Genomic DNA, 57,671 nt, shown 5'->3' on the forward strand with positions numbered 1-57,671 from the left:
AGGACGGGGCGCCGTTCCCGAACACCAGTGGTGACTTCTCCACCTTCCTGCTCAAGGCGCCGAACCTGAACCCGAAGCCGGACGTGCTGGGCACCATGCAGGCCGGCGCGGAGCTGGTCAACGTGGTGAAGCAGTACAACGAGTTCAAGCTGCGGGACAAGGGTGTCGGCCTGGCGGTGGGGCTGATGTTCCTCACCGACATCCACTCGCTCACCCCGGCCGCGCTGGCCGGCACCACGTACACCGACGCCTGGTACTGGAACTTCGACGCGAAGAACCGGGAGTTCGCCGACCGCTTCCAGCAGAAGGCCGGCACCCGGCCGACCTTCGCGCACGCCGCCAACTACTCCGCGGCGTTGCAGTACCTGGAGGCGGTGCAGGCCGCCGGCACCGACGACGCGGACGCCGTGGTCAAGGGCCTGGAGGGCAAGACGGTCGAGGACGTCTTCCTGCGCAACGGGAAGATCCGCGCCGAGGACCACCGGGTGGTGCACGACGCGTACCTGGCCCAGGTGAAGCCGCAGTCCGAGGTCGCCGAGCCGTGGGACTACGTGAAGGTGCTCAAGACGATCCCCGCCGCGGAGGCGTTCCGCGCGCCCTCGGCGGACTGCAAGCTGTGACCGCGAGGGCACTGTGAGCGGATTCGCGCAGAACACGTTCAACGGGTTGGTGAGTGGGGCGTTCTACGCCCTGCTCGCCCTCGGGCTCGCGGTCATCTTCGGCATGCTGCGAGTCGTCAACTTCGCCCACGGCGCGTTCTACATGCTCGGCGCGTTCGGGGCGTACGTGCTGCTCAGCGAGGCGGGTGTGCCGTTCTGGGCCGCCCTGGTGATCATGCCGGTGGGGTTGGGTCTGCTCGGCATGGCGCTGGAACGCGCGGTGATCCACCGGCTGACCAAACTGGACCCGCTCTACAACTTCCTGCTCACCTTCGGTCTGACGCTGATCCTCCAGGACCTGGTGAAACTGCGCTACGGCGTGCAGTCCAGCCCGTACGAGACGCCGTCGCTGTTGAGCGGGTCGGTCGACTTCGGGTTGTTCGACTTCCCGACGTACCGGGTGTTCATCCTCGGCTTCGCGGTGCTGCTCTGCGTCGCGGTGTGGTGGGTGCTGACCCGGACCCGGATCGGCATGGTGGTCCGTGCGGCCACCGAGCGGCCGGACCTGACCCGTGCGTTCGGCATCGACGTCGGGCGGTGGGTGACCCCGGTCTTCGGCTTCGGCATCGGGCTGGCCGGCCTCGCCGGTGTGCTGGCCGCGCCGATGCGCGCGGTCAACCCGCTGATGGGCGCCGACCTGATCATCGTGGTGTTCGCGGTGGTGGTGATCGGCGGGCTGGGCTCGATCTTCGGGTCGGTCGCCGCCGGCTTCGGCATCGGACTCGTGCAGGCGTGGGGTGAGGCGTACCTCTCCACCTTCCCGCTCGTCTCGCAGACGATCGTCTTCGTGGTGATGGCTGGCGTGCTGCTCTGGCGCCCGGCCGGCCTGTTCGGTCGGGAGGAGGCCCCCGCATGACCAACACCGTGGACACTCCTACCGACGCGTCCCGTTCGACGCCACCGTCCGGGCTGATCGCCGTGGCCCGGGCCCCCGGCTGGGTCCGGTACGCGCTGCTCGCCGTCGGCCTGGCCGTTGCGGCGTGGCTGCCCAACGGCCTCTACCCGGCGGTCGCGGTGGACATCCTCTGCTGGGCGCTCTTCGCCGTGGCGGTGGACCTGCTGCTCGGCTTCACCGGGCTGATGTCCTTTGGTCACGCCGCGTTCTGGGGCACCTCCGCGTACGTCACCGGGCTGGTGGCCATTCACGCCGGTCTGCCGTTTCCCCTCGCGGTCCTGGCCGGGGCCCTCGCCGCGGCCGTGCTGGCGGTGCCGATCGGGTACCTGGCGGTCAAGCGGACCGGCATCTACTTCGCCATGGTGACCCTGGCCTTCGCGCAGATGGTCTACTACGTCGCCAACGAGTGGCGCTCGGTGACGCAGGGCGAGAACGGCCTCCAGGGGGTGCCCCGCGAGCTGTTCGGCGTCGACCTCACCGACGACTACTTCTTCTACTACGCGATCCTGCCGATCGTGCTGCTCGGGCTCGCCGGCGCCTGGCGGATCGTGCACTCACCGTTCGGTCGGGTGCTGGTCGGCATCCGGGACAACCCGGCGCGGGCGCGGGCGCTGGGCTACCCGGTGCACCGCTACAAGCTCACCGCGTTCGTGCTCTCCGGGTTCATCGCCGGCCTCGGTGGCGGGTTGTTCGCGGTCGGCCACCGGTTCGTCTCGCTGGACGTGCTGCACTGGACCACCTCCGGCAAGGCGGTCATCGTGGTGGTGCTCGGCGGGATCGGCACCCTCTGGGGTGGGGTGCTCGGCGCCGCCCTCGTGGTCCGGCTGGAGGACTGGCTGTCGTTCTCCGGGTTCGAGGCGATCGGCCTGGTCACCGGCGGCATCTTCGTCCTGGTCGTGGTGCTGTTCCGGCGTGGCATCTGGGGCAGCGTCGCCGCGCTGGCCCACCGGCTGGCGGCCCGCCGCCGCTGAAATTCCGCGACGGCGCATCCGCCAGGTGCCCGCCGAGCGAACCCCCGGGTAGAGACCGTCTACCCGGGGGTACGTCTGGTGCTGACCGATCCGATGCCGGCGGAGGCCGTGGAGATCGCGCACAAGCAGGTGTCGCTGGCTGCCGAGGACCTGGACGCCAACGCCGTCGCGACGCTGGTGCTGGAGTTGGCTGAGGCTTGGGGCGTGCCGGCGCTCTGGGAGCAGGTCTGTCGTCCGTTGCTGGCCCGGCTGTCGGGGCGTACCGCCGCCGAGGTCGTCGTCGAGCACGCCCTCTGCGAGGGTGTCCGGGTCGGGTTGGACGTCTACCGCCGGGAGCCGGGCCGGTCACTGCCCACCGGCGGGGTGCTGCTGGCCGGCGCCGAGAAGGAAGCGCACAGCCTGGGTCTGCTGGCGCTGGCCGCGGCGCTGCGCGAGCAGGGCCGGGGCTGTCTGAACCTCGGCCCCGCGCTGCCCTGGACCGCGCTCACCAGCGCGGTGTACCGGGCCCGCCCGCGCACCGTCGTGCTCTGGTCGCAGACGCCGCTCACCGGCCGCGCGTACCGCCTGGTGCGCTTCGCCCGGGACTTCCCGTTCCTTCGGGTGTACGGCGCGGGGCCGGGCTGGATCGAGCCGCTCGGCGGTCCGGCGGTCCGTCTCGGCACGTTGACGGAGGCCGTCGACGCCTGCCTGGCAGGCGCGCGCGGGCGTGATGCCCACCACATACGATACGGATCGGTGCCGTATCGTTAATACGCGTCGTAGGCTGACCCGCGTTACGAGTCTGACCCGTATCGTATTTCGTCGCGGGTGATCAGCGTGGGGGGAAAGCCAGGCATGGAGCTGCACAACAACACCGGACACCCGAGGCGGTGGGCGATCCTGGGGGTGCTGGTGATCAGCCTCCTCGTGGTCGTCCTCGACAACACGATCCTCAACGTCGCCCTGCGCACCCTGGCCGACCCGGTGCACGGCCTCGGCGCCAGCCAGGGCGAGCTGGAGTGGTCCATCAACTCCTACACGCTCGTCTTCGCCGGGCTGCTGTTCACCTTCGGGGTGCTCGGCGACCGCGCCGGCCGCAAGCGCTTCCTGATGATCGGACTGGTGCTGTTCGGCCTGGCGTCGCTGCTCTCCGCGTACGCCCAGAGCCCCGGACAGCTCATCGCGGCCCGCGCCCTGATGGGGGTCGGCGGCGCGGCCATCATGCCGGTGACTCTGTCGATCATCTCCAACGTCTTCGACCCGCGCGAGCGTGGTCGGGCCATCGGTGTCTGGGCCGGTGCGGTCGGTCTCGCCGTGGCGATCGGCCCGATCCTCGGCGGCGCGCTGCTGGAGCACTTCTGGTGGGGCTCGGTCTTCCTGATCAACGTGCCGGTGGTCGTCGCCGGCGTGATTCTGGTGGCGCTGCTGGTCCCCGAGTCGCGTGACCCGCGGCCCGGCCGGATCGACGTGCTCGGCGTGCTGCTCTCCGTGGTCGGCCTCGTCGCCCTCTCCTACGGCATCATCGACGGCGGCGAGCACGGCTTCGGCCGCCCGCTGGCCTGGGGCTCAATCCTGGTCGGCGTCGCGGTGCTGGCCTGGTTCGTCCAGCACGAGCGGCGCAGCGACCACCCGTCGCTGGACGTCCGACTGTTCAAGGTGCCCCGGTTCGCCGCGCCGGTCGCCATCGTCGGCCTGGTGTTCTTCGCCGCGATGGGCTCGATGTTCTTCGGCTCGTTCTACCTGCAACTCGTGCGTGACTACAGCCCGTTGCAGACCGGTCTGCTCTTCCTGCCCTTCGCCGGCGCCCAGCTGGTCTTCGCGCCGCGCAGCGCCGCGATGGTCCGCCGCTACGGCGGTAAGGCCGTCGCCACCGTCGGATTGGCGCTGACCGTGGTGTCACTCGGCGCGTTCGTCTTCATCGGCGCCTCCACCCCGATCTGGATCGTGCTGCTCGTCTTCCTCATCCAGGGCGCCGGGATGGCCAACATCATGCCGCCGGCCACCGAGTCGATCATGTCGGCGCTCCCCCGGGAGAAGGCCGGGGTGGGCTCCGCGGTCAGCAACACCATCCGTCAGGTGGCCGGCGCGCTCGGCGTCGCCGTCCTCGGCTCGGTGCTCTCCGCGGTCTACCGCAGCGACATCGGTGACGCGCTGACCGGTCTACCCACGCAGGCCCAGGACGCGGCCAACGAGTCGATCTCCGGTGCGTACGCGGCGGCGGGCCAGCTCGGCCCGGCGGCGCCAGGGCTGATCTCGGCGGCCAACGACGCCTTCGTCACCGCCATGCACTGGGCGGCCGGGCTCTCCGCGGTGATCGCCGCACTCGGGATCATCGTGGTGCTGCGCTGGATGCCGGGCAAGGAGGACACGAGCGTCGCCCCGGCGGCGCCGGTCGCCGAGCCTGAGCTGGCCGGTACGGCATAGGTTCGGGGAGAATGGCGGACATGACGTCCACTGCCGATGCTCCGCGGTCGCCCGGTCGACCGCGGAGCATCCGCGCCGACGAGGCGATCATCGAGGCCACCCTCGACCTGCTCGCCGAGGGCAGCACCATCGAGGCGCTCTCGATCGAGGCGATCGCCACCCGCGCCGGGGTCGGCAAGGCCACCATCTACCGCCGCTGGGCCGGCAAGGACGCGTTGCTGCTGGACGCGTTGCGCCGCCTCAAGGGCGTCCTGGCCCAGCCGGCGGGCCACTCCGTCCGCGACGACCTGGTGCTGCTGGTCGGCGCGATCGGCAAGAACGTCGACCCACGAGCGGCCAAGATCATGCCCTGTCTGGCACCCGCCGTGAATCGCAGCGCCGACCAGTTCCAGCTCTACCAGAGCATCATCTCGCCCCGGCGGCAGCTGATGCGCGAGGTGCTGCGGCGCGGCATCGACGAGGGCGTGCTGCGCGCCGACATCGACGTCGAGGTGACGATGGCGCTGCTCACCGGGCCGATGCTGATCCAGCGGGTGCTCCAGTGGAACCCGGACCTGGACGAGCAGGCCCTGCCGGAACGGGTCGTCGACGCCGTGCTGGAGGGCATCCGGGCCCGCTGACGCTGAGCGTTCGGTCGGCGGCGTTCGTGCCGCCGGCCGGCGGCGGTCAGCCGGCCGGTGCGCGTAGTCGGTGCAGCCGCAGCGCGAGCTGCACCTCCAGCGCCCGCTCGGGCCGCTGCCAGTCGACGCCGAGCAACTGCCCGACCCGCTCCAACCGTTGGGTCACCGTGTTGACGTGCACGTGCAGTTGCTCGGCGGCCCGGGCCAGGCTGCCACCCACCCCGAAGTACGCCTCCAGCGTCTTCACCAGAGCCGTGCCCCGCCGGGCGTCGTAGTCGATCACCGGCCCGACGGTGGCGCTGAGGAACTGGGTCACGTCCTTCTCACCCCGGTCACCGACCGTGCCCAGCAACAACCCGACGAAGCCCAACTCCACGGTGCTCGCGCCCTGCCCGGCGCGACCCAGCGCGCCCAGCGCCGTCAGGCACCGGTCCGCCTCCTGGAACGTCCCGGCCAGCGCCGCCGGTGTGTTCGACGGGCCACTCGCCCCGGCGGTCACCGGTCGGCCGGTCACCCGGGACAGGTCCCGGGCCACCGCGCGGGCGCTGCCGCCCGCGTCCAACCCCGGCAGCATCAGCACCACCCGGCCGTCGCGCGCCGCGGCCAGACCGCCGCGCGCCGAGGCGTACGTGGTGGCCCAGGAGAGCACCCGCTGCCGAGCCGAGCCGGTCGCCGCGATCGCGTCGTCGCCCACCGCCACCAGCACGTGCGGGGCGTCCAGGTCCACGCCGAGCCGACGGGCCCTACTGCGCAGCGCGTCCGTGTCGCGCAGCGGGCGGGCGATCAGGTCGTCCAGCAACTCGCCACGCACCCGCCCCTCCGCCTCCGCGACCGTCCGGCGGAACAGCAGCAGCAGCGCGGTCACCAACGCGGCCCGCTCCAGGATGCGCTGGTCGGCGTCGACCAACTCGTCGTCCGGGCGCAGCACCAGGGCGCCCAGGTTCTCCGCGCCGGCCACCACCGCCGCGTACCAGAGCGGACCCCGCCGTACGCTGCGGCCCTCGGTCCGGGACGCGGCCACCGCCTCGACGATGTCCGCGCGGTCCGGCTCCTCGATCTCACCCACCCGGGCCAGCAGGCGGCCCTCGGCGTCCAGCGCCAGCAGCGCGCCACCCAGCACCTCGGTCACGGCAGCCGCCACGTCCTCCACACCGCCGCCGCGCAGCACCAGCGCGGTCATCCGGTCGTGTGCCGCCGCGGCCCGCTCCACCGAGCTGCTGTGCGCCCGGATGGTGGTGTTCGCCGCCGACAACTCGGCCAACGCCGAACGGGTCTCGGTCAGCAGCCGGGCGGTGTCGATCGCCACCGCGGCGTGCGCGGCCAGCGACACCAGTAGCGCCACCTCCTCCCGGACGAACGGCCGGGCCGAACGGTTGGCCGCGTAGAGCACCCCGATCGAGGTCGAACCGAGCCGCAGCGGCACCCCCAGGATCGCCACCAGACCCTCCTCGCCCACCCCGGCGTCGATCTCGCCGGTGTGGTGGAAGCGCGCGTCCTCGCCGTAGTTGGCGGTGACGTACGGGGCGCCGGACTGGGCCACCAGGCCACCGAGACCGGCACCCATCGGCAGGCGCAGCCGCTGGAAGCGGGCCGAGACCGACCCGTCGGTCACCCGCATGTAGGTGTCGCCACGTTCGTCGTCGTTGAGCGTCATGTACGCCACGTCCGCGCCGAGCAGATGACGGGCCCGGTGCACGATCGCCCGCAACACGTCGTCCAGATCGCGCAGCCCAGCCAGGTCGCTGACCGTGTCGTACAGGCCGGACAGCTCGCTCTCCCGGCGGCGGCGACGCTCCAGCAGCGCGCGGACCCGCAACGCCACCGACTTGGCCTGCTCCAGCTCGGCCAGCCCGTCCGGCGGCAGCCCGGCGGCCCGCGCGGCCACCAGCGGTCCCTCGAACTCGACCGCCGCGGCCTCTCGGGCGAGCAGCTCCAGGAACTCCACCGGCGAAGACATGGTCGACATTGTGCTCAGCCCCACTAGTTGGCCGTCCAGCCCCCGTCGAGGGCGATCGACGCCCCGGTGATGAACGCCGCCGGCGGCGAGCAGAGGTACGCCAGCAGCTCGGCCACCTCCTCCGGCTCGATCAACCGTTTGATCGCGGCCCGGGCCAGCATGATCTTCTCGATCACCTCGGTCTCGTCGATGCCGTGACTGGCCGCCTGGTCGGCGATCTGGCTCTCCACCAGCGCGGTACGCACGTACGCCGGGTTGATGCAGTTGGCGGTGACCCCGTGCGCGGCGCCCTCCAACGCGACCACCTTCGACAGCCCCTCCAGGGCGTGCTTGGCCGAGACGTAGGCCGCCTTGTACGGGGAGGCGCGCAACCCGTGCACCGAAGAGATGTTGACGATCCGCCCCCAGCCCCGCGCGTACATGTGCGGCAGCGCCCGGCGGATCAGCAGGAACGGCGCCTCCACCATCACCCGCTGGATGTACTCGAACCGCTCCACGGGAAAGTCCTGCAACGGCGCGACGTGCTGGAGCCCGGCGTTGTTCACCACGATGTCCACGTCCACGTCGAGTGAATCCACCGCCGCGGCGTCGGACAGGTCCACGCCCTCGGCCCGACCACCGGCCTCGGCGGCCACCGCCTTGGCCGCCTCCAGGTTGCGGTCCACCACGAGCACCTTGGCGCCGGCCGCGCCCAGCCGCAGGGCACACGCCCGCCCGATGCCGCCGCCGCCCCCGGTGACCAGGGCGGTCCGACCGGAGAGGTCGACCTGTACGACGTGGGGGACCACCACGGGTTCTGCCGTCATGGCGCAAGAAGTTACGAGCTGTGTGCTCCCCGGCACATGGGCCAGCGACACATACTCCGTACCAAAGCTGTGTGGCCCCACCCGCCCCCGCCACGCGCCCCCGCCACGCGCCCGCCCCGCCGCGCCTCACTTCGGCGCCGCAAGATCGCGCAACATCCTGGATGTAGTGGCATCCCGGCTCGCCGTTGCCACTACATCCAGGATCGAGCGTGACCTTGACGGCCGGGCCACGGCGAAGGGCTGAGTGCAGGGCGGGGTGCGGGGTGCGGGGTGCGGAGGGCGTGTCCCGTGGGGCTGGTGGGAAGGGCGCCCGTTAGGGTGTCGAACACACGTACTGCTGACGGCTGGGGAGGGGGCGGCGTGCGCGTGCTGGGTGTGGACCCGGGGTTGACCCGGTGTGGGGTGGGCGTGGTCGAGGGTGTGCCCGGCCGGCCCTGCACCCTGGTCGCCTACTACGTGGTCTACACCGACCCGGCCGACGATCTGGCGTTGCGCCTGTTGCACCTGGACCGGTCGCTGAACAAGCTGGTCGCCGAGCATCAACCGGAGAGCGTTGCCGTCGAGCGGGTGTTCAGCCAGCACAACGTTCGTACGGTGATGGGCACCGCGCAGGCCAGCGGGATCGCCGTGTTGGCCGGGGCGCGGGCCGGGCTGCCGGTGCAGACGTACACCCCGAGCGAGGTGAAGGCCGCCGTGACCGGGTCCGGTCAGGCCGACAAGGCGCAGATGACCGCCATGGTGACCCGGCTGTTGCGACTGGCCGAGCCGCCGAAGCCGGCGGACGCCGCCGACGCGCTGGCTCTGGCCATCTGCCACGTGTGGCGCGGCGGGACCCGATCCAAGATCGCCGCCGCGGCCGACCGGGCACGACGAGGAGGAGCACGATGATCGCCAGCGTGCGCGGCACGGTGACCGCGACGGGTCCGGACCAGGCCGTGATCGAGGTCGGCGGGGTCGGGCTCGCCGTGCACTGCGCCCCGGGAACCCTCGCGGAGCTGCGGGTCGGCCAGGTCGCCCGGCTCGCCACCAGCTTGATCGTGCGGGAAGACTCGCTGACCCTCTACGGCTTCGCCGACGACGATGCCAAGTCCCTGTTCGAGCTGCTCCAGACCGCCAGTGGGGTCGGCCCGCGACTGGCCCAGGCGGTGCTGGCGGTGCACACCCCCGACGCGGTCCGCAAGGCGATCGCCAACGCCGACACGGCCGCCCTGACCCGCGTACCCGGGATTGGCAAGAAGGGCGCGGAACGTCTGGTGCTGGAGCTACGTGACCGGATCGGCCCGGTGCCGATCGGCGCCGACGGGGTGGCCGGGGTGACCCGCGGCAGCTGGCCCGACCAGGTCCGCCAGGCGTTGGTGGGGCTGGGTTGGACGGCCGGTCAGGCCGACCAGGCGGTGGCCGCGGTGGCGGAGTCGATCGAGGGTGAGACCCCGCCGGTGCCGGTCCTGCTCAAGCAGGCCATCCGACTGCTCGGTCGTACCCGATGACCGCCCGGCCGCAACGGGCGGAGGGCACGATGAGCGCGAGGAGTGAGCCGGGTTTGCGAGCCCCGCAGTCGCGAATGAAGAGGGCACGATGAGCGAGACCGAGGGGCTCGTCTCGGCGTACGTCAGTGACGCCGATCGGGACGCGGAGGCCACGGTACGGCCGAGGCGGCTGGCCGAGTTCATCGCACAGGACCGGGTACGCGACCAGCTCGACCTGTTGTTGCAGGGCGCCATGCGGCGGGGGTCGCCGCCGGATCACATCCTGCTCTCCGGCCCACCCGGGTTGGGCAAGACGAGTCTGGCCAACATCGTCGCCGCCGAGCTGGGCGCGGGCATCCGGGTGACCAGCGGCCCGGCGATCGAGCGTTCCGGTGATCTGGCCGCGATCCTGACCAGCCTCGCCGAGGGCGACGTCCTCTTCATCGACGAGATCCATCGGATCGCGCGGCCGGCCGAGGAGCTGCTCTACAGCGCGATGGAGGACTTCCGGGTCGACGTGGTGGTCGGCAAGGGGCCCGGGGCGACGGCGATCCCGCTGGACGTCGAACCGTTCACCCTGGTTGGCGCGACGACCCGCTCGGGCCTGTTGACCGGGCCGATGCGGGACCGGTTCGGCTTCGTCGCGCACCTCGACTTCTACGCCCCGGCGGATCTGGAGACGTTGCTGCACCGTTCGGCGCGGATCCTGGGGGTGCCGATCACGCCGGAGGGCGCGACCGAGATCGCCGGTCGGTCCCGGGGCACGCCGCGGATCGCCAACCGGCTGCTGCGCCGGGTCCGCGACTACGCGGAGGTCCGGGCGGACGGGGTGGTCGATCTCGACACCGCCCGTGCGGCCCTGATCGTGTACGACGTGGACGCGCTCGGCCTGGACCGGCTGGACCGTGCGGTGTTGACCGCGTTGGTCGACTCGTTCCGGGGCGGCCCGGTCGGGTTGTCCACCCTCGCCGTGGCAGTGGGGGAGCAGCCGGACACGGTCGAGGAGGTCTGCGAGCCGTTCCTGGTGCGGGCCGGGCTGTTGGCCCGTACGCCCAGGGGGCGGGTGGCGACCGAGGCCGCCTGGCGGCATCTGGGGCGCACGCCGCCGAATGGTACATTTGGTGCGGATAGTCCACCTGTGCCCGACTTGTTCTCCTTGGATGCCGATCAGCCGTGATGTGAACGTGATCTGTGCCGCATTCGGCGTTCTCAGGTGCAGGGTTTAGACTTCGCCGCGGTCTGTACAGGACGTGAGAATCCGCCTCCGCTCCGGCACCCACGGTGCAGGAGGGGTGGCCAATGGGAAGGTCAGTAACCGTGCATTTGGCAGCAGCGGGTGGCGGGGCCGGCAGTTTCACGCCGATCCTGATGATCGCCCTGCTCTTTGGCGTCATGTACTTCATGATGATCCGGCCCCAGCAGAAGCGCCGCAAAGAGGCGGAGGCGATGCAGTCCAACCTCGGCCCCGGCGACGAGGTCGTGACCATCGGTGGGCTCTACGGCACGGTCACCGGCATCGAGGACGACACTGTCCTGATCGAGGTCGCACCGGGCGTGCAGACCCGCTACGCCCGCCCGGCCATCGCGCGGGTGGTCACTCGCGCGGAGCTGCCGAGCGAGCCGGTCACCGAGGACGCGGACACCACCGCCAAGGACTGACCCCTCCCCTCGGGAGCGGCGAGTCCGGCGTGCGGCCGGTCGGCCGGCTTCCGGGTCGTCGCGCCCGAACGGGGCAGCGGGCGAGACGTGAAAACTGGATAGTTGGGTCGACGCCGGGCGTCGGCACGTTCCCGTGACCGTCGGCGTTCCGCGCCGGGGTGCCCGGTCCTCGTGCCGGCATTCCGTCGGCTCAAGGCAGACCCCGTCGGGCAGGACCCCCGGCCCGACACCGCCGCCGCTGCGACAGCGGCGCGACCGTACAGGGAGACAGGACAGCCGTGGCACCACCTCAGGGACAGATGCGCCCCGGGCGGCAGCTCGCCGTGCTCGGGTTCATCTTCGTGGTCCTCTATCTTTTGGTGTTCTTCGCTGGCGCCAGCGGCAGCTGGAAGGACCGGCTCGAGCCCAAGCTCGGCCTGGACCTCATCGGCGGCACGCGGGTGACACTGGAGGCGACCAACAGCGTCGACGGCAAGCCCCCGACGGCGGAGAACCTCGAGGAGGCCCGCGAGATCATCGAGAGCCGGGTCAACGCGTTCGGCGTGGCCGAGGCCGAGGTGGTCACCGAGGGCAACCGCAACATCGTCATCTCCCTGCCCGGTGAGAACCGGAATCTCGACGACGTGGGCGAAGCGGCTGAGCTGCGCTTCCGCAAGGTGCTCAAGGCCGCTTCCGGCAGCGGGGTGGCCGAGGCGCCGCCCGCCGCCACGCCGGCCCCGTCCGGTAGCGCCGCCCCGACCGGCAGCGCGACCCCGTCCGGCGCCGCGACCCCGACCCCGACGGGCAGCGCCTCGCCGAAGGTGACCTCGTCGCCCAGCGGCGGTCAGGGCGGAATGGCCCCGGCGTCGCCCAGCGCCACGCCGACCGCCTCCGCGTCCGCCACGGCCTCGCCGAGCGCCGCCGCGCCCAGCGCCAGCGCCGAGCCGGTGCCGGCCAGCGTCGAGGAGCAGCGCAAGGCCGTCGAGCAGAAGGTCGGCGCCGCCGCGTGGCAGGCGGCCAACGGGTTGCAGGCCCCGGCCGATCTGACCGCCGACCCGTCGCTGGCCGAGAAGCTCAAGCCGTTCGGCACGCTGTCTCCGCAGGAGGTCGCGGTGCTGCCGGCGCAGATGCAGTTCAACGTGCCGACGATCGGCTGCGCGCAGCTCGACCAGCGCCCCCCGGCGTCGATCTCCGACGCGAAGCAGCAGGTGGTCTCCTGCGAGGACGGCGCGTCGAAGTACCTGCTCGACCAGGCCAAGGTGCTGGGCACCGACGTGTCCGACGCCGACGCGGTGCTCGACCAGACCAACTCCTGGGTGGTCAGCCTGGACTTCACCGGCGACGGCCAGGGCAAGTGGACCTCGCTGACCCGTGAGGCGTTCAACAACGAGGGCCAGGCCTGCGACGCGACCGCGTTGGGTCAGGACGGCAAGTGCCGGGTGGCCGTCGTGCTGGACAACAAGATCGTCTCTTCCCCGGAGATCCAGGGCGTGCTGACCGGCAACTCCCAGATCACCGGCACCTTCACCCAGAAGGACGCCAGCACCCTCGCCGGTCAGCTCCGCTACGGCGCGCTGCCGGTGACCTTCGAGCAGCAGGAGGCGCAGAACGTCACCGCCACGCTGGGTGCCAGCCACCTGCGCGCCGGTCTGCTCGCGGCCGGCATCGGCATGCTGCTGGTCATCATCTACGCGTTCTTCTACTACCGGCTGCTCGGCTCGGTGATCTTCCTGAGCCTCATCCTCTCCGCGCTGCTGGTCTTCGGCGCGCTGGTGGTGCTCGGCCGGCAGATCGGCTTCACGCTCACCCTCGCCGGCATCGCCGGAATGATCGTCTCGCTCGGTGTGGCGGCGGACTCGTTCGTCATCTACTTCGAACGACTGAAAGACGAGATCCGGGAGGGGCGCAGCCCGCGTAGCGCGGTGCCTCGCGCCTGGATCCGGGCCCGTCGGACGATCATCTCGGCCAACGCGATCACCCTGCTCTCCGCTGTGGTGCTCTACGTGGTCTCGGTCGGCACGGTCAAGGGCTTCGCGTTCGCGCTCGGCCTGGCCACCGTGCTGGACCTGGTCGTGGTCTTCCTGTTCCGGCACCCGATCATGACGATGTTCGCCCGGACCCGGGCGTTCCTGTCCCCGCGGGTCAGCGGTCTGGGCCGGGCACTGCCGGCCCGCAACCAGCCGACTCAGCCCCGCAACCCGCGCGCCAAGGAGGCCTGAGATGGCTGAAAACGGTCTGGCGAGCCGCCTCTACAACGGCGAGGCCGGTCTCAACATCGTCGGTCGGCGCAAGCTCTGGTTCGGCGTCGCCGGGGTCCTGGTCCTGATCGCGATCCTCAGCTTCTCGATCCGTGGGTTCAGCCTGGGCATCGAGTTCGCCGGCGGCAACTCGTTCCAGGTGCCGGCCAGCGTCGGCACCCTGGACGACGCCGAGCGGGAGGTCAACTCTGCCCTCGCCGCGGAGAACACCGGCGTCACGGTGGCCACCACGCAGAAGGTCGGCGGCCCGGGTGGCGACTCCTACGAGCTGCGCACGCCGCAGCTCACCGCCGAGCAGGCCACCGCGGTCAAGGCCCAGATCGCCGAGGACCTCGGCATCAGCGCCGACCAGATCAGCGACAACCAGGTCAGCGAGGCGTGGGGCAGCCAGGTGACCGAGCGGGCCGTGCTCGGTCTGGTCATCTTCATCGCGCTGGTGATGGTCTACCTGATCCTGCGCTTCGAGTGGCGGATGGCCGTGGCCGCGGTCGCCTCGCTGATCACGAACCTGATCCTCACCGCCGGCATCTACTCGCTGGTCGGCTTCGAGGTCACCCCGTCGACGATCATCGGCTTCCTCACCATCCTGGGCTTCGCGCTCTACGACGTGGTGGTGGTCTTCGACAAGGTCCAGGAGAACACCCGGGGCATCACCGCCAACAACAACCAGACGTACGGCGAGGCGTCCAACCTGGCCATCAACCAGAGCCTGATGCGGTCCCTGAACACCTCGGTGGTCGCCCTGCTGCCGGTCGGTGGTCTGCTCTTCATCGGTGCCGGCCTGCTCGGCGCCGGCACGCTGAAGGACCTCGGTCTGGTGCTGTTCGTCGGTATGGCGGTGGCGTTCCTGACCTCCATCCTGGTGGCCACCCCGCTGCTGGCGCTGTTGAAGAACTACGACCCGCGGATCCAGGCGCACAACAAGCGCGTCCTGACCCGGCGGGGCGCGGTCGCCCGCGGCGAGGTCACCGGTAAGGGTGCTGCCGCGAGCCCGGTGGCCCAGGCCGACGCGACCGACGAGCCGGTCGACCAGGACGCCGCCGCGCTGGCTGGTGCCGCCCCCAAGGTGGGCGCTCGGCCGGCGGGCAAGCGGCCCACCGGTGCCCGGGGCGGTCGCCCGGGTGGCGGCGGCAACCGGCCGGGTGGCGCCAAGCGGCGCTGACCCGACAGGAAACACCCGAACGGCGTCCGGCATGCTGTTGCCGGACGCCGTTCGTCGTCGAAGGAGAGCGAAACAGCCGTGACGGAGACCCACAGCACCGCAGCGCGCGGGGACAGTGGCCCGGAGGTCGCCCGACTGGTCGCCAGCCGGGTGCTGGACGTGCCCGACTTCCCCAAGCCCGGCGTCATGTTCAAGGACCTGATGCCACTGTTCGCCGACGGCAAGGTCTTCCGTGAGGTGATCGACGGGATCGTCGCGTACCACGGGCGGGACGCCTTCGACGTGGTGGTCGGCATCGAGGCACGCGGGTTCGTCGTCGCGGCCGCCATCGCGTACGCGACCGGGGTGGGCGTGGTGCCGGTGCGCAAGGCCGGCAAGCTGCCCCGCCCGGCGCACTCGGTCTCCTACGCGCTGGAGTACGGCGAAGCCACCCTCGAAGTTCACGAGGACGCCTTCACCGCCGGGCACCGGGTGCTGGTGGTCGACGACGTGCTGGCCACCGGTGGCACCGCCGAGGCGACGCTGGACCTGGTCGAGCGGGCCGGCGGCACCGTCAGCGGCTTCACCGTGCTGCTGGAGCTCGGCTTCCTGGGTGGGCGCGAGCGACTGGCGCCGCGTCCCGTGCACGCCCTGTTGACCGTTTGAGCCGGTCGGTGCTCCGCTGACCGTTTGATCCCGGACCCGTCGGACGGACCCGGCGCCGACCGTCCGGCGGAGCGGCAGGGGACCGTCCGTGCGGGTAGCATTGCCCTTTGCTGACGCCGGCGGTATCCCGTCCGGCGAGCGAGACCAGGTCGGCCGATCTTCGGCCGGCGTGTTTCCGGCGAGCGGTGAGGAGGCCGGTGTCCCACGATGTCGTCCCTCCGGCGGAGGGCACGGTGCACCCGACAGGCGACGCTGACGGCTCGGTGACCGACCGGACAGGCGACGCGCCGGCCCGGGTGACGGGCACCGGCAACGGCTCCGGCCGGGCTGCCGGCGAGAGCGCGGTGCGTCCGACCAGCGGCCCGCCGAGCGTCGAGGCGTCCCCTGGCGCCGATGGCGTCGTGGTGCCGTTCCCGACCGACGCCGGCATCGACCCGTCGCCCAGCGGTGGCTTCGGGCTGTCCAACGCGCCCACCGGTCGGCGGGTCCGGGCCCGGCTGGCCCGGTTCAACGCGCCCTGGCAGACCTCGCAGGTCAGCGAGGTGCTGGAGCCGCTCATCGCCAGCCACCGGGACAACCACCCCAAGGCGGACGCCCGACTGCTCCAGCGCGCCTTCGACACGGCCGCGCGGTGGCACTCCGGGCAGTACCGCAAGTCCGGTGACCCCTACATCACCCACCCGCTCGCGGTGGCGACGATCCTCGGCAACCTGGGGATGGACACCACCACGCTGGTCGCCGCGCTGCTGCACGACACCATCGAGGACACCGAGTACACCCTCGACCAGATGCGCGCCGACTTCGGTGGCGAGGTCGCCCTGCTGGTCGACGGCGTCACCAAGCTCGACAAGGTCAAGCTGGGCGACGCGGCCAAGGCCGAGACGATCCGCAAGATGGTCGTGGCCATGGCCAAGGACCCGCGGGTGCTGGTGATCAAGCTGGCCGACCGGCTGCACAACATGCGCACCCTGACCTTCCTGCCCCGCCCCAAGCAGGAGCAGAAGGCCAAGGAGACGCTGGAGATCCTGGCGCCGCTGGCGCACCGGCTCGGTATGAACACGATCAAGTGGGAGCTGGAGGATCTGTCCTTCGGCACGCTGTTCCCGAAGCGCTACGAGGAGATCAACCGGCTGATCGGGGAGCACCAGCCGCAGCGCGAGTCGCTGCTGCGGCAGGTGACGCAGAAGGTCGGCACCGACCTGAAGGCCGCCAAGATCAAGGCGGAGACCACCGGACGGCCGAAGCACCTCTACTCGATCTACCAGAAGATGATCGTCCGGGGTCGCGACTTCAACGACATCTACGACCTGGTCGGTGTGCGCATCCTGGTCGACACGGTTCGGGACTGCTACGCGGCGTTGGGTGTGATCCACGCCAACTGGCAGCCGGTGCCGGGCCGGTTCAAGGACTACATCGCCATGCCCAAGTTCAACATGTACCAGTCGTTGCACACGACGGTCATCGGGCCTACCGGCAAGCCGGTGGAGATGCAGATCCGGACGTACGCGATGCACCGCACCGCGGAGTTCGGCATCGCCGCGCACTGGAAGTACAAGGAGCACAAGGGCACCCAGATCGTCGGCCCGCCGGCGCACATCGACGAGATGACCTGGCTGCGGCAGTTGCTCGACTGGCAGCGTGAGGCGGCCGACCCGAGCGAGTTCCTGGACGCGCTGCGCTTCGACCTGTCCAGCCAGGAGGTGTACGTCTTCACCCCGAAGGGTGACGTCATCCCGCTGCCGACCGGGTCGACGCCTGTGGACTTCGCGTACGCGGTGCACACCGAGGTCGGGCACAAGTGCATCGGGGCGCGGGTCAACGGCAAGCTGGTGCCCCTCGAGTCGACGCTGTCCAACGGCGACGTGATCGAGATCTTCACGTCGAAGTCCGAGACGGCCGGCCCGACGCAGGACTGGCTGGGCTTCGTCAAGAGCCCGCGCGCCCGGACGAAGATCCGGCAGTACTTCAACAAGGAGCGCCGCGAGGAGGCGATCGAGGCCGGCAAGGACGCGATCGTCAAGGCGATGCGCAAGCAGGGCATGCCCCTGCAGCGGATGCTCACCTCCGACGCGCTCATGTCGATCGCCCGGGACCTGCACCTGGCCGACGTGGCCTCGCTCTACGCGGCGGTCGGCGACAGCCAGGTCTCCGCGCAGTCGGTGGTGCAGAAGCTGATGGCCGCGTACGGCGGCGAGGAGGGCGCGGCGGAGGACATCGCCGAGACCGCCGTCGCCACCCGGCCGCCGCGCAGCCGGCAGAGCAGCAGCGACCCGGGCGTGGTGGTCCGGGGCGTCAGCGACGTCTGGATCAAGCTGGCCCGGTGCTGCACACCGGTCCCACCGGACTCGGTGTTCGGCTTCGTCACCCGCTCCGGCGGGGTGAGCGTGCACCGCGACGACTGCGCCAACGCCGAGGACCTCCGCGCGCAGAGCGAGCGGGTCGTCGAGGTGAGCTGGAAGCTCACCTCCGCGTCGACGTTCCTGGTCGCCATCCAGGTCGAGGCTCTGGACCGGCACAAGCTGCTGGCCGACGTCACCCGGGTGCTCTCCGACGAGCGGGTCAACATCCTCTCCGCGACCGTCACCACCACCCGCGACCGGGTGGCGGTGAGCCGGTTCAGCTTCGAGATGGCCGACCCGAAGCACCTGGGCCACCTGCTGGCCACGGTCCGCAAGGTCGACGGCGTCTTCGACGCCTACCGGGTCACCTCCGGCGCCTGACGCCCACGGGATCAGTTCCGCAGCTCGACGCGTACCCCGAGAACACGACAGCGCCCGCCGGCTCAGCCGGCGGGCGCTTCGTCGTGCGCGCGGGGGTCAGCCCTGCGGGTTGCTCATCGTGAGGTCCTTGATGATGAGCTCCTTCTTCGGGTGCCCACCACCGGGCTGCGGGGCGAAGGCACCGTCGTCGCCGGCCTTGGCCACGTCCTTGACGATGTCCAGACCGCCGGTGACGGTGCCGAGCACCGTGTACGTCGCGTCCAGCGGCGAGTCGCCGTAGACGATGAAGAACTGGCTGCCGGTGCTGCCCGGCTGGCCGGAGTTGGCCATCGCGATGACACCCTCCGGGTACGGCGGGCGCTTGTCGGTGGGCAGGTTCTCCTCGGGCAGGCGGTAGCTCGGGCCGCCCTGGCCGTCGGTGGGGCGCCAGCCGTTGCCGGTGGCGCTGGGGTCACCGCACTGCAACACCTTGATGCCCTCGGTCACCATTCGGTGGCACTTGGTGTTGTCGAAGAAGTTCTTCTCCGCGAGGTAGGTGAAGCTGCCCGCCGTGCACGGCACCAGCGACCGGTCGACCTTGGCGGTGATCGGGCCGAGGTTGGTGTCGAGCGTCATGGTCTGGACGCCCTTGGCGGACTGCTCGTTGCTCGGCACCCCCACGTCCTTGATCTGCGGGGGGCGCTGCTCGGTGGGCAGCGCGGTGTACGCGCACTCGGCTGCGCCCGCCGCCGGCGCGGCGGTGTCGCTCTTGTTGTCGTCGTCGCCGCCGAGGCTCACCGCCAGCCAGACGGTGCCGGCGACCACGAGCACCAGCGCGGCAGCCGCGCTGACGATCGCCGTCGTCTGCCGGCGCTTGCGGGCCTTGGCCGCGCGCTCGGCCATCTCCTTCTCGAGCCGGGCGCGTGCCGCCGCGCGCTGCCGCTCTCTGGTGGACGTCACGCCTGGATCCTCCTGGCTGTCTGCTGCTGGGTGCCGCTTGGGTGGGTGGTGGCGCCCGGTCAGCCGGCGCTCGGGCTGCTGGCCGGGGTGCCGGAGGCCGAGGGAGCCGGTGCCGCACCGGTGACCGGCTCACCGACCGTGAGGCTCTGGATCGTCACATCGGTGCTGGGCTTGACCTTCGCCCCGGTCCCATTGTCCACGGTCGGGAGGGCGCCGATCTTCTCCACCACGTCCAGCCCGCCGGTCACCCGGCCGATGACCGGGTACTTCGGGTCGGCGGTGGTGAAGTCCTTGAAGAAGATCAGGAACTGGCTGCCGTTGCTGCCCGGCGGGTTGGAGACCATGGTCACCGTGCCCTTCGGGTACGTCGGCGGCTGGCCGGGGGCCGGACTGGCCGACGGCGACGCCGACGGCACGGTCGGCAACTCCTCGTCGTAGAACGAGTAGGTCGGCCCACCAAGACCCGTGCCGCTGGGGTCGCCGCAGCGCAGCGCGCCCTCGGCGGTGATCTCGTGGCACTTGGTGTTGTCGTAGAACGACCGGCTCGCCAGGTGGGCGATGCTCGCGGCCGCGCACGGGGAGTTGGTCAGGTTCAGTTCCGCGGTGATCGGCGCGCCCTGGTTGGTGGTCACGGTCATCGCCCGGGTGCCGTCGGTGGGTAGATCCTTGGTGGCCGGCGTGCCGACGTCCTTGAGGTTGGTGTTGGCCGTCGCGTCCTGCGGCGTCCAGAGGCAGGTCTCCTCAGCGGCCGTGTTCTGCTTCGGGTCGGAGTCGAACGCCCCGAGCGCCCAGGCTGAGCCGGCCACTACCAACACGAGGATCAGAGCGGCGCCAACTCCGGCCTGGATCTGCCGTCGGCGCCGCGTCGAGGCGGCCCGGCGAGCCAACTGCCGGTCGAGCTTGGCCCGCGCCAGTTTGCGCTGCCGGTCCCTGCTGGAAGCCACCCGTGCTCCCCTTTCCTCTACCTGGTCGTCGCCGGCGGCCGGTCGCCCCGACCCGTCCGAGCGTCACGTGTGCCGCGCCACACGCCCGCCAGAGTGTACGGCTAGTGACTGGGAATGTGGTGTACGAGGTCCACCCCGTCCCGAGCAGCGCTTATCGGAGGTTGTCACTGTGCCCTACGGGGCCGGTGGGACGGACGCGGCAAACTCGCTCGGCCCGCCCGATAGGCTGCTGTGCAGGACGACAGCTGCTCGACGGAAAGGACAGCGCCCGTGCTCGTGGCCGGCTTTCCCGCGGACGCCTTCGGCACCAACTGCTACGTGGTTGCCACCGCGCCGGGGGAGCAGTGCGTGGTGGTCGACCCCGGCATCGGGGTGCTCGACCAGCTCGACGCGCTGCTCGCCGAGCACCGCCTGCATCCGGCCGCCGTGCTGCTCACCCACGGCCACCTCGACCACACCTTCTCGGTCGCGCCGGTCTGCGGCGCGCGCGGCATCACCGCGTACGTGCACCCCGGTGACCGGGAGATGCTGGCCGACCCGTCCAAGGGCCTCTCGACCGACCTGACGTCGCTCTTCGGCGGCCGGCTGAGCTACACCGAGCCGGACGACGTGGCGGAGTTGACCGACGGCGCCACCCTCACGCTCGCCGGCCTGGAGATCGCCGTCGACCATGCACCGGGCCATACCGGCGGGTCGGTGCTGTTCCGGCTGCCGGGCGCCGGGTCGAGCTGGGAGGCTGACGAGCTGTGCCTCTCCGGTGACGTCCTCTTCGCCGGGTCGATCGGCCGCACCGACCTGCCGGGCGGGAGCATGCCGGCCATGCTCACCAGCCTGCGCGACAAGATTCTTCCGCTGGCCGACGACACCGTCGTGCTGCCCGGCCACGGCCCCAGCACCACCATCGGCCGTGAGCGCGCCAGCAACCCGTACCTCATCGAGGTGGCTGGCACGTCGCCGGCCGCTCCCACCCGGGGCCTCTAGATCTTCTGTCCGCGCCGCGCGCGGACCCACGACACCACCGCGCCACCGGCGCGGAACCGCAAGGAGTACGCCGATGAGCAAGCCCACGCCCATCTCCGGCTTCCCGGAGTGGACTCCCGGCCAGCGGATGATCGAGCAGTTCGTGCTCGACAAGATCCGGGCCACCTTCGAGCTGTACGGCTTCGCGCCGCTGGAGACCCGCGCCGTGGAGCCGCTGGACCAGCTGCTGCGCAAGGGCGAGACCTCGAAGGAGGTCTACGTGATCCGGCGGCTGCACGCCGACGCCGAGGGTGCCGGTGGTGACGACCAGCTCGGCCTGCACTTCGACCTGACCGTGCCGTTCGCCCGGTACGTGTTGGAGAACGCCGGCAAGCTGAGCTTCCCGTTCCGCCGCTACCAGATCCAGAAGGTGTGGCGGGGCGAGCGGCCGCAGGAGGGCCGCTACCGGGAGTTCGTCCAGGCCGACATCGACATCGTCGACCGGGACACCTTGGCCGCGCACCACGAGGCGGAGATGCCGCTGGTCATCGGGGACGCGCTGCGCTCGCTGCCGATCCCACCGGTGACGATCCAGGTCAACAACCGCAAGATCTCCGAGGGCTTCTACCGGGGCATCGGGCTGACCGACCCCGAGGCCGCGCTGCGGGCGATCGACAAGCTCGACAAGATCGGCCCGGTGAAGGTGACCGAGCTGCTGGCCCAGACCGCCGGGGCGAGCGAGGCGCAGGCCAAGGCGTGCCTGGCGCTGGCCGAGATCTCCGCCCCGGACGCCTCGTTCGCCGACGCCGTCCGAGCGCTCGGGGTGAGCGACCCGCTGCTCGACGAGGGCATCGAGGAGCTGGTCCGGGTGGTGGACACCGCCGCCGAGCACTCGCCCGGCCTCTGCGTGGCGGACCTGCGCATCGCCCGTGGTCTGGATTACTACACGGGCACCGTCTACGAGACCCAGCTGCGCGGCTACGAGCGCTTCGGCTCGATCTGCTCCGGCGGCCGGTACGACAACCTGGCCAGCGCCGGCACCGTCTCGTACCCCGGGGTGGGGATCTCGATCGGCGTGACCCGGCTGCTCGGTCTGCTCTTCGGCGCGGGGGAGCTGTCGGTCTCGCGGGAGGTGCCGACCGCCGTGCTCGTCGCGGTGACCAGCGAGGAGCACCGTACGGCCAGCAACCGGGTGGCCGAGGCGCTGCGGCGGCGCGGGGTGCCGACCGAGGTGTCGCCGAGCGCGGCGAAGTTCGGCAAGCAGATCCGCTACGCCGAGCGGCGGGGCATCCCGTACGTCTGGTTCCCCGGTGCCGAGGGAGCGCCGGACGAGGTGAAGGACATCCGCTCCGGTGAGCAGGTCACGGCCGGTGCGGGGGAGTGGATGCCACCCCTGGCGGACCTCAAGCCCACTGTCGGTTGAGTGTCCCCACTGGCGCTGACGGCCGCGGGGACCTACGGTAGCGTAAGTTACGCCACCGTAGGGAGTTTCTCGTGACCGTCAGCACCACAGTGAGCCAGACCGCGCTGCTCGTCGAGTTGGAGCCGGTTGTCGCACGCAACCTGGACCGCCACCTCTCGCTCGCCAAGGAGTGGTTCCCGCACGAGTACGTGCCGTGGAGCGAAGGGCGGACCTTCGACGGGCCGCTCGGCGGCGAGGCGTGGTCACCGACCGACTCCACCATCCCGGACGTGGCCCGCACGGCGCTGATCGTGAACCTGCTGACCGAGGACAACCTGCCCTCGTACCACCACGAGATCGCCACCCTGTTCGGTCGTGACGGCGCGTGGGGCACCTGGGTGCACCGCTGGACCGCCGAGGAGGGTCGGCACGGCGTCGCGATCCGCGACTACCTGACTGTCAGCCGGGCGGTCGACCCGGTGGCGTTGGAGCGGGCCCGGATGACCCACATGTCGGAGGGCTACACCAACGCCCACGGCGACGAGGTGCTGCACTCGCTGGCGTACGTCTCGTTCCAGGAGCTGGCCACCCGGATCTCGCACCGCAACACGGGCAAGGCCACCGGCGACCCCACCTGCGAGGCGCTGCTGGCCCGGGTGGCCGCCGACGAGAACCTGCACATGGTCTTCTACCGCAACCTGCTCGCGGCCGCGTTCGAGCTGGCTCCGAGCCAGGCCATGCGGGCCGTCGCCGACGTGGTGGCCGACTTCCAGATGCCGGGCAGCGGCATCGACGGGTTCGCCCGCAAGTCGGTGGCGATCGCCCTGGCCGGCATCTACGACCTGCGCCAGCACCGCGACGAGGTGCTGCAGCCGGTCCTGCGTCAGTGGGACGTCTTCAACGTGACCGGCCTCAACGCCGACGGCGAGGCAGCCCGCGAGCAGCTCGCCGCCCAGCTGGAGGACCTGGACCGTGCCGCGAGCCGCTTCGAGGAGAAGCGCGACGCCCGAGCCGCCCGCCTAGCCCAACGCTAAACCCCCCACCCCCACCCCCCCACCAGCCCTGGTTGATCATGAAGTTATTGCCACTCGCGACGGCGTGTCGGGGCAATAACTTCATGATCGACCCAAAGGAATGGGAGGGGGCGGGGTTAGGGGAGGGGGAGGAGGAGGCAGGTGCTGGTGGCGTGGGCTATCAGGCGGTCGGTGGCGTCGGTGATGCGGGCCTCGGCCAGGGCCGTACGGCGGCCGCGTTGCAGCACCGTCCCCTCGCAGCGCAGGGTGCCGCTGTCGACGGTGACCGGGCGGAGGAACTTCACGTTGAGATCCAGCGAGGTGTAGCCGACGCCGGCGGGCAGGGTGGTGTGCACGGCGCATCCCGCGGCGGTGTCCAGCAGGGTCGAGAGCACACCACCGTGGACGCCGCCCAGCGGGTTGTAGTGAAACTCCTGTGGCGTCAGCTCGACGACGACCCGGCCCTCGTCGGCTTCCATCCGGGTCATGTCGAGAAGGTGCATCACCGGGGGCGCGGCCAGCTCGCCGGCGATCATCGCCCGGAGCATGTCCAGGCCGCTGCGTCGACCGACCTGGGCGGCGTTGACCGACGGGTCCGCCCAGGTGAAGGTACGGCTGCGCACTGGTTCCTGCGTCTGCGTCATGGACGCAGCCTGGCAGCAGGTTGCTGAGTCTGTCAACGAGATCTAGCCTGGTCGGATGCGACCCGCGGCTCTGGACTGGTCAGTGGAGAACTGCACCATCGCCCGCGCGATGGAGGTCCTCGGTGAGCGGTGGACCCTGGTGGTGCTCCGCGAGGTGTTCACCGGCGTACACCGCTTCGACGACATGCGGGTACGCACCGGCATTCCGCGCCAGGTGCTGACCAACCGGCTCGCCAGCCTTGTGGAACAGGGCGTGCTGAGTCGCGAGCCGTACCGGGAGCCCGGCAGTCGGCTGCGCCACGAGTACCGGCTCACGGAGAAGGGCCTGGATCTGTGGCCGGTGCTGGTCGCCGTCCTCGGTTGGGGCGACCGGTACCTCGCCGACGCTGAGGGCCCGCCGCTCAGTGTCACGCACCGCGACTGCGGCGCCGAGGTGCGCGCCGAACTGCGCTGCGCCGACGGGCACGACGTGGGTCGGCCCCGCGACGTGGTGCCCAGTCCGGGCCCCGGCGCCCGCCGCCGTGCCCCCTGACCCGATCTCGCCGCACCCCGCACGCCCGTTGCCCGCCGCACCCCCGCACCCCCGCACGCCCGTCGCCGTCGCCGTCGCCGTCGCCCGTCGCCGTCGCCCGTCGCCGTCGCCCGTCGCCCGTCGCCGTCGCCGTCGCCGTCGCCCGTCGCCGTCGCCGTCGCCCGTCGCCCGTCGCCCGTCGCCCGTCACGCGGCGCGCGGCATGCGGTGCCGTGCCGTCCTGGCGCGCGGTGCACCCGATGCCCGGCGCGGGAAGACATCGATGATTGTGCGCGCCGAATGGGACCGGATGTCGGTTGGGTGTGACGGTGGCTGTTCACCAGCGTGTCAGGGGTGTTGCGGCCATGTGGCCGACCGAGATCGGTAAATCCGGGCGAATTCAAGCCTTGTTAATGATCTTAAGTATGTGAATACTTCAGTCTCAGCCGGCCGGTTTCCCCAGATCGGCCGCGTTGCCCTCGGGTCAGCCGCCCCCGGCAGACCCGCTCCCCCGCCCAGGAGGTTTGTTACATGCGACCCACGAGGTCCTCATTCCGCGTTGCGGCCACAGTCGCCGTTTCCGGAACCCTGGTCGTCGGCTCGCTCATCGGCGCGCCCGCCCAGGCCGCTCCTGCCGCGTCCCCCGACGCCGCCGCCGCGATCTCCGCGGAACTCGGCGACCGCTCCGCCGGCTCGTACATCGACGCCAGCGGCAAATCCGTCGTCACGGTGACCGACGCGGCCGCCGCCAGCAAGGCGAGCAAGGCCGGCGCCGTCGTCCGCTACGTCACCCGCGGTGCCGCCGAGCTCAACCGGGCCACCGCCGAACTGGAGCGCTCCGCCAAGATCCCAGGCACCGCCTGGTGGAGTGACCCGGTCACCAACCAGGTCGTCGTCTCCGTCGACAGCACCGTCACCGGGGCCAAGCTGGAGCGGGTCAAGGCCGCCGCCGCGCGGGCCAACGGCGCGGTCCGGGTCGAGGCCGAGGCGGGCGTGCTGAGCACCCGGATCTCCGGCGGTCAGGCCATCTACGCCGGCGGGGGCGGGCGCTGCTCGCTCGGCTTCAACGTGCGCAGTGGCAGCACCTACTCCTTCGTGACGGCCGGGCACTGCACGAACATCTCGGCCAGCTGGTACTCGAACTCCGCCCAGACCTCGCTGCTCGGTACCCGTACCGGCACCAGCTTCCCGGGCAACGACTACGGCATCGTGCGGCACAACAACTCGGCCAACGCCGCCGGCAACGTCTCCCTCTACAACGGCAGCTTCCGGGACATCACCGGCGCCGGCAACGCCTCCGTCGGCCAGTCGGTGCAGCGCTCCGGCAGCACCACCGGCCTGCGCAGCGGCTCGGTGAACGCGACCAACGCCACGGTGAACTACGCCGAGGGCTCGGTCTCCGGTCTGATCCGCACCAACGTCTGCGCCGAGCCGGGCGACAGCGGCGGCTCGCTGTTCGCCGGCGGCACCGCCCTGGGTCTGACCTCCGGTGGTAGCGGCAACTGCCGCACCGGTGGCACGACCTACTTCCAGCCGGTCACCGAGGCGCTCAGCCGCTACGGCGTCAGCGTCTTCTGATCCACGCACCGCTCGCGGGCCGCCGGAACTCTCCGGCGGCCCGCGTCGCGTTGACAGCCACCGAACCCCGCCGACGCCGGGCGACGACTCACGGCAGCCGGTCGGGGCGCCCGGGGGTGGGCCCGCTGGGTGGTCCGAGGGGATCCGGGGGTACGACGCCGATGGTCGGCAGGTCCGGGCCGACGCGTACGGTGCCGCCGGTCGACCAGGCGAGGTGCGCCCGCCGGGCGGAGAGGACCGCCAGTAGCGGCCAGAGGGAGACCGCCACCGCCGTCACCCGCTCGGCCAGCCCGGTGCGGGACCCACTGGTCACCTCGAACGCGCACCAGCCGAAGAGCGCGAGCAGCACGAGCGTGGTGCTCAGCCCCACCGCCCGGCGGAACGCCCAGGGAGGCTCCGGTCGGGTGGGGTGCTCGGTGTCGTGGCCGCGCGGCAGCCGCAGTGCCGAGCCGGCCGGCCAGAGCACCAGGGCGAGGACGGCCACCGTCGCCGCGACGCCGTGGCTGAGCGAACCGCCGACCGGCGGCCGGGGGAAGGCGACCAGCGCGATGGTGGCCACGCCGCCGATCGCGAGCAGGAAGCGGCTGGGCAGCCCGGCCGCGTGCAGGACGGCGGCGACCGACAGGTAACAGCAGCCGAGCAGCACCAGGGCCACCACCATGATCCAGGCGTCCGTGGCGTCCTGTCCTGCCAGCTCGCTGATGGTGTCCCGGACCGGGTCGTACCCGACGGGTTGTCGGGCCTGCGCCACCGTCCAACCGGCCACCAGCAGCACGGGCGCCGCCGCCGCCGTGGCGACGGCCCAGTTCGGTACGGGCCGCATTTCGCCACGTTAACCGGCGCGGCTGCCGGGGGAGTCGGGTTCGCCGGTCCACCCCACCAGCGAATCGTGCCGGCCTGCCGGGTGCCCGGAGGCGGGGCTGCCACCCCTGACAGAATGCGGGTGAGGACTGTTCCACGATGAGGAGTTGCCAGCCGTGATCCGTACCCACAATGCCGGAAGCCTGCGCGCCGCGGACGCCGGCTCGACGGTGACGCTCGCCGGCTGGGTGGCCCGCCGCCGCGACCACGGCGGGGTCATCTTCGTCGACCTGCGCGACGGTTCCGGTGTTGTCCAGGTGGTGTTCCGCGAGGAAGATGCGCACGCGCTGCGCAACGAGTTCTGCGTGAAGGTCGTCGGCGAGGTGACCCGCCGCCCGGCCGGCAACGAGAACCCGGAGCTGCCCACCGGCGAGGTCGAGGTGACCGTCGTCGAGCTGGAGGTGCTCTCCGAGGCGGCGCCGCTGCCGCTGCCGGTGGACGACCAGATCGAGGCCGGCGACGACATCCGACTCCGGTACCGCTACCTGGACCTGCGCCGCAGCGGCCCGGCGAACGCGCTGCGGCTGCGCTCGCGTGCCAGCCAGCTCGCCCGGGGTGTGCTGCACGAGCGGGACTTCCTGGAGATCGAGACGCCGACGCTGACCCGCTCGACGCCGGAGGGTGCCCGCGACTTCCTGGTGCCGGTGCGGCTTCAGCCCGGCAGCTGGTACGCGCTGCCGCAGTCGCCGCAGCTGTTCAAGCAGCTGCTGATGGTCGGTGGCATGGAGCGGTACTACCAGATCGCCCGCTGCTACCGCGACGAGGACTTCCGCGCCGACCGGCAGCCGGAGTTCACCCAGCTCGACATCGAGATGTCGTTCGTCACCGAGGACGACGTGATCGACCTCGGCGAGGCGATCGTCTCGACGCTGTGGAAGGACCTGGCCGGGCACGAGATCACCCGACCGATCCCGCGGATCACCTGGCACGACGCGATGGCCCGGTACGGCTCGGACAAGCCGGACCTGCGCTACGGCGTCGAGCTGACGGAGCTGACCGAGTACCTGCGCGGCACCGAGTTCCGGGTCTTCGCCGGGGCGATCGACGCGGGCGGCTACGTCGGCGCGGTGGTGATGCCGGGAGGCGCGGCGCAGAGCCGCAAGGAGCTGGACGGCTGGCAGGACTGGGCGAAGGCGCGTGGCGCGCGCGGCCTGGCGTACGTGGTGCTGGACGCCGAGACCGGCGAGGCGCGCGGCCCGGTGGCGAAGAATCTCTCCGCCGAGCACCTGGGCGGGCTCGCCGACGCGGTCGGCGCCAAGCCGGGTGACGCGGTCTTCTTCGCCGCGAGCGCCACCACCCGGGAGGCGCAGGAGCTGCTCGGGGCGGCCCGCGTCGAGATCGCCAAGCGGTCCGGCCTGATCGACGAGAGTGCCTGGGCGTTCTGCTGGGTGGTCGACGCGCCGATGTTCGAGCGCACGGACGAGGGCGGTTGGACGGCCGTGCACCACCCGTTCACCTCGCCGAACGCGGAGTGGGTCGACCGGTTCGAGGAGGCTCCGGACCGGGCCCTGGCGTACGCGTACGACATCGTCTGCAACGGCAACGAGATCGGCGGCGGGTCGATCCGTATCCACCGGGGTGACGTGCAGAAGCGGGTCTTCGACCTGCTCGGCATCACTCCCGAGGAGGCGCAGGACAAGTTCGGCTTCCTGCTGGAGGCGTTCAAGTACGGCGCCCCGCCGCACGGCGGTATCGCCTTCGGCTGGGACCGGGTCTGCATGCTGCTCGCCGGTGCCGACTCCATCCGCGAGGTCATCGCCTTCCCGAAGACCCGGGGTGGCTTCGACCCGCTGACCAGTGCACCCACCCCGATCACCGCCCAGCAGCGCACCGAGGCCGGCATCGACGCCAAGCCCAAGCCCGCCGCAACGGCCCACACCGGAACGGCGGGCCCCGCAGCCCCGGTAGCAGACCCGGTCTGACCCCCCCGCTCCTGCTTGGTTGATCAAGAGGTTTGCGTCATCATCGCCCCGCGAGATGACGCAAACCTCTTGATCGTCAGTGGGGGAGTGGGCTGGGATGCGGGTGCTTGTTGTCGGGGGTAGTGGGTTACTCGGGCGGTCGGTCTGTCGGCGGGGCCTCGGGCTTGGTTGGTCGGTTGTCGGGACGTTCCACTCCGGTGAGATCGACGTGCCGGGGGTCGCGGCACGACGGCTGGACGTGACCGACCGGTCCGCCGTGCGCGCGCTGGTCGCCGAGGTACGGCCGGACGCCGTGGTCGGGACCCCCTATCGGTACGGCGACTGGGCGGTCACCGCCGACGGGGCAGCGCACGTGGCGCTCGCCGCCGCCGAGGTGGGTGCCCGGCTGGTGCACGTGTCCAGCGACGCGCTGCACGCCGGACGACCCGTGCCGTACGCCGACGACGAACCACCCACGCCGGTGCACGCGTACGGTGCCGCGAAGGCGGCGGCCGAGACCGCCGTACGGGCGATCGACCCGGGCGCGGCACTGGTGCGGACCTCCCTGATCGTGGGGGAGGGGAGTAAGCAGATCCAGCTCTGCCGGGACGCGCTCGCCGGCCGGGCCACCCTGTTCAGCGACGAACTGCGCTGCCCGATCGACGTCACTGACCTGGCCGACGCCGTGCTGGAACTGGTCGCCTCGACGTACGCCGGTGTGCTCAACGTGGCCGGCCCGGACGCGGTCAGCCGGGCCGAGCTGGGCCTGCTGGTCGCCGAGCGGTACGGCCTGGACGTGGCCGGGTTGAGGACCACCACCAGCGCGGCCACCGGTCTGGTCCGTCCTCTGGACGTACGCCTCGACTCCGCGCGCGCCGCTGCCCTGCTTCGCACCCGACTGCGCGGGGTACGCGAACTCCTCGCCAGCTGATCGGCACATGCACACTTCCTATGCATAACTCTTGTGCATAGGAAGTGTGCAGAGATAGTGTGCAGTCATGGAGAACCCCCCACCCGACGGCCGCACCGAGCCACGGCGCGTCGATCTGGACGGCCGGCAGGTTCGCGTGCTTGCCCACCCACTGCGGATGCGGCTGCTCGGCTCGCTGCGCATCGACGGTCCGGCGACCGCGACGGCCCTCGCCGAGAAATTGGGCACCAACACCGGCGCGACCAGCTACCACCTGCGGCAACTCGCCGAGGTGGGGCTCGTGGCCGAGGACCCCGACCGGGGCACCAGTCGGCAGCGCTGGTGGCAGGCCGCGCACGACATGAGTCACTTCGACCCCACCGACTTCGACGAAGACCCGGATACCCGCGCAGCCGTGCAGTGGATCCAAGCCGACCAGGTGCGGCTGATGGGTGAGCTGGCCGAGCGCTGGATGGCCGTCGAGCACCACCAGTCTCCGGCCTGGCGCGACGCCGCCGGGATGAGTGACCTGGTGCTGCCGCTCGACCCGGACCGGCTACGTGCTCTCAGCGACGACCTCTGGGAGGTGCTGATGCGCTATCGCGACGAAGCCGCGACCGATGCCCCGGACGTCAAACCCGTGCACGTGTTCCTGGCCGGCTTCCCGCGTCTGGACGAGCGCTGGTGAGCGCGCTGACCGTACGCCAGGTTCGGCGTCGTTACCTCACGCTCTACGGCCTGCGCTGGCTGCCCACGGGTCTGATGATCCCGGTGATGATCCTGCTGATGCAGGAGCGCGGCCTGTCGCTGCCGCAGATCGGCCTGGTCTCCACGGCGCAGGGGCTGCTGGTGCTGGCGCTGGAGTTGCCCACCGGCGGGCTCGCCGACGCCCTCGGTCGTCGACCGGTGCTGCTCGCCGCCGGGGTGCTGAACCTCGCCTCGCTGGCGCTGTTCGCGGTGGCCGATTCGTTCTGGCTGTTCTTCGTGGTCTGGGCTCTGCAGGGCGTCTACCGGGCGTTGGACAGCGGCCCGTTGGAGTCCTGGTACGTCGACGCCACCCTGGCCGCCGACCCGGAGGCCGAGTACGAGCGTGGTCTCGGCTACGCCGGCACCGTCGTCGGTGGGGCCATCGCTGGTGGCGCGCTGTTCAGCGGTGGTCTCATCGCGCTCGGCCCGATCGGTCCGGTCAGCGCGCTCACGGTGCCCGTGTTGGCCGCCATCGTCGCGCAGGCGGCGGCGCTCGTCGCGCTGGTCGTGCTGCTGGTCGAGGAGCGTCCGGCCACGGGGTTCGCGGCGCTGCGGGCCTCGGTGGTCCAGGCGCCCCGGATGATCGGCCAGGCCGTCGGCCTGCTGCGACATTCCCGGGTGCTGCTGGCGTTGGTGGCCGTCGAGCTGTTCTGGGGCTTCGGCATGGTCACCTTCGAGTCGCTGCTGCCGGTACGGCTCGCCGAGGTGATCGGCGACCCGGAACGCGCCGCGGCGCTGCTCGGGCCGGCGAACTCGGCCGCCTGGCTCGCCTCGGCCGCCGGCGCGGCACTGACCCCACTGCTGCTGCGCTGGTTCGGCGCCGCGCCGGGTGCGGCCCTGTTGCGCATCCTCCAGGGCGTGACGGTGGTCGGAATGGGGTTGTTCGCCGGGCCGGTCGGCGTGCTGGTGGCCTACCTGGCCTGCTACGCCGTGCACGGCGCGTCCAACCCGTTGCACAGTGGGCTGCTGCACCGGCAGGTCGATGGCCCGTACCGGACCAGCGTGCTCTCGCTGAACTCGATGATGGCGCAGCCGGCCGGCGCGCTCGGCGGGGTGGTGCTCACCGCGCTCGCCGCCGCCACCAGCGTCAGCACCGCGATGGTGGTCGGCGCTGTGGTGTTGGCCGTCGCCGCCCCGCTCTACCTGCCCGCCTGGCTGGCCGGGCGTCGGGCCGCCCCGGCCGTCGAGCCGACCGCGGTTCCGGTTGCCGCCGCCGACCGTTGAGAAGGGGGCCCCTTGTCCGCAAGGGGCCTCCTCTGCCGGTCAGGCGAGGCGGATCGAGCTGAGCGGGAGGGTGTTGGTGTAGCCGAGCCGACGGTAGAGCCGCCCCGCGGCGACATTGTGCGTGTAGACGCCGAGCCCGACCATGTCGTGGCGCGCCAGTAGCGCCCGGGTCATCCCCGCGGTCAGGGACGCGCCCAGCCCTCGACCTCGTTGGTCGGGGGCGACGGTCAGGCCGGCGAGGAAACCGATGTCACACTGGCTGCGGTCCGCGCCGCACGCCACCAACCGGTCGCCGGCCCGGATGCCGTACCAGTCGACCACCCGTGGGTCGCCCGGTCGGGAGGTGCTGCTGGGGAACGACTCCTCCACCAGCGCCGCCAGCGCCGGCTGGTCGGCATCGGTGAGGCGTACCACCGGCTGCTCGTCCGGCTGGGCCGGCGGCGCCGTGTCGGTCCAGTGGAAGTCCCAGTCGCTGTGCTCGGCCACCGCCAACCGGTCGACCAGCCGACCGCGATCGTGTCGAGGCAGGTGCAGCCGCTGTCCGGGCTGGAGCATTCCGTCGGCGGCGAGCGCGACACAGATCTCCAGCGCCGGTTCGGCCGGGCCGATCGCGCAGCCAGCCGGTCCGTACTCCGGCGGCACCAACCACAGCACCGCGCCATCACGCTGGTACGCGCGCACCGGCACGGCCCGCCCGAGCGCGTGCCGGGCGAACGGGTGGTGGCCGACGGCGGCCAGGATGGCGCTCCGGTCCTGGAGCACCCGGTCGTCGGTGATCATGCGGTCCAGCCTAGGAGCCGGGGGTCGACTGCCTCCGCCGGGCCCTCGCGACGTGGCCGTCTCCACGGTGGAGATTGGCGAGTCGACCGATTGGGTACATCACGCGCCGACCTACTGGGAACCCCCACCGGAGGACCGACATGCTCGCCATCCTGGCCGCGATTGTCTTCGGCTTCGCCCTGCTCATCGATTTGCTCAACACCAACTTCGGCGCACCCGACCTGTTCAACTGGAACACCCTCGTGCTCATCGGTCTGCTCCTGCTCTCGCTCTACCTGGCCGGCGTGGGCAGCGGCCCGCGCGGCGGTGGCGGCGGTGGCGGTGGCCGTTGGTACCGGGGCCGTCGCCCCGGGCGTGGCTGACCGGAACCGATCACCGGTGGCGGGCCCGCGGCGCGATTCCGGCGTCGTGGGCCCGGCCCGGTACTGTCTTCGTGATGGAGTCCGACGCCCTCTTCTCCCTCGGTGAACCCGCCGGGTCGCGCAGCGCGCCCGACGGTCCCGCCGGTGTCGACGGCTTCACCGCGGTGGCCGACGATTCGCCCCTGCCCGTCCGGATGCGCCCGGTGACCCTCGACGAGCTGGTCGGGCAGGAGCACCTGCTCGCTCCCGGCGCACCCCTGCGGCAACTGGTCTCCGGCGGGGCTCCGATGTCGGTGATCCTCTGGGGCCCGCCGGGCAGCGGCAAGACCACCATCGCGCACCTGGTGGCCGGGGCCACCGATCGCCGCTTCGTGGCCATGTCGGCGCTCTCCGCCGGTGTGAAGGACGTCCGGGCGGTGATCGAGGCGGCGCGCCGCCAGCGCCGTTCCGGCGGCCCGCAGACAGTGCTCTTCATCGACGAGGTGCACCGGTTCAGCAAGACCCAACAGGATTCGCTGCTCGCCGCCGTCGAGGACCGCACTGTCACCCTGCTGGCGGCCACCACCGAGAACCCGTACTTCTCGGTCATCTCACCGCTGCTGTCGCGGTGCGTGCTGCTCACCCTGCAACCGTTGGACGACGAAGCGGTGCGGGGCCTGCTGCGCCGCGCGGTCATCGACAAGCGTGGCCTGGACGGCGCACTGGCCCTGACCACCGAGGCCGAGGATCACCTGGTCCGGCTGGCCGCCGGTGACGTCCGTAAGGCACTCACCGCCCTGGAGGCGGCGGCGGCCTCCGCCACGGCCCTCGGCGGCGGGCGGATCGACCTCGCCACCGCCGAGCAGGCGGTCGACGTGGCGGCGGTGCGCTACGACCGCGACGGCGACGCCCACTACGACGTGGTCAGCGCCTTCATCAAGAGCATGCGCGGCTCGGACGTGGACGCGGCGGTGCACTGGCTGGCCCGCATGCTGGTCGCCGGTGAGGACGCCCGGTTCATCGCCCGTCGTCTGGTCATCTTCGCCAGCGAGGACGTCGGCATGGCCGATCCCAGTGCGCTGAGCGTGGCGACTGCCGCCGCCCACGCGGTCGAGTACGTCGGGTTGCCCGAAGCGCAGCTCAACCTCGCCCAGGCGGTGATCCACCTGGCCACCGCGCCCAAGTCGAACTCGGCCACCACCGCCATCGGCGCCGCCATCGCCGACGTCCGGGCCGGTCGCGGTGGCCCGGTGCCGCGAGGGCTGCGCGACGCGCACTACGCCGGCGCCCGAGGGTTGGGCCACGGGACCGGCTACCGCTACCCGCACGACGACCAGCGCGGCGTGGTCACCCAGCAGTACGTCCCGGACGACCTGGTGGGCACCGACTACTACCAGCCCAGCCCGCACGGCGCGGAGCGGTCGGTGGCCAGCCGGTTGCCGCTGCTGCGCCGGATCGTGCGTGGCCTGCCGGCTCCGGCCGCCCGCCCGCAGACGCCGACAGCCGAGCCGTCCGTAACGGCGCAGACCGCGCCAGCGCTATCCCCGGGGGCCGCCCGTCCGACGACGGGCACGGGTGCCCCGGGCACGATGCAGGACAGCGGCACCGACGCCGCAGGAGAGGGTCAACAGTGAGATCGCGTGGTGGGGACCGCCCGGACGAGGGCCCGGACGAGGGGCGCGATCCCCGCGCCAAGACCCGCCGTTGGGGTCGCGGCCGGCCGGCTGAGCCCGAGCCGGAGGAGCCGGTAGCCGGCGAGGAGTTCGGCTGGATCGACGACCTCCGCTCGGCCAAGCAGCAACGCACCGAGCTGGGCCCGGACGGCGCACCGGCGGAGCCGAACCGGCCCCGCGGTGGCACCCCGCAGGCAGACCCGGCCGGACCGCCGGCACAACCCATCCCGCGTACGCCGGGAGAGCCGGCCGGTGCGCGCGGCAGTGGGCCGGAGTCCTCGGCGCCGCCGGCCCCGCGCCAGAGTGAACCGAGCGGTGCCGCCGCCCGTCGGCCGGTCGACGGGCCCTGGCCCGGGGAGACACCGCCAGCGGGTCGTCGCCCGGACAACCGGCCACCCGCCGCCGGCCCCGCACCGGGACAGCCGCCGCGCCGCGGCGTGCAGCCGGTGCCCGGTGCCCGCGCTGCCGTACCACCGCCGCCACCCGCCGCTCGCCCGGGCGGGGGTGACCCGACCGGCCCGCAGGGGCCTCGTCCGGCATCCGACGCGTCCGGCGGCCCGGTCCGTTCGCGCGGTGCGGCAGCCCCTCCCGGCCCACCCGTGGGCCCGCCGGGCTCAGGCTCCCCGGCCGGTCGTCGCCCGGACGCCCCCGCCTCGCCGGCCCGTCGTCCGGACGCCGCTGTTGCGCCGGGCCGTCATCAGGACCCCGCCGCACCCGGCGGTCATCCCGATGCCATGCCGCCGCTGCGCCGTCCGGATGCCGGTCCGCCGGTCCGCCGACCCGGCCCGGAGCAACCGGTCGAACCCGGACGTGCCCGACCGCCCGCCGACGGCACGCCCGCCGGTCGCCGCGCCGCCGGCTCGGCACCCGACCCGGCGCGGGCCGGCGGAGCACCCGCCGCCCCCGGGCCGGCCCGGTTCGACGGCGCGCCGGCTGGCGTCGTGCCGCCGACCGCGGAGGGCCTGCGGCCCGACCCCGCCATCGACCGTGACCCGCGTACCGCCCGGCGACGTCCGGGCCCGGCCGACCCCGGTGCACCCGAGCCCGCCGGGCGCGCTTCCGAGGGTCCCCGTCCGACAGCCGGCGGGCGTCGCCGCGCCGCGGAACCCGACGAGCCGGTGGTGCCCCGCTCGGGTAACGCGCCACCCGTGCCCCGCTCGGGGAACGCGTCGTCGGTGCCCGAGGCGACCGGCGCGCACAGCGGCGCCCTGCCCACCACCGGCCCCGCCGACGGCACCGGTCGCCGCCGGGTCGTCTCCGGTGAACCGGAACGCCGAACGCCGCCCGGCGGCGAACCCCGCCTGGACCGGCCGGACCGCCCGGAGCGGCCCGCGGACTGGCTCCGCCAGGCCGGCCGCCTGCCACACACCGACCCCGGCCTGCCGGTGGTCAACCGCCGAGACGGCAGTCCACCGGCCGGGGGGCGCCGTCCGGCGTCGCCCACCGGGCCCGGAGACCTCACCGACCAGGCGTCCGGTCGGCTCGCCGTGCCCGACCCGGCAGCGGAACGCACCGCCGCCCGTCGGCCCGTCGGCCCGCCGGTCGACCCGGGCGCGGACGCGCCGACCGGTCGTCGCGCCGTCCGGCCCGACGCGTCGGGATCCACCGGAGAGCAGGCCCTGACCTACCCACCGCCGCCCGGCGACCGTCCCGCCCGGGGGCGGGGCGCCGCGGCGGTGCCCACTGCGGACCCCACCGGCCAGCGCGGCCGTGCCGTGGCGGGACCCGGCCCGGACGCACCGCCCGCCGCGGATCCGACCGGCCGGCGACGTCGTCCACCGGCCGAGCCCGGCCCCGACGGTACGGCTGTCCCCGGTCGACCGGGGCCCGCGGGCGACCAGGGCGACGACCCGTACGCCGGTGGTCGACCCGGCGCCGGTCCCGCAGCTCGGGGCGCTGCCCGCTCCGTCCCACCCGGCCGGGCCCGCCCCATCCCGGGCGACGCGCCGGCACCCGGCACCGGACGCCGTGGCGCTGACGGCCCACTGCGTCCCGGTCCGGGTGGCGAGGCGGCACCCCGGGACGCGACCCGTCCGGACGGTCCGGCTCGCGCGGCCGTGCCGCCGGGTGTGGATGGTCCGCCGCGTTCGCGTCCGGACGGTCCGGCTCGTGCCGCCGTCCGCGCACCCGGCGGGCAGCCGCCAACCGACGACCGGAGCGCCGGTGAGCCCGGGCCGGCACGTGGTGCTGCGTCGGCCGGGCGACCCGCGTCGGCCGACCGTGCCGCCGGACGCGCCCTGCCTCCGAATCGGGAGCCCGGCCGTGCCGAGCCGAGCGGTGTCGCGCCCGTGCCACCGCCCGGGCGCGCCGGCGAGCCCGTCGGCGTGGCCCGTGCCGCCGCCGTGGTGCCCGCCGCGTCCGGTCCGGTGGACCGGCCGGCACCGGAGCCCTCCGACGGGCCGGCGCTGCGCTCGGCCGGTCAGGATGCGCCGGACGACGACGCCGCACCGGGTGCCCGTTCCGAGGAACGCCGGCAGACCCGCGAACGACGTCGCCTGCGCGCGGCGGTGTTGGCGCTGGTCAGCGTCGTGCTGCTCGGCGCGGTGCCGCTCTTCTTCGGCATCCGGACGCTGAGCCGTGACCCGGTCTTCGACAACCTGGACCAGCTCGGCGTGCCCGCCTGGGCGGCCGCGAAGACTGTCGACGACGTCAGCGGCAGCCGCTGGTGCCTGCTCGACTGCCGGCTGCGTGAGCGCACCGTGACCTCGGAGAAGGCACCCAAGGAGACGGCGCAGGTCTATGAGGACGCGCTGCGCCGGGACGGGTGGCAGCCGTGGAAGGTGAGCCGCTGCCCGGAGCAGCAGACGAAGGGCAGCTACACCTGCTGGCGTCGCGACGAGTTGACCCTCGACCTGTGGGTACGCGAGCCGACGTGTGTGCCGCCGCCGGTGGACGGCGAGCCGGCGGTGGTGCCGTCCGGCGACCCGTCGGCCGCTGCGACCGAGTGCACCGGCTCGTTGGTGTCGGTGAAGGTGCGCAATGCGATCGACGACGAGCGGACCAGGCCGCAGCCGACCACCGACCCGTCACTGACCGGTGAGGATCCGTTCCCGACGGTCAGTGCGGATCCGCTGGGCGAGCTGACACCCTCACCGTCCTGAGCCGGTCTCCATCACGGACGGTAGGGTCTGGGGCTGGCGGGCACGCCCGCTGCCGGTGACCGCCGACGGCTCGGCGGCCGGTACGGGTGGCATGGTTGTGCGTTCCGGGGACGTCGGGTCCTGCGGAACTCTGGTTGAGGAGGACAGGCGTGGGCGACTTTGGAGCGATCGCGGCGCTGATCGCGGCATCCGCGTTCGCGGTGCTGGTGCTCATCCTGACGCTGCCCATCCTGCGGCTGCGGCACACGGTTGACGCCACCACCCGCATGATCAACGACCTGAACGATCGGACCGCGCCGTTGCTCGGTGACGTGAACACCACTGTGAAGAACGTCAACACCGCGCTGGAGCAGGTGCAGACCTCGCTCGACGGTGTGAACCTCCAGCTGGCGAAGGTCGACACCATGACCAGCCACGCGCAGAACGTCACCGCCAACGTCGCCAACCTGGCCACCGTCGTCTCCGCCGCGGCCGCCAACCCCCTGGTCAAGGTGGCCGCGTTCGGCTACGGCGTGCGTAAGGCCGCCGCCGGCCGCCGGCACGCCGAGACCGAGCGCGAGGTACGCGACACCATCAAGCAGCAGCGACGCGCCGCGCGACGCGGCAACAGCTGACCGGCCCGGCGCACCAGGAGGTAGCGGGACATGAGGCGCTTGTTCTGGCTCGGCATCGGGGTGGCCGTCGGTGTGATCGTGGTCCGCAAGGCGACCCGGACCGCGCAGGCGTACACGCCGGCGGGCATCGCCAGCTCGCTGACGGAATCCGCTGGCGGGCTCGTCGAGTCGCTGCGTAGTTTCGTGGAGGACGTCCGGGTCGGGATGGCCGAACGCGAGCAGGAGATCCACCACGCGTTCGCCCAGGGCGAGGCGTTCGACGACAAGTTCGCCGACCTGCGGGAAGACCCGCGAATCGGCGATCGAGAAATCTTTCCGGAGGAACACCAGCGATGAAGACGGCGGAGATCAAGCGGCGGTACCTCGCGCACTTCGAGGCGAATGGCCACGCCGTGGTGCCGTCCGCTCCGCTGCCCGCCATCAGCGACCCGAACCTGCTGTTCGTCAATGCCGGCATGGTGCAGTTCGTCCCGTACTTCCTGGGTCAGCAGACGCCCGCGTACCAGCGGGCGGTCAGCGTGCAGAAGTGCATCCGTACCCCGGACATCGACGAGGTCGGTAAGACCAGCCGGCACGGCACGTTCTTCCAGATGAACGGCAACTTCTCCTTCGGTGACTACTTCAAGGCCGGCGCGATCCCGCTGGCCTGGGAGTTGTCCACGAAGCCGATCGCCGAGGGTGGTTACGGGCTGGATCCGGAGCGGATCTGGCCGACGGTCTACCTCGACGACGACGAGGCGTACGAGATCTGGCGGTCGGTCGGCGTGCCGGCCGAGCGGATCGTCCGCCGGGGCAAGGCGGACAACTTCTGGTCCATGGGCATTCCCGGGCCGTGCGGTCCGTCGTCGGAGCTGTTCTACGACCGGGGCCCGGAGTACGGCCGGGAGGGCGGCCCGGCGGTCGACGAGGACCGGTACATGGAGTACTGGAACCTCGTCTTCATGCAGTTCGAGCGGGGTCCGGGCACCACCAAGGAGGACTACCCGATCCTGGGTGACCTGCCGGCGAAGAACATCGACACCGGCATGGGCCTGGAGCGGATGGCCTCGATCCTGCAGGGTGTCGACAACCTGTACGAGATCGACGAGGTCCGGCCGATCCTGGCCCGGGCGGCCGAGCTGACCGGTAAGCGCTACGGCGCGCACTCCGGGCATGTGGCCAGCGAGTCGCACCCGGACGACGTCCGGCTGCGGGTGATCGCGGACCACGTGCGGACCGCGCTGATGCTGATCGGCGACGGCGTGACCCCGTCCAACGAGGGTCGCGGGTACGTGCTGCGCCGGATCATGCGCCGGGCGATCCGGTCGATCCGGCTGCTGGGCTGGCAGGAGCGGGCGCTGCCCGAGCTGCTGCCGGTGGCCCGGGACTGCATGGCGCCGTCGTACCCGGAGCTGGCGACCGACTTCGACCGGATCGCGGATTACGCGTACGCGGAGGAGGAGGCGTTCCTGTCCACCCTGCGGGCGGGCACCACGATCCTGGACACCGCGATCGCGGAGACCCGTACGGCGGGCGGCTCGGCGCTGTCCGGGGCGAAGGCGTTCCAGCTGCACGACACCTACGGCTTCCCGATCGATCTGACCCTGGAGATCGCCGCGGAGCAGGGCCTCACTGTCGACGACGAGGGGTTCCGGCGGCTGATGGCCGACCAGCGGACCCGGGCGAAGGCGGACGCGCAGGCCCGCAAGACGGGGCACGTCGACCTGTCGGCGTACCGGTCGGTGCTCGACGCGGGTGGTCCGGTGACGTTCACCGGGTACAGCGAGGTGTCCCGCGAGTCGACGGTGCGGGCGCTGCTCGGCGCCGACGGTCCGCGTCAGGCGGCGACCGAGGGCGACACCATCGAGCTGGTGCTGGACACCACCCCGTTCTACGCCGAGGGCGGTGGGCAGCAGCCCGACCAGGGCATGATCACGGTTGGTGGCGGGCAGGTCGAGGTGCTCGACGTGCAGCAGCCGGTGCCCGGTCTGATCGTGCACCGCGCGCGGGTGATCCGGGGCGAGGTACGCGCCGGTGAGGCCGGCTTCGCCGAGATCGACACGACCCGACGTCGGGCGATCTCCCGGTCGCACACCGCCACGCACCTGGTGCACCAGACCATGCGCAACTTCCTCGGAGAGTCGGCCACGCAGGCCGGGTCGCTGAACGCCCCCGGTCGGCTCCGGTTCGACTTCAACACCCCGACCGGGGTGTCGCCGAGCGTCCTGCGCGACGTGGAGCAGCAGGTCAACGAGGTGCTCCTGGCCGACCTGGAGGTGCACGCCTTCATCACCTCGTTGGAGGAGGCGCGGCGCATCGGCGCGATGGCGCTCTTCGGCGAGAAGTACGGCGAGGAGGTGCGGGTCGTCGAGGTGGGTGACTACGCCCGGGAGTTGTGCGGCGGCACGCACGTGGCCCGCTCGGCCCAGCTCGGCCTCGTGAAGATCCTCTCCGAGTCGTCGATCGGCTCCGGTGTCCGCCGCGTCGAGGCGCTGGTCGGCATGGACGCCTTCGGCTTCCTGGCCAAGGAGCACCTGCTGGTCTCCCGGCTGGCCGAGTTGTACCGGGTGCCCAACGACCAGGTCGCCGACCGGGTGGAGCAGACCGTCACCCAGCTTCGGGACGCCGAGAAGGAGCTGGAGAAGCTGCGCGCCCAGCTGGTGCTGGGTGGCGCGGCGGCGCTCGCGGCGCAGGCCAAGGACGTGCGCGGGGTCGCGTACGTGGGCACCGAGGCGCCGGAGGGCGCGGCCGGCAACGACGTGCGCACCCTGGCCCAGGAGATCCGCGGCAAGATCGACCCGGCGCGGCCGGCGGTCGTCGCGGTGGCGGCGCGGTCGAACGGCAAGGCGTCCCTGGTGGTCGCGGTCAACGCGGCGGCGCGCAGCCGCGGCCTGGCCGCGTCGGATCTGGTGAAGGCGGCGTTCTCCGGGCGCGGAGGAGGCAGCCCCGACCTGGCCCAGGGCGGCGGTCTGCCGGCGGTCGAGGCGCCGAACCTGCTGCTCACCGTCGAGAAGGCGATCACTGAGGCGTGATAGATCATCACTGTGAGTCAGGGCGGGCCGATTGGTCCGCCCTGGTTCGTTCCCGGCTGGTGGTGACCGTCGGTGGCTGAGCTGACGCGTGGTGTGCGGATCGGCGTGGATGTCGGTCAGGTGCGGGTGGGCGTCTCCCGCTCGGATCCGGACGGGATCTTGGCAACACCGCTGGTCACCCTGGCCCGCGATCTCACGGCGGCGCCGGACGCGGTGCCGAGCGACCTCGCCGAGTTGGCCGCGTTGGTGGCCGAGCACGAGGCCGTCGGGGTCGTCGTCGGCCTTCCGGTCAATCTCGCCGGCAAGCATGGCCCTGCGGCCGTCCATGTGAAGGCGTACGCTGACCGACTGGTCGATGTGATAGCGCCTGTTCCGGTAACGCTCACTGACGAGAGGATGTCGACCGTGGTCGCTTCTCGTAGGCTTGCCGAGCGTGGCGTCCGAGGTAAACGTCAACGTGCGGTTGTCGATCAGGCGGCCGCGGTGGAGATCCTGCAGAGCTGGCTGGACGCGCAGCGGAGGCGGATGTAATGATCGACGATCTGGATCTTGGGTTCGACGAGCCGGAGCGGGGGGAGAAGGGTCGGCACCGGCGCGGCTTCCGCAAGCGCAAGGGCGGGTCCGGCGGCGGCGGCGGGGGCCGGGGCAAGACATTCCTGGCCCTGCTGATGGCACTGCTCCTGTTGGGCGGCATCGGCGGCGGCGCGTTCTACGGCTTCGACCGCATCCAGAACTACTTCGTCACCCCCGACTACGACGGCAGCGGGACCGGTGAGATCACCGTCGAGATCAAGAACGGCGCGCTGCTCGCCGACATGGCCGACGCCCTCGTCGCGGCCGACGTGGTGAAGAGCCAGAAGGCTTTCATCGAGGCGGCCGAGGCCAACTCGCGCAGCAAGAACATCCAGCCGGGCACGTACAAGCTGCGCAAGCAGATGAGCGGCGCGAGCGCCGTGACCGCGATGCTCGACCTGAAGAACAAGATCGTCAACGGGCTGACCATCCCCGAGGGCCGCACGAGCCTCAACATCTACAAGCTGCTCTCCGAGAAGACCAAGATCCCGGTCAAGGACTTCCAGGCCGCCGCGAAGGACCCGAAGGCGCTCGGCATCCCGGACTGGTGGTTCACGCGCGGCGACGGCAAGAAGAGCGTCAAGTCCATCGAGGGTTTCCTCTTCCCGGACACGTACGAGATCCCGCCGAAGTCCACGGCCCAGAGCATCCTCAAGCTGATGGTGAACCGCTTCCTCTCGGTGACCGTGGAGATGAAGTTCGCCGACCGGGTGCAGGAGGAACGCAAGGTCAGCCCGTACGAGGCGCTGATCGTGGCGTCGCTGGCCCAGGCCGAGGCCGGCAACAAGGACGACCTGGGCAAGGTCGCCCGGGTGGCCTACAACCGGGTGTACGGCGAGTTCGACTGCAACTGCCTGGAGATGGACGTCACGGTCAACTACTACCTGGAGTCGATCGGTAAGCCGACCAAGTCGTCCAAGCAGATGACCTCGGCCGAGCTGGACGACCCGAAGAACCCGTACAACCGCAAGCTGCGGGGCATGATCCCCACCCCGATCAACAACCCCGGCAAGCAGGCCCTGGAAGGGGCGATGGACACGCCGGTGGGCAAGTGGCTCTACTTCGTGGCCATCGACAAGGAGGGCCACTCGGAGTTCGCCGAGACGTACGAGCAGCACAAGCGCAACGAGAACAAGGCTCGAGAGGCCGGCATTATCTGACCGGCCGGGTTACGCCATAAAGGCTCCCTTCCCATTGCGACCGCAATTATGGTCGCTGTCGGGAAGGGAGCCTTTACGGTTCAGCACTGACGCGCAATTACTGCGTCATTGTCAGTGACTCGTGCCGGTCCACGTGCCGGTGCGCGGGTTGAGGAACGTCCACACGCCGTTGCTGTTCTGCTTGCGCAGACCGAACGTGCGGTTGTAGCCGTAGTAGAAGTACCCGGTCTGGGTGCTCGTGTCGAACCCGGTGTTGCGGTTGACCGCGCCGTACGCCTCGCCCCAGGTCTGCGGCCCGACCGACCCGTCGATGCCGACGTTCATCACGTCCTGCCAGGTCCTGGTCTTGGCGGCGGTGTTGGAGCCGAACTCCCCGTCGATGAAGCTGGTGCCGACGGTGCCGCTCAGGTCGTCGGCCCAGACGATGGCCTGCCAGAGCCGCACGATGTTGCCGCTACGGACGCAGGAGCTGGACTGGCACAGCTGGTGGTTGTCGGACCAGCTGCCCGCAGCGGCGTCCGCCCGCGCGGGAACGGCGGTCATCAGCGAAAGACTGAAAACCGCAGCAATCGCGATAAGGGCACGGAGAATGCTCTTGTTCAAGGTTTCCCCTTTTTCGATCGGCGCTTCCGTCCCCGGAATGCTTTCACCAACGTCGATGTGGGTCAAGCGATGACGCGGTCGCCCAGGGTGGCCGCAGAACCGGTTCCCTGGTGTCCGGGCCGCGGTGCTGGGTACTGTCGATCCCGACGTGCGGGGGAGAGCGGGGACGTGATGTCGACAGTGATCGGGCCACCTGCCGCGACCGGCGGTGATCGTGTCGACCCATAGGGCCGCAGTGCTGGGCAAGCCGATCGCGCACTCCCTCTCCCCGGTGATCCACACCGCGGGTTACGTCGCCGCCGGGCTGACCGGGTGGTCGTACACCCGGATCGAGTGCGCGGCGGCGGAGCTGCCGGATCTGGTCGCCGGCCTGGGCCCGGAGTGGGCCGGGTTGTCGGTGACCATGCCGGGCAAGGAGGCGGCGCTCGCCGTGGCCGACGCCGCGTCGCCGGTCGCCGCCGCCGTCGGCGCGGCCAACACGTTGGTACGCCGTCCGGACGGCTCCTGGTACGCGGACAACACCGACGTCGCCGGCATGGTGCGGGTGCTCACCGACGCCGGCGTGAGCGCCGGTGCCGCCGTGACGGTGCTCGGCGCCGGGGGGACGGCCCGCGCCGCGCTCGCCGCCGCCGCCCAGCTCGCGTGCTCGTCGGTGACGGTGGTGGCCCGCCGACCCGAGGCGGTCGACGAGCTACGCCCGGTGGCCGGCGCGGTGGGCGTCGCGCTGACGCCCGCCCCATGGGCCGATGCGCCCCGGCAACTCTCCACCGCCGACGTGGTCGTCTCCACGGTGCCGAAGGGGGTCGCCGACCCACTGGCCGGCGCGGTGGCCTGGCGGTCGGGCGCGGTGTTCTTCGACGCGCTCTACGACCCGTGGCCGACACCGCTGGCGACGGCCGCCGACGCGGCGGGCTGCCGGATCGTCTCCGGCCTGGACCTGCTGCTGGCCCAGGCCGTCGGGCAGTTCGAGCAGTTCACCGGCGTCACCGCGCCGAGGGCGGCGATGGCCGCCGCGCTGACTGCCGCTCGCTCCGGCTGACGGACCGAACAGACGGTCCGGGGCGGTCGCCGATGGTCGCGACGCGTTCCGGAAGCGCTTCCAACGCATCCCGTTGACTCCGCGCGTGCTCCCCAGGCAAGGTGTGTGGCGGGGCTTCGGTCGCACCCGCGGCCAGAGCCCCTGATTTCCCTGAGGCGGTTTCTTAGCTGACGGTTAAGACGCGCTTACGGAAAACTGTCCTACCTGCCACATGTCCTGGTCATCGATACGCTGCTCACCGTTACGGACGCAGACACAGGGAGTTTCCTTGACCAGGCACGGACTGCACCGCATCACCCGGTTCCGCTCCGGACCCCGGCGTAAGGCGATTGCCATCGGCGTGGTCGGCGGCTCGGTGGTGGCCGGCATCGTCGCGACCATGATGCCGCTGCTGGCCAGCGACGACCTGTCGATCCGGGCGGCGGCCGACACCACCGCCACCGCGGTGTCGCAGGACGGTGACAACGCGGCCAAGTCGACGCTGGCGACCTGCGCGACGCGCTGCGACGGCAACCCGCGCGGTGGCCGCGAGGCGGTCATCGAGTTCGCGGTGACCACGGTGCCGGCCAACGCGGTCAACATCCGGGCGACGCTGCGGGTGCACGCCTGGCAGCAGTTCGCCGCAACGGTGACGGCGCACGCCTCACCGCTGAGCGCCCGCGAGTCGCGGCCGCCGCTGACGCCGGCCGGTGCCGCACTGGACAGCGTGACCAGCGTGTCCAAGGGTTTCAACGAGTGGGACGTCTCCAAACTGGTCACCGGCAACGGCACCTGGACGGTCTCGTTGGCGCAGAGCGGCCTGGAGAGCCGGATCTACTGGGCGTCGGTCGAGAACCGCAACACGGACCTGCGACCCGGCCTGCTGATCAGCTACGACCTCGGGGCCCGGCCGTCGCCGGTGACGACGACCCGGCCGGCACCGCCGCCGTCGCCGAGCGCGTCGCCGACCACCGCCGCGCCGAAGCCGTCGCCGACCATCGCTCCGACCCGGACGCCGACCCCGAGCGCCAGCGGCACCCTCCCGTCCGGCAAGTGTGGTTCCGTCTCGGACAAGCTCGTCCCGTCCTGTGGCGCCTGGTGGGGCATGTACTCGCCCGCCGGAGCGGCCGGCGGTTGGGACCACGGCAAGGCCGTCACCGACGTGGAGACGCAGGTCGGGCGCAAGTTCGACATCGTGCACCGCTACCACGACTTCTCCAACGCCGGCAGCAACGGCGCCTTCCCCGACGTGTACGAGTCGCAGCAGATGCGCGAAGGCCGGTTGATGTTCTTCGCCTGGGAGTCCCGTGACTTCTCCGCCGGCACCACCCTCAAGTGGTCGGACGTCTACGGCGGCAAGCAGGACGACACCATCGACGCGGTCGCGGGCCGGATCCGCGCCGCAGGCGTACCGGTCTTCATCGGCTTCGACCACGAGCCGGAGGACGAGCCGGACAAGGGCAGCGACGCCGACTTCGTCCGGGCCTGGCGCTACGTCCACGAGCGGTTCGCCAACGCCGGCGCGACCAACGCGGTCTGGGTCTGGACGATGATGGGTTGGTCCGGGCACTACTCCCGGTACGCCGGCCTGTACCCCGGTGACCGGTACGTCGACTGGGTGGCCTACGACCCGTACAACTTCCACGTCTGCAACGGCAGCACGGTGTGGAAGAGCCCGAGCACGACGGTCGGTGGCTTCTACCGGTGGCTGGACGACAACGGCATCGGCGCGGGCAAACCCCGGATGCTCGCCGAGTTCGGCACCAACTTCAACTCCGCCGACCTGGGTGCCAAGCAGCGCTGGTTCCAGGAGTTCCCGGCGGCGCTGAAGGCGCACCCGAAGATCAAGGCGGCGATCTACTTCAACTCGGCCGGTATGACCAGCCGCACGTCGACCTGCGACATGACGATGAATCACGACGCCTCGGCGGTGGCCGGCTTCGCGCAGGCCGGACGGGACCCCTACCTGCGGCAACCCACCGGAGGTAACCGCTGACGTTCGAGACGGGCTGACCGGACGGCGTTCGCCGGGGGGTCGGACATCCGATCCTCCGGCGTTCTGTCGGCTTGCGGATTCATGCACCGCCCAATCGGCGGATTTTGTTAACCAGGCTGGACGAGGCACGCTACCTCGGGTTCTCATCCAATCTGGAGGCGCAGCGTGCCCAAACTCTCGCACTTGTGGCGTTTTGCAGGACGACGTCGTACTCGGGCGGGGATGGTCGCGTTGGCGATCATCGCCGCAGCTCTGGGCGTGCCCACGACCGCGTCGGCCGCGGTGGTACCGGTCCCGACCACGGCGACCCTGGTGTCGGCGAACCCCGCCGACTCGACCCCGCACGCCCGAGACGGTGAGACCCGTGCCTTCGCGCAGGTGGGCAACACGGTCTTCGTCGGCGGCAGCTTCACCCAGCTCCGGCAGACCGCCAGTTCCGCGTGGATCACGCAGCGCTACCTCTTCGCGTACGACCGGACCACCGGCACCATGTCGACCACCTTCCTGCCGGTGCTCGACGGCGCGGTCAACACGCTCCTCGCCGGCCCCGGCGGCACGCTGATCGTCGGCGGCGCCTTCAAGAACGTCAACGGCGTCTCCCGGAAGAACCTGGTGGCGCTCAACCCGTCGACGGGCGCGATCATCGACAGCTGGGTCGGGCGTTCCGACGGCGGCACGGTCCGTGACCTGGCGCTGGACGGCAACTGGCTGTACGTGGCCGGCGCGTTCAACTGGCTCAACGGCACCGCGCACGCCGGTCTGGGCCGGCTCAACGCGACCACCGGCGCGATCGACCCGAGTTTCAGCATCGACGCCACAGTGGGACGGCACGGCACCACGTCGTACGTCTGGACCATCGACGTCGCGCCGGACGGCGACACCCTGGTCGTCGGCGGCAACTTCACGCTCGTCAACGACCTGCCGCGCAACCAGATGGCGTTGGTGGACGTCTCCGGGACTCCCACGTTGCTCGACTGGAGCACCGACAAGTTCGTTCCGCCGTGCGCCTCGCCGACGACGTTCGTGCACTACGTGCAGGACGTGAAGTTCGGTGGCGACGGTAGCTGGTTCGTGGTCGGCACCAACGGCGGTGCCGGCTGGCCGGCCGCGTACTGCGACGCCCTGGTCCGCTTCGAGACCGCCGCGCGGGGCTCTGGCCTGCTCGCCACCTGGGCCGACTACACCGGTAACGACACCATCACCTCGGTCGAGGTGGCCGACAACGTCATCTACCTGGGCGGGCACTTCCGCTGGGTCAACAACCCGAACGCCATCGACGCCGCCGGCCCGGGCGCTGTCGACCGGCTCGGCATCGCCGCCGTCACTCCGGCGACCGGCATGCCGGTGAACTGGAACCCGCGCCGTAGCGGCAGCGCCTCGATGCCGTCGGGCACCAGCAACTGGGGTTCGTCGGTGCCGGTGCTCTGGCGCGGCTCGGACGGCCTCTACTTCGGGCACAACTCCGATGGCATGGGCGAGGAGTACCACGGCCGGCTCGGTATGTTCCCGCTCGCCGGCGGGCGTACCTTCACAGCGAAGAACCCGCCGTCGGCCACCACCGGCAACCTCTACCTCGGCACCGCCTCGGGCACCCTGGCGAAGGTGCCGTTCAACGGCACCGCGCTGGGCACCGCGACCAGCGTCAGCCAGCCCGCGTACACGGCGGCCGGCGCGACCTGGCGGGTGGACGACCGGATCTACTGGTCGCACACGGTGGCCGGCACGCCCACCGGCAGTCGGATCGACATCTCGCTCTTCAACGGAGGCGCGATCGGCTCGCCGTGGGAGGCGTCCGGCTACAACGACTGGTACAACCCGGCGTCGCTGACCGGCGCCTTCTTCCTCGACGGCCGGCTCTACTACACCCGTACCGGGGCGAACGGCCTCTACTACCGCTACTTCGAGATCGACGGCAACTACCTGGGCGCCACCGAGTTCGCCCTGCCGACCACGGGCGTGACCTGGTCCGCGGTGCGGGGCATGGCCTGGGTGGGCGGCCGGATCGTCTACGGCTCCACCGACGGCGCACTGCGGAGCGTGCCGTTCGACCCCACGGCCGCGCCGAGCGCGGTGGTCGACGGCACCACGGCGACCGTCATCAGCAGCGCGACGCCCGAGTTGTCCTGGTCTACCCCATCGACGTTCTTCTCCGTACAGTAAGGGTCAACCGTTCGTAACGGAGCATCGGTAGATTGTTCACGTTGGGCCGGTGGCGGTACCCACCGCTGCCGGCCCGCGACGGTGGGGGAGGGTCGTTGCTCGGCGCCGCTGGCATCCGAACGAGACGCTTGGTGCGTCTGGTCTTCGCGGTCAAACGCGGCTGGTATCAGCTCCGTTACCGACGGTTGACGCTCGGTCGGGACGTGGAGATCCGTGGCCGGATCCGGTTGCGGCGCGGTGTGCGGGTGACCATTGGTGACCGCACCCGGTTGAACAAACTCGTCCGCTTCGCCGGCCCCGGCGAGGTACGAGTCGGCGCGGACTGTCTGCTCAACGCCACCTGGATCGGCACCTGGACGTCGGTCACCGTGGGGGACCGGTGCCTCCTGTCGGACTGCGAGCTGCTCGACAACGACTTCCACAACCTGCCCCCCGAGCAGCGGCACGCACCGCCCGGCCCGCTCACCCGTGCCCCGATCGTTCTCGAGGACAACGTCTGGGTCGGTGCGCACGCCCTGGTCCTGAAGGGCGTGCGGGTCGGTCGGGACAGCGTCGTCGGCGCGGCGACGGTGGTCCGCACCGACGTACCACCCGGCGTCGTGGTCGTCGGTAATCCTCAACAGACGGTGAAGAAGTTCCATGACTGATGCAGCGCCCGCCCCCTGGCCCACGGACGGCCCGTCCTCCGGCACCTCGCGTGCCGTGACACTGACCGACCTGCTGCGGGTGCCGATGCACCGGTTGCGGTTGGTGGTGGCGGTCGCCATGGTCGGTCTGCTCGCCGCGCTCGGCTACGTGCTGCTGGTGCCGGCGGCGCTGTCCGCGAGCGCCGTGGTCGCGGTCCGGCCGGTGGTGACCGACGCCTTCACACCCAGCGGCGCGGGCGCCGACCGCGCGGTCAACATGAACGTGGAGAGCGGCATCGCCACCGGCACCGAGGTGGTGCAGCGGCTCGCCGACTCGGCCGGCGGCGACCCGCGGGACATCCGCGACGCGCTCGAGGTCGAGGTGCCCACCGGTGGGCAGATCCTGCGCTTCACCTACCAGGCACGCGAGGCGCACCAGGCCGTGCAGAGCGCCAACATGGCCGCCGAGGCCTACCTGAGCGTGCGCCGGGCGATGTACGAGCAGCAGCGCGCCGAGATGCTGCGCTCCTACGACGCCAGCATCACGAAGGTCGCCGCCCAGCAGACCGCGTTGCAGAAGCGGGCGAACACCGCCAAGGACACCGCCGCAGGTGACGCGCTGGTGGCCGAGCTGGCCGGGATCAACAACCAGCTCACCCAGCTCAACGCCGCCCGTACCGAGATCGCGGCGGTCGACGTCAACCCCGGCTGGGTCACCCAGACCGCCGAGAAGGCGCTGGTCACCTCCGCCGGGCACCGGCCGCTCTACCTGGTCGCCGGCCTGCTCGGTGGCGCGCTGATCGGCATCGTGCTGGCGTACCTCTGGGAGTCGACCGACCGGCGGGTCCGCTCGGTCGCCGACGGCCGGGAGGCCTCCGGCCTTCCCCTGCTCGGCACCGTACGCCGGCCGGCGTTCCGGGGTAGCCCCCGGGCGGTCGACGCCGACATCCGGTACGTGGCGATGGCGGTAGCCGAGCGGGTCCGGCAGCCGGCCCGGGTGGCGCTGGTCACCGCCCGGGAGGACGCCACAGTGCTCACCGCCGGGCTCGCCGTGGCGCTCGCCGTGGACGGCCGGGAGGTCTTCGTCGCCGACGACAGCGGTCGGATCGAGCGGCTACGGGCCACCGTTCTCGCCGACCGCGGGCGGCTGCCCATCGACCCGTCCCGGCCGCTGGTGCCCAAACCCCGGCCGGCCGGCAGCACACCGGCCGCCGGTGCCGCCACGGAGAGCACGCCCGCCCGTCGGCCCTCCCCGCACCCGCCGGGTGCTCGCCCGTCCACCGACCCCGATGCCACCCTGACGCTGCCGAGGGTGTCGTCCGCCCGCCCGGAGAACAGTCGCGTCGTCACCCCCGACGAGGTTGTCGTGGGTGTGGGCAGCGTCCGGTTCGGCACCTGGCGGCAGGGCGCCGACCACGGCCTGGTCCTGTTCAACGCCCCGCCGGCCGAGTCCGACGAGCGTGGCGTGGCAGTGGCCCGGCAGGGCAGCGCGGTGGTCGTCGTGGAGCGGGACCGCACCCGGCAGAGTGACCTGCGACGCCTGGTGGAGCGGCTGCGCGCCGCCGGCGTCACCCCGCTGGGCTTCGTGCTCACCCGAAACGGCCGGGCCTGAGCGTGTCGGTGACCCGCGCCCCGGCGACCGAACCACCACCCGGAGGCGCTCCGCAGGAGGCCGTGCCGGTGGCGCCGTCCGCGCCGCCGCAACTGCCGCTCTGGCCGCTGTCGATGATGTTCGGCCTGGTGCCGCTCTGGTGGCTGTTCGGTGCGTTCTACCTCGGCTGGCCGCTGCTGGGTGCGCTGCTGTTCGCGTTGCTGCTCACCCGGGGACGCGTGCCGCTGCCGCCGGCGGCCGGCATCTGGCTGCTCTTCCTCGCCATCGTGGTGGTCAGCGCCACCCAGTTGTCGTCGCCCGCCTCGCTGCTCACGTTCGCCCTGCGGCTGGCCTTCTACCTGACCGCGCTGGTGGTCGGCGTCTACGTCTACGCGGCCGCCCGGGAACGCGCCAGCCTGGTGGCGGTGCTCACCCCGCTCTGCGCGTTCTGGTTCGGGCTGGTGGCGCTGGGCTGGCTCGGGGTGCTGGTGCCCCGGCTGGCCATGACGACCCCGATGGAGGTGCTGCTGCCCGGCGGGGTGGCCGGCACCCCGTTCATCCAGGACATGGTGCACCTCACCACCGCTGAGTACAGTGCCCGTTCGCTCAACCCGATCTACCGGCCGGCCGCGCCGTTCGCGTACACCAACAACTACGGCAGTGCGTACGCGATGACCCTGCCCTGCGTGGTGGCCTTCGCGATGCTGCGCCGGCAGGGGCTGCTGCGCTGGGCGCTGCTGGCGTCGCTGCCGCTGTCGCTGGCGCCGGCGTTCCTCACCCTCAACCGGGCGATGTTCCTCAGCCTCGGTGCCGGGCTGGCGGTGCTCGGGGTGCGGGCCAGCCTGCGCGGCAACGTCCGGGTGGCCGCGTCCATCGTCGGGGTCGTGGTGATCGGCGGGTTGGCCACGCTGTTCATCCCGATCACCGAGCTGATCAGCAGGCGGGTCGACTCCAGCGACACCAACACCGACCGGCTCTCGCTCTACAGCGAGGTGATCCGCCGGGTGCAGGAGTCGCCCTGGTTGGGCTACGGCGCTCCGGTGAACGTGGACACCGTGTCGGCGGCCGCGCCGATCGGCACACAGGGGCAGCTGTGGATGGTGCTGTTCAGCCACGGCGTACCCGCGCTCATCTGTTTCCTGGCGTGGTTCGTCGCCGCAGCGGTGATCTGCGCGCGGGCGACCTCGGCGGCCGGGCAGTGGCTGGCGGTGGTGCCGGTGGTCTGCCTCGTGCAGGTCCCGTTCTACGGCATGGCGAACCAGAACCTGGCGGTCGCGTTCTTCGCGGTGGCCTTCGCGATGGCGCTCACCGAACGCGAACGGCTGGCCCGGCTGGCCGGGTCGTCGCCGACGCCCGCACGGACCGCGCCGGTGCCCGCGTGACCGCCGCGACCCGACCGTCGGCCGGTGCCGACGAGGGCCGGCCCACGCCCGCCCCCGCCGAGGACCAGGCCGCGCCGTCGCCAGCCGGGGACACCGGCTCGGCCGAGACCCGCCGCAGCGCGCGTAGCGGCGTGGCCGGACTGCTCGGCGCGGCCACCAGTGGCCTGTTCGGGTTCGTGCTGGCGGTCGTGATCACCCGGGGCTACGGCCCGGCCGGCGCGGGCGCGTTCTTCGCCGCGATCGGGGTCGTCACCGTGGCCACCGCGATCTGCACGCTCGGCGCGGAGACCGGTCTGATGTGGGCCCTGCCCCGCCGCAGCGCAGGCGTGCGCGGTGACGCCGCCCGGGTGCTCCCGGTGGCGCTGATCCCGCCGCTGCTGACCGGGCTGCTGGTCGCCGGCGCGGGCGTGCTGGCCGCCGACGCCCTCGCGCCCCGGCTGCTGCGCGGTTCCGGCGCGAGCGGCGACGCGCTGCTCACCGTCACGTTCGCCGCGGTGCCGGTGGTGGTGGCGATGACCCTGCTGCTGGCCACGCTGCGCTGCGTGCGGCCCATCCGGGCGTACGTCGGGGTGCAGTTCCTGCTGCTGCCGGTGGCCCGCCCGGTGCTGGTCGGCGCGGCCGCGTTGGCGGGTGGTGGCCTGCTCGCCGGCATGACCGGCTGGTTGGTGCCGGCGGCGTTGGCGTTGCTGGCCTGTCTCACCCTCGTCGCCGGCCCGCTCGGGCTGGGCCGGGGCGCGGCGCTGCGTCCGCACCGCGCCGACTGGTCCACGTTCTGGCGCTTCGCGCTGCCCCGGGCCGCCTCGGCGGCCATCGACGCCGGCAGCATGTGGGTGGGTGTGCTGCTCACCTCGGTGCTGGCCGGGCCGACGGACGCCGGTGTGTTCGGCGCCGTCGGCCGGTACGTGCTGGCCGGTCAGTTGGCCATGCAGGGGCTGCGGGTGGCGGTGTCGCCGCAGCTGTCCCGGCTGCTCGGGCGGGGCGAGCGGGCCGCGGCGGCGGCCGTGCACCGGCAGTTGACCACCTGGGGGCTGGTGCTGTCCTGGCCGGTGTACCTGCTGCTGGCGGTCTTCGCGCTGGCCTTCCTCCAGCTGTTCGGGCCGGAGTTCACCGCCGGTGTGCCGGCGATGACGGTGCTCGCGCTGGCGATGCTGGTCAACACCGGAGTGGGCAACGTGCAGAGCCTGCTCCTGATGGGCGGGCGCAGCGGGCTGCACCTGGTCGCCACCGTGGCCGGGTTGACGGTGACCGTCTCGCTGGGTCTCTGGCTGATCCCGCACCACGGCGCGACGGGCGCGGCGGTGGCCTGGGCGGCCGGCATCGCCACCGAGAACCTCACCGCCGCCGGGTTCGCCCGGTCGGTGGTTCGGGAGCCGCTGTTCGACGGCGCGATGGTGCGTGCCGCGGCGGCCACGATCACCGGTGTGGGCCTGGCCGCCGGGGCCGGCGTGCTGGTGGGCGGTCGCGGCCTGCCCGGCCTGGCGGTGGCGTTGGCGGTACTGCTGACCGGCTGCGTCGGCATGTTGACGTTGCCCCGGGTGCGCGCCGGCATCCGGGGGACCATGAGGCAGATCCGTGGAGGGGACAACGCGGCCACGGCCGCCGAGCCCACCTCGGCATCGACGAGAGGCAGGTGAGGTTCGTCGTGGTGTCCATCCGTGACCGGGTCAAGCAGTTGGTTCCGACCCAGGTGACCACCCGGGTGAAGGAGTCGCTTGTCGACTACGGCGTTCGCACCAGCGACCGCCGGCCGCTGCCGGACTTCCTCATCATCGGGACCAAACGGGGTGGCACCACCTCCCTGTGGAACTACCTCATCCAGCACCCGTTGGTGCCCCGGCTCTTTCCCGCGTGGAACACCAAGTCGGCGCACTACTTCGAGGAGCACTGGGGTCGCGGCGAAGCCTGGTACCGCTCGCACTTCCCGACCGAGCGGCAGCGCGAGGCCCTGGCCAAGCGGCACGGTGGGCCGGTCCGGGTCGGTGAGGCCGCCCCGCTGTACATGTTCCACCCGCTCGCCGCGCAGCGGGTCGCCGCGCTGATGCCGTCTGTGAAGCTCATCGTGCTGCTGCGGGACCCGGTGGAGCGGGCGTACTCGCACTGGAAGGAACGCCGCACCCACGGCATCGAACCACTGGACTTCGCCGCCGCGCTGGCGGCCGAGCCGGAACGCACGGCGGGTGAGCGGGAGCGGTTGATCGCCGAGCCGGAGTCGTTCAGTGAGCCGTACGACTGGTACACGTACCGGGCCCGGGGGCGTTACCTGGAGCACCTGGAGCCGTGGCTGGAGCGCTTCGCCCGGGAGCAGATCCTCTTCCTGCCCAGCGAGGACCTGTACCGCGACTCGCGGGCGACCTACCGACGCACCCTGGACTTCCTCGGTCTGCCGGCGTATGACCTGCCCAACTTCAAGGTCTACAACGATCGGCGCTCGGCACCCCTGGAGCCGAGCGTGCGGGCTGAGCTGACCGACTACTACCGGCCGTACAACGACGCGTTGCGTCAACGGCTCGGGCTGGACCTCGACTGGGCGGACCGGGCGGCGTGACGACCCGGGTGGGCCCGGCCACCGACCCGCGTTCGCGGGTGGACGGCCTGGGTTGGGTGAGCCGCGCGGTCTTCCCGGACGACCGGCTCGGCCTGACCGTGGCCGGCGCCCCGCCGGCCGGTCACCAGGTGGTGGCCCGGTACGCGGTGGTGCCGTCGATCGCCCGGGCCCGGTTCCTGGTGCCGTTGGGCGCGCCCCGGGCCGGTGCGGCGTCCCTGTTGGCGTACAACGCCCTGCGGCCACCGAAGGTGCGCGCGCTGCGGGCGTTGCTCGGTGGGCTGGCCCGGTTCGGTCGGGTGGGGCTCGCGCCGTTTCCGACGTTGACCGTCTCGGTGCCGGCCGGGGTGCCGGCCGCGGAGTTGCTGCTGAGCGAGCGGCTCTCCGCCGACCTGGGTGACACGCCGCTGCTGGCCGCGTTCGGGGTTCGCCCACCCGACCCGAACGGCAAGCCCACCCTGCAACTCTTCAGTGCCGACGGGCGTCCGCGTGGCTACGCGAAGATCGGCTGGAACGACGCGACCCGAGCGCTGGTCAGCGCGGAGGCGGCGGCGCTGCGGGCGTTGCGCGAGGTGGCCGGCGTCGCCGACCATCCGACGCCGCCGCGGCTGCTCACCGAGACGTCGTGGGCGGGCCAGGTGGTCGCGGTGATCGAGCCGTTGCCCCCGGCGGTACGCGGTGTGCCGGTGGACGACCCGCCCCGGATCGCGGCGCTGCTCGCGGTCGCCCGGCGGGGCGGCCCGGCGGGCACACCTCGACCGCTGGTCGACTCGACCTTCCTGCGCCGGCTGGCAGATCAGGCCGGCCGGGCCGCCGCGACCGAGCCGGCGGGTGCGCGGGCGGTCGCCGCGGTCTCGGCGTTGGCCCGCCGGCACGGCGACACCAGCGTCGAGTTCGGTCACTGGCATGGTGACTGGGTGCCGTGGAACCTGGGCTGGCACGCCGGCCGGTTGGTCGCCTGGGACTGGGAGCACAGCGGGCCGGACGTGCCGGTCGGCTTCGACCTGGCGCACGACGCGTTCCAGCGGGCCCTCGTGCTGCGCGGGGAGCCGGCCGACGCCGCTGCGGCGGCCGTGGACGGATATCTGAGCCGACACGGCGAGCGGCTCGGCCTCGACGCCGCGCAGCGTCGGCTCGTCGCCGACGCGTACCTGGTGGAGATGTGGTTGCGGACGTGGCGGCTGGCCGACGCGGGCGCGGGCTGGAACGCCGCTCTGCATCCCGCACTCCTGGACGTCATCGAGAAAAGACATAGCGGCTGATCTGGAGGAATCGCGGCGACGACGGTGCGCCGCAGAGTGACGACATAATCGCAGGTGGTGATGACGATCGATGGACCTCGGACGTTCGGTGCACCGCACCGGCCACCGTGGAGATCGTGATCTCGGCCGGTCGCGCTATTCAACGACCGGGGATCGTGTGATCTGCTTCTGCCTGGCGTGAACTGAAATTCCAAGCGAACTTGTGGGGAGTCGCGTGGACACGAACAACGACGACAGTGGGGCGCCGGTGCTGCTGCTGGTCGGCTCCAGCGGCGGCCATCTGGCCCAACTACTGGCCCTGCGGCCCTGGTACGAACAGTGGCGGCGTTGCTGGGTCACCTTCGACACCCCGGAGGCGGTGTCGCTGCTGGCCGGGGAGGACCTGGTGCCGGCGCACCACCCGACCACCCGCAACGTGCCGAACCTGCTGCGCAACGCGCTGCTGGCCTGGCAGGTGCTGCGGGCCCGGCGGGTCGCCGCCGTGGTCACCACCGGCGCCGGTGTGGCGGTGCCGTTCGTGGTGCTGGCCCGGCTGCGGCGCATCCCGACCGTCTACATCGAGGTGTACGACCGGATCGACACCCCGACGTTGACCGCTCGGCTCTGCCGGCCGTTCCTGTCCGCGATGCTCGTGCAGTGGGACGAGCAGCGCCGGCAGTACCCCGAGGCGACAGTCGTCGGGACGCTGCTGTGACCGGGGAGACGGGCACGGCCCGGCGTCCGCAACCCCGGCCGGCCACCGAGGCGGCCCGCCTGCCCCGCCAACGCGACAGCTCGGCGGTCGCCCAGCTTCGACTGCTGGTCGCGGTGGGCACCGACAAGCACCCCTTCGACCGGCTCGTCGACTGGTTGGCGCAGTGGCACGCGCAGGCCGCCGGCCCGATCGGGCTGACCATGCAGCACGGGCACACCACCGCGCCCCAGCTGAGCGGCGCGGTGCCGTTCCTCGGCCACGACGCGTTGCAGCAGGCGATGATCGATGCCGACCTGGTGGTCTGCCACGGTGGCCCGGCGACCATCCTGGAGGCCCGCCGGCACGGCCACCTGCCCATCGTGGTGCCCCGCGATCCGGCTCGCGGCGAGCACGTCGACAACCACCAGCTCCTCTTCGCCCGCCGGCTCGGCGCCGCCGGGCTGGTGGCGCTCTGTGAGACCCGGGAGGCCCTGCACGACGCGTTGGCCGCCGGGGTGGCCGACCCGTCCCGGTACGCGGTGGCCGCCGACCCGGAGGCACACGAGGCACGACGGGCGGCGGTGGCCCGGGTCGGGCAGATCGTCGACGACCTGGTGGCCCGTTCGACCCCGCGCCCACCCCGGTGGCGGGCCTGGTCCCGGCCGCGCCCGGGTACGAAGGAGATTCGATGACCCAGCAGCCGACCGTCAGCGTCGTGGTGCCCACCCGGGA

Annotated in this window: 50 protein-coding genes and 1 pseudogene (2 of these 51 cut by a window edge); 43 read left to right on the plus strand and 8 right to left on the minus strand. The window is 71.9% G+C overall.

Annotation, left to right across the window (positions count from 1 at the left end; genetic code table 11):
• The 6 genes from GA0070561_RS17425 to GA0070561_RS17450 form a co-directional block, all read left to right on the plus strand.
• Window positions 1-620: the end of an ABC transporter substrate-binding protein gene (locus GA0070561_RS17425; protein ID WP_372471847.1), read on the plus strand. Its footprint begins 631 nt before the window's first position; the window shows 620 of its 1,251 coding nt (coding positions 632-1,251); its start codon lies off the left edge, out of view; it ends in the stop codon at window positions 618-620.
• A gap of 13 nt (window positions 621-633) precedes the next feature.
• Window positions 634-1,515 (plus strand): branched-chain amino acid ABC transporter permease, encoded by an 882-nt coding sequence (locus tag GA0070561_RS17430; protein WP_091401805.1) that lies wholly within the window; start codon window positions 634-636, stop codon window positions 1,513-1,515.
• Window positions 1,512-2,525: a branched-chain amino acid ABC transporter permease gene (locus GA0070561_RS17435; protein WP_091401807.1), complete on the plus strand. Its 1,014-nt coding sequence runs from the start codon at window positions 1,512-1,514 to the stop codon at window positions 2,523-2,525. Before GA0070561_RS17430 ends, GA0070561_RS17435 begins: the two co-directional genes overlap by 4 nt.
• A 78-nt stretch (window positions 2,526-2,603) precedes the next feature.
• On the plus strand, window positions 2,604-3,275 hold the full coding sequence (locus GA0070561_RS17440) for a transcriptional regulator (RefSeq protein WP_244166272.1): 672 nt from the start codon (window positions 2,604-2,606) through the stop codon (window positions 3,273-3,275).
• 84 nt (window positions 3,276-3,359) lie between these two features.
• A complete protein-coding gene (locus GA0070561_RS17445) occupies window positions 3,360-4,928 on the plus strand; it encodes an MFS transporter (protein ID WP_091401809.1) in 1,569 nt (522 codons plus the stop codon).
• A gap of 11 nt (window positions 4,929-4,939) precedes the next feature.
• Window positions 4,940-5,548, plus strand: a complete 609-nt coding sequence (locus tag GA0070561_RS17450) for a TetR/AcrR family transcriptional regulator (RefSeq protein ID WP_091401810.1) — start codon at window positions 4,940-4,942, stop codon at window positions 5,546-5,548.
• A 46-nt stretch (window positions 5,549-5,594) separates the two neighbouring features.
• On the opposite strand, the gene GA0070561_RS17455 is transcribed toward GA0070561_RS17450, so the two are convergent.
• Window positions 5,595-7,514 carry a helix-turn-helix domain-containing protein gene (locus GA0070561_RS17455; RefSeq protein ID WP_091401813.1) on the minus strand — a complete coding sequence of 640 codons (1,920 nt, stop codon included), beginning with the start codon at window positions 7,512-7,514 and terminating at the stop codon, window positions 5,595-5,597.
• A gap of 14 nt (window positions 7,515-7,528) precedes the next feature.
• On the minus strand, window positions 7,529-8,311 hold the full coding sequence (locus tag GA0070561_RS17460) for a 3-hydroxybutyrate dehydrogenase (RefSeq protein ID WP_091401815.1): 783 nt from the start codon (window positions 8,309-8,311) through the stop codon (window positions 7,529-7,531).
• Window positions 8,312-8,671: 360 nt separating this feature from the next.
• Between GA0070561_RS17460 and ruvC the strand changes: the two genes are divergently transcribed.
• The 8 genes from ruvC to GA0070561_RS17500 all read left to right on the plus strand — a co-directional run bounded on the left by ruvC (window position 8,672) and on the right by GA0070561_RS17500 (window position 18,200).
• Complete coding sequence (gene ruvC / locus GA0070561_RS17465; RefSeq protein WP_091401816.1) at window positions 8,672-9,199, plus strand: crossover junction endodeoxyribonuclease RuvC; 528 nt, start codon at window positions 8,672-8,674, stop codon at window positions 9,197-9,199.
• Complete coding sequence (gene ruvA, locus GA0070561_RS17470; RefSeq protein ID WP_091401818.1) at window positions 9,196-9,798, plus strand: Holliday junction branch migration protein RuvA; 603 nt, start codon at window positions 9,196-9,198, stop codon at window positions 9,796-9,798. The genes ruvC and ruvA overlap by 4 nt, the downstream gene beginning before the upstream one ends.
• A gap of 88 nt (window positions 9,799-9,886) precedes the next feature.
• Window positions 9,887-10,954: a Holliday junction branch migration DNA helicase RuvB gene (gene ruvB / locus GA0070561_RS17475; protein ID WP_091401820.1), complete on the plus strand. Its 1,068-nt coding sequence runs from the start codon at window positions 9,887-9,889 to the stop codon at window positions 10,952-10,954.
• Between the two features lie 122 nt (window positions 10,955-11,076).
• Window positions 11,077-11,436, plus strand: a complete 360-nt coding sequence (gene yajC / locus GA0070561_RS17480) for a preprotein translocase subunit YajC (RefSeq protein WP_091401822.1) — start codon at window positions 11,077-11,079, stop codon at window positions 11,434-11,436.
• 278 nt (window positions 11,437-11,714) lie between these two features.
• Window positions 11,715-13,634, plus strand: coding sequence for a protein translocase subunit SecD (secD, locus tag GA0070561_RS17485; RefSeq protein WP_208603786.1), 1,920 nt, complete (start codon window positions 11,715-11,717; stop codon window positions 13,632-13,634).
• 1 nt (window position 13,635) lies between these two features.
• Window positions 13,636-14,835 carry a protein translocase subunit SecF gene (gene secF / locus GA0070561_RS17490; RefSeq protein WP_091401825.1) on the plus strand — a complete coding sequence of 400 codons (1,200 nt, stop codon included), beginning with the start codon at window positions 13,636-13,638 and terminating at the stop codon, window positions 14,833-14,835.
• A gap of 78 nt (window positions 14,836-14,913) precedes the next feature.
• The gene (locus tag GA0070561_RS17495; RefSeq protein ID WP_091401827.1) at window positions 14,914-15,480 is read left to right on the plus strand and encodes an adenine phosphoribosyltransferase; all 567 of its coding nucleotides are present in this window, start codon (window positions 14,914-14,916) and stop codon (window positions 15,478-15,480) included.
• Between the two features lie 197 nt (window positions 15,481-15,677).
• Window positions 15,678-18,200, plus strand: coding sequence for a RelA/SpoT family protein (locus GA0070561_RS17500; protein WP_091401829.1), 2,523 nt, complete (start codon window positions 15,678-15,680; stop codon window positions 18,198-18,200).
• 96 nt (window positions 18,201-18,296) lie between these two features.
• Here the strand turns inward: GA0070561_RS17500 and GA0070561_RS17505 are convergent, their stop codons facing one another.
• Together GA0070561_RS17505 and GA0070561_RS17510 are read right to left on the minus strand one after the other, a co-directional pair.
• Entirely contained in the window at window positions 18,297-19,139 is an 843-nt protein-coding gene (locus GA0070561_RS17505) for a peptidylprolyl isomerase (RefSeq protein ID WP_091401831.1), read from the minus strand.
• Between the two features lie 59 nt (window positions 19,140-19,198).
• Window positions 19,199-20,083, minus strand: coding sequence for a peptidylprolyl isomerase (locus GA0070561_RS17510; RefSeq protein ID WP_091401832.1), 885 nt, complete (start codon window positions 20,081-20,083; stop codon window positions 19,199-19,201).
• Between the two features lie 270 nt (window positions 20,084-20,353).
• Here GA0070561_RS17510 and GA0070561_RS17515 point away from each other — a divergent pair, with 270 nt between their 5' ends.
• The 3 genes from GA0070561_RS17515 to GA0070561_RS17525 all read left to right on the plus strand — a co-directional run bounded on the left by GA0070561_RS17515 (window position 20,354) and on the right by GA0070561_RS17525 (window position 23,479).
• Window positions 20,354-21,064, plus strand: coding sequence for an MBL fold metallo-hydrolase (locus GA0070561_RS17515; protein ID WP_091401834.1), 711 nt, complete (start codon window positions 20,354-20,356; stop codon window positions 21,062-21,064).
• A gap of 73 nt (window positions 21,065-21,137) precedes the next feature.
• Window positions 21,138-22,466, plus strand: a complete 1,329-nt coding sequence (gene hisS, locus GA0070561_RS17520) for a histidine--tRNA ligase (protein WP_091401836.1) — start codon at window positions 21,138-21,140, stop codon at window positions 22,464-22,466.
• A 71-nt stretch (window positions 22,467-22,537) separates the two neighbouring features.
• A complete protein-coding gene (locus GA0070561_RS17525) occupies window positions 22,538-23,479 on the plus strand; it encodes an acyl-ACP desaturase (RefSeq protein ID WP_181541362.1) in 942 nt (313 codons plus the stop codon).
• A gap of 116 nt (window positions 23,480-23,595) precedes the next feature.
• On the opposite strand, the gene GA0070561_RS17530 is transcribed toward GA0070561_RS17525, so the two are convergent.
• On the minus strand, window positions 23,596-24,102 hold the full coding sequence (locus tag GA0070561_RS17530; protein ID WP_091401838.1) for a PaaI family thioesterase: 507 nt from the start codon (window positions 24,100-24,102) through the stop codon (window positions 23,596-23,598).
• Between the two features lie 55 nt (window positions 24,103-24,157).
• On the opposite strand from GA0070561_RS17530, the gene GA0070561_RS17535 reads away from it, so the two are divergent.
• Together GA0070561_RS17535 and GA0070561_RS17540 are read left to right on the plus strand one after the other, a co-directional pair.
• Window positions 24,158-24,634: a winged helix-turn-helix transcriptional regulator gene (locus tag GA0070561_RS17535; protein WP_091401840.1), complete on the plus strand. Its 477-nt coding sequence runs from the start codon at window positions 24,158-24,160 to the stop codon at window positions 24,632-24,634.
• A 509-nt stretch (window positions 24,635-25,143) separates the two neighbouring features.
• The gene (locus tag GA0070561_RS17540) at window positions 25,144-26,190 is read left to right on the plus strand and encodes a S1 family peptidase (RefSeq protein WP_091401842.1); all 1,047 of its coding nucleotides are present in this window, start codon (window positions 25,144-25,146) and stop codon (window positions 26,188-26,190) included.
• A gap of 88 nt (window positions 26,191-26,278) precedes the next feature.
• Here GA0070561_RS17540 and GA0070561_RS17545 read toward each other — a convergent pair whose 3' ends face one another.
• Entirely contained in the window at window positions 26,279-27,013 is a 735-nt protein-coding gene (locus GA0070561_RS17545) for a DUF998 domain-containing protein (RefSeq protein ID WP_091401843.1), read from the minus strand.
• Window positions 27,014-27,167: 154 nt separating this feature from the next.
• Here GA0070561_RS17545 and aspS point away from each other — a divergent pair, with 154 nt between their 5' ends.
• The 4 genes and pseudogenes from aspS (at window position 27,168) to GA0070561_RS17565 (ending at window position 31,915) form a co-directional block, all read left to right on the plus strand.
• On the plus strand, window positions 27,168-28,973 hold the full coding sequence (aspS, locus tag GA0070561_RS17550; protein WP_091401845.1) for an aspartate--tRNA ligase: 1,806 nt from the start codon (window positions 27,168-27,170) through the stop codon (window positions 28,971-28,973).
• Window positions 28,974-29,070: 97 nt separating this feature from the next.
• Window positions 29,071-29,883: an SDR family oxidoreductase gene (locus GA0070561_RS17555; protein WP_091401847.1), complete on the plus strand. Its 813-nt coding sequence runs from the start codon at window positions 29,071-29,073 to the stop codon at window positions 29,881-29,883.
• A gap of 67 nt (window positions 29,884-29,950) precedes the next feature.
• Entirely contained in the window at window positions 29,951-30,550 is a 600-nt protein-coding gene (locus GA0070561_RS17560; RefSeq protein ID WP_091401848.1) for a winged helix-turn-helix domain-containing protein, read from the plus strand.
• Window positions 30,544-31,915: pseudogene (locus GA0070561_RS17565) on the plus strand (MFS transporter). Before GA0070561_RS17560 ends, GA0070561_RS17565 begins: the two are co-directional and overlap by 7 nt.
• Here GA0070561_RS17565 and GA0070561_RS17570 read toward each other — a convergent pair.
• Window positions 31,873-32,613: a GNAT family N-acetyltransferase gene (locus tag GA0070561_RS17570; protein WP_091401852.1), complete on the minus strand. Its 741-nt coding sequence runs from the start codon at window positions 32,611-32,613 to the stop codon at window positions 31,873-31,875. The pseudogene GA0070561_RS17565 and the gene GA0070561_RS17570 overlap by 43 nt on opposite strands.
• A 140-nt stretch (window positions 32,614-32,753) precedes the next feature.
• Here GA0070561_RS17570 and GA0070561_RS17575 point away from each other — a divergent pair, with 140 nt between their 5' ends.
• From GA0070561_RS17575 to mltG, 8 genes are all read left to right on the plus strand, one after another.
• Window positions 32,754-32,975, plus strand: coding sequence for a hypothetical protein (locus GA0070561_RS17575; RefSeq protein WP_091401854.1), 222 nt, complete (start codon window positions 32,754-32,756; stop codon window positions 32,973-32,975).
• Between the two features lie 74 nt (window positions 32,976-33,049).
• Window positions 33,050-34,588 (plus strand): replication-associated recombination protein A, encoded by a 1,539-nt coding sequence (locus GA0070561_RS17580; RefSeq protein WP_091401855.1) that lies wholly within the window; start codon window positions 33,050-33,052, stop codon window positions 34,586-34,588.
• Between the two features lie 2,444 nt (window positions 34,589-37,032).
• Window positions 37,033-37,728, plus strand: a complete 696-nt coding sequence (locus tag GA0070561_RS17585) for a hypothetical protein (protein WP_091402235.1) — start codon at window positions 37,033-37,035, stop codon at window positions 37,726-37,728.
• A gap of 149 nt (window positions 37,729-37,877) precedes the next feature.
• Window positions 37,878-38,342 (plus strand): DUF948 domain-containing protein, encoded by a 465-nt coding sequence (locus GA0070561_RS17590; RefSeq protein ID WP_091401858.1) that lies wholly within the window; start codon window positions 37,878-37,880, stop codon window positions 38,340-38,342.
• Between the two features lie 30 nt (window positions 38,343-38,372).
• Window positions 38,373-38,678: a hypothetical protein gene (locus tag GA0070561_RS17595; protein WP_091401860.1), complete on the plus strand. Its 306-nt coding sequence runs from the start codon at window positions 38,373-38,375 to the stop codon at window positions 38,676-38,678.
• On the plus strand, window positions 38,675-41,353 hold the full coding sequence (gene alaS / locus GA0070561_RS17600) for an alanine--tRNA ligase (RefSeq protein WP_091401862.1): 2,679 nt from the start codon (window positions 38,675-38,677) through the stop codon (window positions 41,351-41,353). Before GA0070561_RS17595 ends, alaS begins: the two co-directional genes overlap by 4 nt.
• A 72-nt stretch (window positions 41,354-41,425) precedes the next feature.
• Complete coding sequence (gene ruvX, locus GA0070561_RS17605; protein WP_091401864.1) at window positions 41,426-41,884, plus strand: Holliday junction resolvase RuvX; 459 nt, start codon at window positions 41,426-41,428, stop codon at window positions 41,882-41,884.
• Window positions 41,884-43,086, plus strand: a complete 1,203-nt coding sequence (gene mltG, locus GA0070561_RS17610; protein WP_091401865.1) for an endolytic transglycosylase MltG — start codon at window positions 41,884-41,886, stop codon at window positions 43,084-43,086. The genes ruvX and mltG overlap by 1 nt, the downstream gene beginning before the upstream one ends.
• Before the next feature lie 111 nt (window positions 43,087-43,197).
• On the opposite strand, the gene GA0070561_RS17615 is transcribed toward mltG, so the two are convergent.
• The gene (locus GA0070561_RS17615) at window positions 43,198-43,629 is read right to left on the minus strand and encodes a peptidoglycan-binding domain-containing protein (protein WP_091401867.1); all 432 of its coding nucleotides are present in this window, start codon (window positions 43,627-43,629) and stop codon (window positions 43,198-43,200) included.
• Between the two features lie 274 nt (window positions 43,630-43,903).
• Here GA0070561_RS17615 and GA0070561_RS17620 point away from each other — a divergent pair, with 274 nt between their 5' ends.
• The 12 genes from GA0070561_RS17620 to GA0070561_RS17675 form a co-directional block, all read left to right on the plus strand.
• Window positions 43,904-44,728 (plus strand): shikimate dehydrogenase, encoded by an 825-nt coding sequence (locus GA0070561_RS17620; RefSeq protein ID WP_091402237.1) that lies wholly within the window; start codon window positions 43,904-43,906, stop codon window positions 44,726-44,728.
• A gap of 268 nt (window positions 44,729-44,996) precedes the next feature.
• On the plus strand, window positions 44,997-46,703 hold the full coding sequence (locus tag GA0070561_RS17625) for a glycoside hydrolase (protein WP_091401868.1): 1,707 nt from the start codon (window positions 44,997-44,999) through the stop codon (window positions 46,701-46,703).
• Between the two features lie 222 nt (window positions 46,704-46,925).
• Window positions 46,926-48,863, plus strand: coding sequence for a hypothetical protein (locus tag GA0070561_RS17630; RefSeq protein WP_091401870.1), 1,938 nt, complete (start codon window positions 46,926-46,928; stop codon window positions 48,861-48,863).
• 128 nt (window positions 48,864-48,991) lie between these two features.
• The gene (locus GA0070561_RS17635; RefSeq protein WP_181518689.1) at window positions 48,992-49,510 is read left to right on the plus strand and encodes an acyltransferase; all 519 of its coding nucleotides are present in this window, start codon (window positions 48,992-48,994) and stop codon (window positions 49,508-49,510) included.
• On the plus strand, window positions 49,503-51,101 hold the full coding sequence (locus tag GA0070561_RS17640; RefSeq protein WP_091401872.1) for a GumC domain-containing protein: 1,599 nt from the start codon (window positions 49,503-49,505) through the stop codon (window positions 51,099-51,101). Before GA0070561_RS17635 ends, GA0070561_RS17640 begins: the two co-directional genes overlap by 8 nt.
• A gap of 8 nt (window positions 51,102-51,109) precedes the next feature.
• Window positions 51,110-52,462, plus strand: a complete 1,353-nt coding sequence (locus tag GA0070561_RS17645) for an O-antigen ligase family protein (RefSeq protein WP_425255899.1) — start codon at window positions 51,110-51,112, stop codon at window positions 52,460-52,462.
• The gene (locus GA0070561_RS17650; RefSeq protein WP_091401874.1) at window positions 52,459-54,096 is read left to right on the plus strand and encodes a lipopolysaccharide biosynthesis protein; all 1,638 of its coding nucleotides are present in this window, start codon (window positions 52,459-52,461) and stop codon (window positions 54,094-54,096) included. The genes GA0070561_RS17645 and GA0070561_RS17650 overlap by 4 nt, the downstream gene beginning before the upstream one ends.
• Before the next feature lie 8 nt (window positions 54,097-54,104).
• A complete protein-coding gene (locus tag GA0070561_RS17655; RefSeq protein WP_091402242.1) occupies window positions 54,105-55,007 on the plus strand; it encodes a sulfotransferase domain-containing protein in 903 nt (300 codons plus the stop codon).
• Entirely contained in the window at window positions 55,004-56,266 is a 1,263-nt protein-coding gene (locus tag GA0070561_RS17660; RefSeq protein ID WP_091401876.1) for a hypothetical protein, read from the plus strand. The genes GA0070561_RS17655 and GA0070561_RS17660 overlap by 4 nt, the downstream gene beginning before the upstream one ends.
• A gap of 214 nt (window positions 56,267-56,480) precedes the next feature.
• A complete protein-coding gene (locus GA0070561_RS17665) occupies window positions 56,481-56,960 on the plus strand; it encodes a glycosyltransferase family 28 protein (protein WP_091401878.1) in 480 nt (159 codons plus the stop codon).
• Entirely contained in the window at window positions 56,957-57,631 is a 675-nt protein-coding gene (locus GA0070561_RS17670) for a glycosyltransferase (protein WP_091401880.1), read from the plus strand. Before GA0070561_RS17665 ends, GA0070561_RS17670 begins: the two co-directional genes overlap by 4 nt.
• Window positions 57,628-57,671, plus strand: partial view of a glycosyltransferase family 2 protein gene (locus GA0070561_RS17675; RefSeq protein ID WP_091401882.1) — the start only. The gene runs 880 nt beyond the window's last position; 44 of the gene's 924 nt are visible here — the first part of the coding sequence; its start codon is at window positions 57,628-57,630; the stop codon falls past the right edge of the window. Before GA0070561_RS17670 ends, GA0070561_RS17675 begins: the two co-directional genes overlap by 4 nt.

This window comes from Micromonospora saelicesensis (assembly GCF_900091575.1).
GTDB classification, from domain to species: Bacteria; Actinomycetota; Actinomycetes; order Mycobacteriales; family Micromonosporaceae; genus Micromonospora; species Micromonospora saelicesensis.

Excerpts from the sequence above, each read along its gene's own strand:
- secF (WP_091401825.1), top strand. The coding sequence starts at position 13,636 with ATGGCTGAAAACGGTCTGGCGAGCCGCCTCTACAACGGCGAGGCCGGT.
- GA0070561_RS17460 (WP_091401815.1), bottom strand. The coding sequence starts at position 8,311 with ATGACGGCAGAACCCGTGGTGGTCCCCCACGTCGTACAGGTCGACCTC.
- GA0070561_RS17560 (WP_091401848.1), top strand. The coding sequence starts at position 29,951 with ATGGAGAACCCCCCACCCGACGGCCGCACCGAGCCACGGCGCGTCGAT.
- yajC (WP_091401822.1), top strand. The coding sequence starts at position 11,077 with ATGGGAAGGTCAGTAACCGTGCATTTGGCAGCAGCGGGTGGCGGGGCC.
- GA0070561_RS17535 (WP_091401840.1), top strand. The coding sequence starts at position 24,158 with ATGCGACCCGCGGCTCTGGACTGGTCAGTGGAGAACTGCACCATCGCC.
- GA0070561_RS17445 (WP_091401809.1), top strand. The coding sequence starts at position 3,360 with ATGGAGCTGCACAACAACACCGGACACCCGAGGCGGTGGGCGATCCTG.
- alaS (WP_091401862.1), top strand. The coding sequence starts at position 38,675 with ATGAAGACGGCGGAGATCAAGCGGCGGTACCTCGCGCACTTCGAGGCG.
- GA0070561_RS17575 (WP_091401854.1), top strand. The coding sequence starts at position 32,754 with ATGCTCGCCATCCTGGCCGCGATTGTCTTCGGCTTCGCCCTGCTCATC.
- GA0070561_RS17570 (WP_091401852.1), bottom strand. The coding sequence starts at position 32,613 with ATGATCACCGACGACCGGGTGCTCCAGGACCGGAGCGCCATCCTGGCC.
- GA0070561_RS17615 (WP_091401867.1), bottom strand. The coding sequence starts at position 43,629 with ATGACCGCCGTTCCCGCGCGGGCGGACGCCGCTGCGGGCAGCTGGTCC.
- GA0070561_RS17580 (WP_091401855.1), top strand. The coding sequence starts at position 33,050 with ATGGAGTCCGACGCCCTCTTCTCCCTCGGTGAACCCGCCGGGTCGCGC.
- hisS (WP_091401836.1), top strand. The coding sequence starts at position 21,138 with ATGAGCAAGCCCACGCCCATCTCCGGCTTCCCGGAGTGGACTCCCGGC.
- ruvB (WP_091401820.1), top strand. The coding sequence starts at position 9,887 with ATGAGCGAGACCGAGGGGCTCGTCTCGGCGTACGTCAGTGACGCCGAT.
- ruvA (WP_091401818.1), top strand. The coding sequence starts at position 9,196 with ATGATCGCCAGCGTGCGCGGCACGGTGACCGCGACGGGTCCGGACCAG.
- GA0070561_RS17555 (WP_091401847.1), top strand. The coding sequence starts at position 29,071 with ATGCGGGTGCTTGTTGTCGGGGGTAGTGGGTTACTCGGGCGGTCGGTC.
- GA0070561_RS17630 (WP_091401870.1), top strand. The coding sequence starts at position 46,926 with ATGGTCGCGTTGGCGATCATCGCCGCAGCTCTGGGCGTGCCCACGACC.
- GA0070561_RS17435 (WP_091401807.1), top strand. The coding sequence starts at position 1,512 with ATGACCAACACCGTGGACACTCCTACCGACGCGTCCCGTTCGACGCCA.
- GA0070561_RS17640 (WP_091401872.1), top strand. The coding sequence starts at position 49,503 with ATGACTGATGCAGCGCCCGCCCCCTGGCCCACGGACGGCCCGTCCTCC.
- GA0070561_RS17595 (WP_091401860.1), top strand. The coding sequence starts at position 38,373 with ATGAGGCGCTTGTTCTGGCTCGGCATCGGGGTGGCCGTCGGTGTGATC.
- GA0070561_RS17540 (WP_091401842.1), top strand. The coding sequence starts at position 25,144 with ATGCGACCCACGAGGTCCTCATTCCGCGTTGCGGCCACAGTCGCCGTT.
- GA0070561_RS17530 (WP_091401838.1), bottom strand. The coding sequence starts at position 24,102 with ATGACGCAGACGCAGGAACCAGTGCGCAGCCGTACCTTCACCTGGGCG.
- GA0070561_RS17450 (WP_091401810.1), top strand. The coding sequence starts at position 4,940 with ATGGCGGACATGACGTCCACTGCCGATGCTCCGCGGTCGCCCGGTCGA.
- GA0070561_RS17545 (WP_091401843.1), bottom strand. The coding sequence starts at position 27,013 with ATGCGGCCCGTACCGAACTGGGCCGTCGCCACGGCGGCGGCGGCGCCC.
- GA0070561_RS17455 (WP_091401813.1), bottom strand. The coding sequence starts at position 7,514 with ATGTCGACCATGTCTTCGCCGGTGGAGTTCCTGGAGCTGCTCGCCCGA.
- mltG (WP_091401865.1), top strand. The coding sequence starts at position 41,884 with ATGATCGACGATCTGGATCTTGGGTTCGACGAGCCGGAGCGGGGGGAG.